This is a genomic window from Streptomyces sp. NPDC051909 (genome assembly GCF_040681095.1).
Lineage (GTDB): Bacteria > Actinomycetota > Actinomycetes > Streptomycetales > Streptomycetaceae > Streptomyces.
This window is the reverse complement of record NZ_JBFAYA010000014.1, coordinates 169435-226774: the sequence shown is the minus strand read 5'-3', so window position 1 is coordinate 226774 and position 57340 is coordinate 169435. Positions and strand designations below refer to the sequence as shown.

47 protein-coding genes and 2 pseudogenes (2 of these 49 running past the window's edge) are annotated in these 57340 nt (G+C 73.5%); 31 read left to right on the top strand and 18 right to left on the bottom strand.

The genetic code is table 11. The features are described 5' to 3' along the window. The 8 genes from AB0M18_RS23325 to AB0M18_RS23290 all read left to right on the top strand — a co-directional run. Positions 1–99, top strand: partial view of a hypothetical protein gene (locus AB0M18_RS23325; RefSeq protein WP_365760987.1) — the final stretch only. 1176 nt of this gene lie to the left of the window's left edge; only the last 99 of its 1275 coding nucleotides appear in the window; its start codon lies beyond the left edge, outside the window; it ends in the stop codon at positions 97–99. A gap of 41 nt (positions 100–140) precedes the next feature. Then, on the top strand, positions 141–596 hold the full coding sequence (locus AB0M18_RS23320) for a hypothetical protein (protein ID WP_365760985.1): 456 nt from the start codon (positions 141–143) through the stop codon (positions 594–596). A gap of 38 nt (positions 597–634) precedes the next feature. Continuing rightward, positions 635–1615 carry an oxygenase MpaB family protein gene (locus AB0M18_RS23315; RefSeq protein ID WP_365760983.1) on the top strand — a complete coding sequence of 327 codons (981 nt, stop codon included), beginning with the start codon at positions 635–637 and terminating at the stop codon, positions 1613–1615. Continuing rightward, entirely contained in the window at positions 1591–3723 is a 2133-nt protein-coding gene (locus AB0M18_RS23310; protein ID WP_365760981.1) for a serine/threonine-protein kinase, read from the top strand. The genes AB0M18_RS23315 and AB0M18_RS23310 overlap by 25 nt, the downstream gene beginning before the upstream one ends. A gap of 40 nt (positions 3724–3763) precedes the next feature. Next, positions 3764–5350 carry an NAD(P)/FAD-dependent oxidoreductase gene (locus AB0M18_RS23305; RefSeq protein ID WP_365760979.1) on the top strand — a complete coding sequence of 529 codons (1587 nt, stop codon included), beginning with the start codon at positions 3764–3766 and terminating at the stop codon, positions 5348–5350. 171 nt (positions 5351–5521) lie between these two features. Then, positions 5522–6553: an L-threonine 3-dehydrogenase gene (gene tdh, locus AB0M18_RS23300; RefSeq protein ID WP_365761023.1), complete on the top strand. Its 1032-nt coding sequence runs from the start codon at positions 5522–5524 to the stop codon at positions 6551–6553. A gap of 158 nt (positions 6554–6711) precedes the next feature. Beyond that, on the top strand, positions 6712–7911 hold the full coding sequence (locus AB0M18_RS23295; RefSeq protein ID WP_365760977.1) for a glycine C-acetyltransferase: 1200 nt from the start codon (positions 6712–6714) through the stop codon (positions 7909–7911). A gap of 12 nt (positions 7912–7923) precedes the next feature. Then, complete coding sequence (locus AB0M18_RS23290; protein WP_365760975.1) at positions 7924–8832, top strand: LysR family transcriptional regulator; 909 nt, start codon at positions 7924–7926, stop codon at positions 8830–8832. Positions 8833–8850: 18 nt separating this feature from the next. Here the strand turns inward: AB0M18_RS23290 and AB0M18_RS23285 are convergent, their stop codons facing one another. Beyond that, positions 8851–10644: a serine hydrolase gene (locus AB0M18_RS23285; RefSeq protein WP_365761021.1), complete on the bottom strand. Its 1794-nt coding sequence runs from the start codon at positions 10642–10644 to the stop codon at positions 8851–8853. Positions 10645–10827: 183 nt separating this feature from the next. Here AB0M18_RS23285 and AB0M18_RS23280 point away from each other — a divergent pair, with 183 nt between their 5' ends. Both AB0M18_RS23280 and AB0M18_RS23275 read left to right on the top strand, forming a co-directional pair. After that, the gene (locus AB0M18_RS23280) at positions 10828–11937 is read left to right on the top strand and encodes a nitronate monooxygenase (RefSeq protein WP_365760973.1); all 1110 of its coding nucleotides are present in this window, start codon (positions 10828–10830) and stop codon (positions 11935–11937) included. After that, a complete protein-coding gene (locus tag AB0M18_RS23275; protein WP_365760971.1) occupies positions 11934–13484 on the top strand; it encodes an acyl-CoA synthetase in 1551 nt (516 codons plus the stop codon). The genes AB0M18_RS23280 and AB0M18_RS23275 overlap by 4 nt, the downstream gene beginning before the upstream one ends. Positions 13485–13588: 104 nt before the next feature. Here the strand turns inward: AB0M18_RS23275 and AB0M18_RS23270 are convergent. Together AB0M18_RS23270 and paaK are read right to left on the bottom strand one after the other, a co-directional pair. Next, positions 13589–15013 (bottom strand): annotated as a pseudogene (locus tag AB0M18_RS23270) (penicillin acylase family protein); the annotation flags it as partial. A 17-nt stretch (positions 15014–15030) separates the two neighbouring features. Continuing rightward, positions 15031–16320 carry a phenylacetate--CoA ligase PaaK gene (gene paaK, locus AB0M18_RS23265; RefSeq protein ID WP_365760969.1) on the bottom strand — a complete coding sequence of 430 codons (1290 nt, stop codon included), beginning with the start codon at positions 16318–16320 and terminating at the stop codon, positions 15031–15033. A gap of 360 nt (positions 16321–16680) precedes the next feature. Here paaK and AB0M18_RS23260 point away from each other — a divergent pair, with 360 nt between their 5' ends. Genes AB0M18_RS23260 through AB0M18_RS23240 form a run of 5 tightly spaced genes read left to right on the top strand, consistent with a single transcriptional unit; the run spans position 16681 to position 21789 of the window. After that, positions 16681–17967 (top strand): 3-oxoacyl-[acyl-carrier-protein] synthase III C-terminal domain-containing protein, encoded by a 1287-nt coding sequence (locus tag AB0M18_RS23260; protein ID WP_365760967.1) that lies wholly within the window; start codon positions 16681–16683, stop codon positions 17965–17967. Next, positions 17964–19187 (top strand): cytochrome P450, encoded by a 1224-nt coding sequence (locus AB0M18_RS23255; RefSeq protein WP_365760965.1) that lies wholly within the window; start codon positions 17964–17966, stop codon positions 19185–19187. Before AB0M18_RS23260 ends, AB0M18_RS23255 begins: the two co-directional genes overlap by 4 nt. A 16-nt stretch (positions 19188–19203) precedes the next feature. Then, positions 19204–19761 (top strand): cupin domain-containing protein, encoded by a 558-nt coding sequence (locus tag AB0M18_RS23250; RefSeq protein ID WP_365760963.1) that lies wholly within the window; start codon positions 19204–19206, stop codon positions 19759–19761. Next, positions 19758–20969, top strand: a complete 1212-nt coding sequence (locus AB0M18_RS23245) for a cytochrome P450 (protein WP_365760961.1) — start codon at positions 19758–19760, stop codon at positions 20967–20969. The genes AB0M18_RS23250 and AB0M18_RS23245 overlap by 4 nt, the downstream gene beginning before the upstream one ends. Before the next feature lie 40 nt (positions 20970–21009). Then, positions 21010–21789: a GNAT family N-acetyltransferase gene (locus tag AB0M18_RS23240; protein ID WP_365760959.1), complete on the top strand. Its 780-nt coding sequence runs from the start codon at positions 21010–21012 to the stop codon at positions 21787–21789. A gap of 12 nt (positions 21790–21801) precedes the next feature. Here AB0M18_RS23240 and AB0M18_RS23235 read toward each other — a convergent pair whose 3' ends face one another. Next, positions 21802–22632 (bottom strand): pentapeptide repeat-containing protein, encoded by an 831-nt coding sequence (locus tag AB0M18_RS23235; protein ID WP_365760957.1) that lies wholly within the window; start codon positions 22630–22632, stop codon positions 21802–21804. Between the two features lie 127 nt (positions 22633–22759). On the opposite strand from AB0M18_RS23235, the pseudogene AB0M18_RS23230 reads away from it, so the two are divergent. Then, positions 22760–24281 (top strand): annotated as a pseudogene (locus tag AB0M18_RS23230) (alpha/beta hydrolase). A 43-nt stretch (positions 24282–24324) separates the two neighbouring features. Here the strand turns inward: AB0M18_RS23230 and AB0M18_RS23225 are convergent. Further along, the gene (locus tag AB0M18_RS23225; protein WP_365760955.1) at positions 24325–25947 is read right to left on the bottom strand and encodes an acyl-CoA synthetase; all 1623 of its coding nucleotides are present in this window, start codon (positions 25945–25947) and stop codon (positions 24325–24327) included. A gap of 176 nt (positions 25948–26123) precedes the next feature. On the opposite strand from AB0M18_RS23225, the gene AB0M18_RS23220 reads away from it, so the two are divergent. From AB0M18_RS23220 to AB0M18_RS23185, 8 genes are all read left to right on the top strand, one after another. After that, positions 26124–26930 (top strand): crotonase/enoyl-CoA hydratase family protein, encoded by an 807-nt coding sequence (locus AB0M18_RS23220; protein ID WP_365760953.1) that lies wholly within the window; start codon positions 26124–26126, stop codon positions 26928–26930. 129 nt (positions 26931–27059) lie between these two features. Beyond that, the gene (locus AB0M18_RS23215) at positions 27060–28028 is read left to right on the top strand and encodes an OB-fold domain-containing protein (protein ID WP_365760951.1); all 969 of its coding nucleotides are present in this window, start codon (positions 27060–27062) and stop codon (positions 28026–28028) included. Continuing rightward, positions 28025–29092 (top strand): thiolase domain-containing protein, encoded by a 1068-nt coding sequence (locus AB0M18_RS23210; protein WP_365760949.1) that lies wholly within the window; start codon positions 28025–28027, stop codon positions 29090–29092. The genes AB0M18_RS23215 and AB0M18_RS23210 overlap by 4 nt, the downstream gene beginning before the upstream one ends. Beyond that, positions 29085–30251: a thiolase domain-containing protein gene (locus AB0M18_RS23205; RefSeq protein WP_365760947.1), complete on the top strand. Its 1167-nt coding sequence runs from the start codon at positions 29085–29087 to the stop codon at positions 30249–30251. The genes AB0M18_RS23210 and AB0M18_RS23205 overlap by 8 nt, the downstream gene beginning before the upstream one ends. A gap of 114 nt (positions 30252–30365) precedes the next feature. Beyond that, on the top strand, positions 30366–30608 hold the full coding sequence (locus AB0M18_RS23200) for a DUF397 domain-containing protein (protein WP_365761019.1): 243 nt from the start codon (positions 30366–30368) through the stop codon (positions 30606–30608). Positions 30609–30862: 254 nt separating this feature from the next. Continuing rightward, positions 30863–33985 (top strand): AAA family ATPase, encoded by a 3123-nt coding sequence (locus tag AB0M18_RS23195; RefSeq protein WP_365760945.1) that lies wholly within the window; start codon positions 30863–30865, stop codon positions 33983–33985. A gap of 50 nt (positions 33986–34035) precedes the next feature. Continuing rightward, positions 34036–34533 carry a hypothetical protein gene (locus AB0M18_RS23190; protein ID WP_365760943.1) on the top strand — a complete coding sequence of 166 codons (498 nt, stop codon included), beginning with the start codon at positions 34036–34038 and terminating at the stop codon, positions 34531–34533. Between the two features lie 18 nt (positions 34534–34551). Beyond that, entirely contained in the window at positions 34552–34920 is a 369-nt protein-coding gene (locus AB0M18_RS23185; protein ID WP_365760941.1) for an RNA-binding S4 domain-containing protein, read from the top strand. A 69-nt stretch (positions 34921–34989) separates the two neighbouring features. Here AB0M18_RS23185 and AB0M18_RS23180 read toward each other — a convergent pair whose 3' ends face one another. The 3 genes from AB0M18_RS23180 to AB0M18_RS23170 all read right to left on the bottom strand — a co-directional run bounded on the left by AB0M18_RS23180 (position 34990) and on the right by AB0M18_RS23170 (position 40769). Further along, entirely contained in the window at positions 34990–37191 is a 2202-nt protein-coding gene (locus tag AB0M18_RS23180) for a germacradienol/geosmin synthase (RefSeq protein ID WP_365760939.1), read from the bottom strand. Positions 37192–37361: 170 nt separating this feature from the next. Further along, positions 37362–39305: a peptidoglycan recognition family protein gene (locus tag AB0M18_RS23175; RefSeq protein WP_365760937.1), complete on the bottom strand. Its 1944-nt coding sequence runs from the start codon at positions 39303–39305 to the stop codon at positions 37362–37364. A 333-nt stretch (positions 39306–39638) separates the two neighbouring features. After that, a complete protein-coding gene (locus AB0M18_RS23170; RefSeq protein ID WP_365760935.1) occupies positions 39639–40769 on the bottom strand; it encodes an aminoglycoside phosphotransferase family protein in 1131 nt (376 codons plus the stop codon). A 237-nt stretch (positions 40770–41006) separates the two neighbouring features. Here AB0M18_RS23170 and AB0M18_RS23165 point away from each other — a divergent pair, with 237 nt between their 5' ends. Next, positions 41007–42497, top strand: coding sequence for a hypothetical protein (locus AB0M18_RS23165; RefSeq protein WP_365760933.1), 1491 nt, complete (start codon positions 41007–41009; stop codon positions 42495–42497). Between the two features lie 128 nt (positions 42498–42625). Here AB0M18_RS23165 and AB0M18_RS23160 read toward each other — a convergent pair whose 3' ends face one another. Then, the gene (locus AB0M18_RS23160) at positions 42626–44080 is read right to left on the bottom strand and encodes a SpoIIE family protein phosphatase (RefSeq protein ID WP_365760931.1); all 1455 of its coding nucleotides are present in this window, start codon (positions 44078–44080) and stop codon (positions 42626–42628) included. Positions 44081–44297: 217 nt separating this feature from the next. On the opposite strand from AB0M18_RS23160, the gene AB0M18_RS23155 reads away from it, so the two are divergent. Together AB0M18_RS23155 and AB0M18_RS23150 are read left to right on the top strand one after the other, a co-directional pair. Then, a complete protein-coding gene (locus AB0M18_RS23155; protein WP_365760929.1) occupies positions 44298–45692 on the top strand; it encodes a hypothetical protein in 1395 nt (464 codons plus the stop codon). Between the two features lie 79 nt (positions 45693–45771). Beyond that, positions 45772–46299, top strand: coding sequence for a GNAT family N-acetyltransferase (locus AB0M18_RS23150; protein ID WP_365760927.1), 528 nt, complete (start codon positions 45772–45774; stop codon positions 46297–46299). An 11-nt stretch (positions 46300–46310) separates the two neighbouring features. On the opposite strand, the gene AB0M18_RS23145 is transcribed toward AB0M18_RS23150, so the two are convergent. The 5 genes from AB0M18_RS23145 to AB0M18_RS23125 all read right to left on the bottom strand — a co-directional run bounded on the left by AB0M18_RS23145 (position 46311) and on the right by AB0M18_RS23125 (position 50073). Then, positions 46311–46898: a YdeI/OmpD-associated family protein gene (locus AB0M18_RS23145; RefSeq protein ID WP_365760925.1), complete on the bottom strand. Its 588-nt coding sequence runs from the start codon at positions 46896–46898 to the stop codon at positions 46311–46313. Positions 46899–46983: 85 nt separating this feature from the next. Further along, a complete protein-coding gene (locus AB0M18_RS23140; protein ID WP_365760923.1) occupies positions 46984–48285 on the bottom strand; it encodes a bifunctional GNAT family N-acetyltransferase/ATP-binding protein in 1302 nt (433 codons plus the stop codon). Between the two features lie 191 nt (positions 48286–48476). Then, complete coding sequence (locus tag AB0M18_RS23135) at positions 48477–48830, bottom strand: DUF805 domain-containing protein (protein ID WP_365760921.1); 354 nt, start codon at positions 48828–48830, stop codon at positions 48477–48479. Positions 48831–49037: 207 nt separating this feature from the next. Beyond that, entirely contained in the window at positions 49038–49418 is a 381-nt protein-coding gene (locus tag AB0M18_RS23130) for an SPW repeat protein (RefSeq protein WP_365760919.1), read from the bottom strand. Between the two features lie 271 nt (positions 49419–49689). Then, complete coding sequence (locus tag AB0M18_RS23125) at positions 49690–50073, bottom strand: VOC family protein (RefSeq protein WP_365760917.1); 384 nt, start codon at positions 50071–50073, stop codon at positions 49690–49692. Positions 50074–50404: 331 nt separating this feature from the next. Between AB0M18_RS23125 and AB0M18_RS23120 the strand changes: the two genes are divergently transcribed. Continuing rightward, the gene (locus AB0M18_RS23120) at positions 50405–50776 is read left to right on the top strand and encodes a cupin domain-containing protein (RefSeq protein WP_365760915.1); all 372 of its coding nucleotides are present in this window, start codon (positions 50405–50407) and stop codon (positions 50774–50776) included. Between the two features lie 31 nt (positions 50777–50807). Here the strand turns inward: AB0M18_RS23120 and AB0M18_RS23115 are convergent, their stop codons facing one another. From AB0M18_RS23115 to AB0M18_RS23105, 3 genes are all read right to left on the bottom strand, one after another. Further along, positions 50808–52220, bottom strand: a complete 1413-nt coding sequence (locus AB0M18_RS23115) for a sulfatase-like hydrolase/transferase (RefSeq protein WP_365760913.1) — start codon at positions 52218–52220, stop codon at positions 50808–50810. A 112-nt stretch (positions 52221–52332) separates the two neighbouring features. Then, positions 52333–52815: a hypothetical protein gene (locus AB0M18_RS23110; RefSeq protein WP_365760911.1), complete on the bottom strand. Its 483-nt coding sequence runs from the start codon at positions 52813–52815 to the stop codon at positions 52333–52335. A gap of 52 nt (positions 52816–52867) precedes the next feature. Further along, positions 52868–53410: a VOC family protein gene (locus AB0M18_RS23105; protein WP_365760909.1), complete on the bottom strand. Its 543-nt coding sequence runs from the start codon at positions 53408–53410 to the stop codon at positions 52868–52870. 156 nt (positions 53411–53566) lie between these two features. Between AB0M18_RS23105 and AB0M18_RS23100 the strand changes: the two genes are divergently transcribed. Continuing rightward, complete coding sequence (locus AB0M18_RS23100; RefSeq protein WP_365760907.1) at positions 53567–54898, top strand: ROK family transcriptional regulator; 1332 nt, start codon at positions 53567–53569, stop codon at positions 54896–54898. Positions 54899–55003: 105 nt separating this feature from the next. Beyond that, positions 55004–55540: a GNAT family N-acetyltransferase gene (locus tag AB0M18_RS23095; RefSeq protein WP_365760905.1), complete on the top strand. Its 537-nt coding sequence runs from the start codon at positions 55004–55006 to the stop codon at positions 55538–55540. On the opposite strand, the gene AB0M18_RS23090 is transcribed toward AB0M18_RS23095, so the two are convergent. Next, positions 55522–55890, bottom strand: a complete 369-nt coding sequence (locus AB0M18_RS23090; RefSeq protein ID WP_365760903.1) for a hypothetical protein — start codon at positions 55888–55890, stop codon at positions 55522–55524. The genes AB0M18_RS23095 and AB0M18_RS23090 overlap by 19 nt on opposite strands. A 343-nt stretch (positions 55891–56233) precedes the next feature. Here AB0M18_RS23090 and AB0M18_RS23085 point away from each other — a divergent pair, with 343 nt between their 5' ends. After that, on the top strand, positions 56234–57340 hold the 5' portion of the coding sequence (locus AB0M18_RS23085) for a GNAT family N-acetyltransferase (RefSeq protein WP_365760901.1). It continues 111 nt past the right edge of the window; only the first 1107 of its 1218 coding nucleotides appear in the window; its start codon is at positions 56234–56236; the stop codon falls past the right edge of the window.

Sequence of the window (57340 nt, the reverse complement as noted above, 5' to 3'; positions counted from 1 at the left end):
GAGGTCGGCGCCGACCGCGCCGTCCGCCTCTACGGCGCCCGCGCCACCGCCCCGATCGCCTGGGCCCAGCTCGACGCCTTCCAGGCCGTCTGGCGCTAGGGCCTGTCCGGCCCATCCCCCTTTTCTCTTCGAGGAGTCCCATGTCCCACAACCGCCGCAGCGTCCTCGGCGCCGCCCTCGCCCTGCCCGCCGTCCTCACCGTCGGCGGTCTCGCCGCCGCCACCCCGGCCGCCGCCGAGACCGGCACCGTCGACGCCGGGGCCTGGACCCCGCTGGTCCTGGAGCCCGGGATCACCCCCAACGCCGCCGCCGTCCCCGAGGTACGGCTCGTGACCATCGCCGGCACCACGTTCCTCCAGGCCCGCGGACTGATCACCGGCAACCTCACCGCCGACACCCGGATCGGCCGGCTCCCCGACGGCTTCGCCCTCCCCACCGCGTACGTGCGGGCCATCGCGCCCCGCAACAACAGCCAGGGCGTCAACGCCTGCCGCTTCGAGATCAACACGGCCGGCTCGGTGACCCTCTTCGGCGCCACCACCGGCAACCCGATCACCTGGGTGCAGTTCGACTCCGTCCAGACGGTCTGGCACTGACCGTTCCCGTCCGCGACCACCGGTCCTAGCCTGAAGACATGCGGACCCCAGGCGGCGGCACGGCGGACCCCGGACCCGAGCACGGCCAGGAGGGCGAGGGCGACCCCGGCCTCTTCGGCCCCGGATCCGTCACCTGGCAGCTCCACAGCGACCCCGTCATGTGGATCGGCGGGGTGCGCGCCCTGTACCTCCAGGCGCTGCACCCCGCCGCCGTCCGCGGCGTCATGATCAACAGCGACTTCCGCAAGGACGCCTGGGGCCGTCTCATGCGCACCGCGAGCTTCGTCGGCACGCTCAGCTACGGCACCGCCGAGGCCGCCGAGGCGGCCGGCGCCCGGGTGCGCAAGATCCACCGGCTGCTCGGCGTCGACGACCCCGAGCTGCTGCTCTGGGTGCACTGCGCCGAGATCGACTCGTACCTCCACGTCGTCCGCCGCTCCGGCATCCCCCTCACCGACGCCCTGGCCGACCGCTATGTCGACGAACAGCGCACCGCCGCCCGGCTCGTCGGCCTCGACCCCGACCGGGTGCCCGGCAGCACCGCCGCCCTCGACGCGTACTTCGTCGGAATCCGGCCACGGCTCGCCGCCGGGGAGGACGCCCGCACCGTGGACGACTTCCTGCGCCGGCCGCCGGTCCCGCCCGCCCTCGTACCCGCGCGCGAGGTGTTCTGGCGGCGCGTGTCCGCTCTCGCGTACGACTCCCTGCCCCCGTACGCCCACGAGCTGTACGGCAGGCCCGCGCCGCCCGCCGAGACCGTCACCCGGCGGCTCACCGCCACCGCCGGTCTGCTGCGCTGCATCCCCGGCCGGCTCCGCTGGCGGCTGCCGCCCCGGCACATCCTGCGCGCGATGGACCGGCTGGGACCGGAGACCCGACCCGCGCCGTTCAGACTGTCCGAGGGGCCAGCCATACTGGACGGGCCGGGGAAGGGGCGGCACGACGACGGGGCAGACCGGCATCACAACGGGGACGACGGGGGCGACAGCACGCGATGGCGGACACGGACACCAGGCTGATCCAGGGCCGGTACCGGCTGCACGAGGTGATCGGCCGCGGCGGCATGGGCGAGGTCTGGCGTGCCACCGACGAATCGCTCGGCCGGCACGTCGCCGTGAAGTGCCTGCGTCCCCTCGGCCAGCAGCGCGACCCGGCCAACCTCGCCGTGCTGCGCGAGCGCTTCCGCCGCGAGGCCCGGGTGGCCGCCGCGCTCCAGCACCGCGGCATCACCGTCGTGCACGACTTCGGCGAGCACGACGGCGTGCTCTTCCTCGTCATGGAGCTCCTGGAAGGGCGCAATCTCAGCCAGCTGCTCAGCGACAACCGCAAGCAGCCGCTGCCCGTGCCCGAGGTCGTCGACATCGCCGAACAGGTCGCCGAGGCCCTCGCCTACACCCACCGCCAGGGCGTGGTGCACCGCGACCTCAAGCCCGCCAACATCGTGCGGCTCGGCGACGGCGGCACCGTCAAGATCTGCGACTTCGGGATAGCGCGCCTCGGCGCCGACATCGGCTTCACCTCCCGCCTCACCGGCACCGGCATCGCCATGGGCACCCCGCACTACATGAGCCCGGAGCAGATCGGCGGCGGCGAGGTCGACCACCGCAGCGACCTGTACTCGCTGGGCTGCGTGCTCTACGAGATCGCCACCGGCGTGCCGCCCTTCGACCTGGACGACACCTGGGCCATCCTCATCGGCCACCGCGACACCGTGCCCGCGCCGCTGCGCAGCCACCGCGCCGAACTCCCCGGCTATCTCGACACGCTCGTCCTCGACCTGCTCGCCAAGACCCCCGACGGGCGCCCCTCCGACGCCGCCGAGCTGCGCGACCGGCTCGCCTCGGGCCGCACCAGCGGCGCCTGGACCCTGCCGCCGCCGGCGGCGCCCGCGCTGCCGCCGTGGGCCCGCGCCCTCGGCACCGGCCGCCCCGCCGCGTCCGCGCTCCCCGCCCGGGCCGGACTGCCCGGCCACGAGGCCGCCGCCGCGCTCACCGTCGCCTGGACCCGTACCCCCGGCTCCGACGGTGCGGACCGCACCGCCGGAGCGAGCCCGGAGCTCGTCGCCGTGCTCGCCGGACGGCACCGCGCCGGCCTCGGCCTGGGCCGGCTCGGCCGCTGGCAGGAGGCCGCCGACCTGCTGCGCACCGTCGAGCAGGAGCGCGCGCACGTCCTCGGCGCCGACCACCCCGACACCCTCGCCAGCGGCTACGAGCTCGGCTTCGCCCTCGCCCGCCTCGACCGCCCCGCCGAGGCGCTGAGCCGCTTCGAGGCCGTCGCCGAGGGCCGCGCCCGCACGCTCGGCCCCGACCACGCCGACACCCTCGCCGCCCGCCAGGAGACCGGCTATGTGCTCGGCGGCCTCGGCCGGCACGCGGAGGCGTACGCGGTGTACGAGTCGGTGCTCGCAGCCCGCGACCGGACCATGGGCCCCGAGCACCCGGACACCCTGCGCTGCCGGCACAACCTGGCGTACACCCTCGGCCGGATCGGACGCGTGCCCGAGGCGTACGCGGCGGCCCGCGAGGTCGCCGACGCCCGCGCCCGGCTGCTCGGCCCCGAGCACCCCGACACCCTCGCCACCCGGTACGAGGTGGGGCACGCCCTCGGCGGGCTCGGCCGCTGGTCCGCCGCGCTCGCCGAGTACCGGCAGGTCGCCGAGGCCCGGGCCGGGGCGCTCGGCCCGCTGCACCCCGACACCCTCAACGCCCGCTACGAGGCCGGGATCTGCCTCGGCCGGCTCGGCCGCGCCGACGAGGCCGAGGAGCTCTACCGCGAGCTGTTCACCGCCCGCGCGAGCACCCAGGGCCCCGAGCATCCCGAGACCCTGCGCGCCCGGCACGGCCTGGGCGTGAACCTCGGGCGCCTGGGGCGCTGGGAGGAGGCTCTGGCCGAGGCCCGGGCGGTCGCCGGGATCCGCGCCCGGGTGCTCGGCGCCGACCACGCCGACACCCTCGCCAGCCACCGCGAGACCGCCATCGCGCTGGGCTGGCTGGGCCGCTGGGAGGAGGCGCTCGCCGTGCACCGCCAGGTGACCGAGGCCCGCACCCGGACGCTCGGCCCGGACCATCCCGCCACCCTGACGGCCCGCGCGGACGAGGCGCACTGCCAGGAGAACATCCCGTTGTAGGGGCTCTGGCGGGACCGGCGGTGAGGTGTTAGCAAGGGGCATGACAGCTTCCGCTTCCGCACCCGTACCTGCGCCCGCGCCGGCACCGCAGGGCTCGTACGACGCCGTCATCGTGGGCGGCGGCCACAACGGCCTCGCCGCCGCCGCCTACCTCGCCCGCGCCGGACGCAGCGTGCTCGTCCTGGAACGACTCGACCACACCGGCGGCGCGGCCGTCTCCACCCGGCCCTTCGCCGGGGTCGACGTACGCCTGTCCCGCTACTCGTACCTCGTCTCGCTGCTGCCCGAGAAGATCGTGCGCGACCTCGGGCTGCGCTTCACCGTACGGAAGCGTTCGGTCTCCTCGTACACCCCCTACGGCGACTCCGGCCTCCTCGTCGGCGGCGACCGGGAGCGCACCCGCGCCTCCTTCGCCGCGCTCACCGGCTCCGACCGCGAGTTCGAGGCCTGGGAGGCGTTCTACGGGCGCACCGCCCGCGCCGCCCGCCGGATCTTCCCCACCCTCACCGAGCCGCTGCCGACCCGGGAGGGCCTGCGGAGGCTCGTCGACGACCCGGAGAGCTGGGAGATGCTCTTCGAGCAGCCCCTCGGCGTCGCCGTCGAGAAGTACTTCGCCGACGACCTGGTGCGCGGCGTCGTCCTCACCGACGGACTCATCGGCACCTTCGCCGACGCCCACGACCCCTCGCTGCTCCAGAACCGCTGCTTCCTCTACCACGTGATCGGCGGCGGCACCGGCGACTGGGACGTGCCCGTCGGCGGCATGGGCGCGCTCACCGACGCGCTCGCGGACGCGGCCCGTACCGCCGGCGCGACCCTCCTCACCGACCACGAGGCCATCCGGATCGAGACCGACGGCCGGCACGCCGAGGTCACCTTCCGCACCGCCGACGGCGAGGGGGTCGTCGGCGCCCGCCACGTCCTGGTGAACGCCTCCCCGCAGGCGCTCGCCGCCCTCCTCGGCGACCCGGAACCCACCCCCGCCGAGGGCGCCCAGCTCAAGGTCAACATGGTGCTCACCCGGCTGCCCAGGCTCCGCGACCGCTCCGTCGACCCGCGCGCGGCGTTCTCCGGCACCTTCCACATCGCCGAGGGGTACGGGGAGCTGGCCGCCGCCCACGCCGAGGCCGCCGCCGGGCGTCTGCCCACCGCGCCGCCCTCGGAGATCTACTGCCACAGCCTCACCGACCCGAGCATCCTCGGCCCCGAGGCCGCCGCGCGCGGCTACCAGACCCTCACCCTGTTCGGCCTGCACGCGCCCGCCCGGCTGTTCGCCGCCGACCCGGACGGCGCCCGCGAGGCCCTCCTGAAGGCGACCCTCGACCAGCTCGACGCGCGCCTCGACGAGCCGATCGCCGACTGCCTGGCGCGCGACGCCGACGGCCGGCCCTGCGTGGAGGCCAAGACCCCGCTCGACCTCGAACGCGAACTCCGGCTGCCCGGCGGCCACATCTTCCACCGCGACCTGTCCTTCCCGTACGGGGCGGAGGACGGCGGCCGCTGGGGCGTCGAGACCGACCGGGCCAACGTCCTGCTGTGCGGCGCGGGCGCCGTGCGCGGCGGCGGGGTGAGCGGAGTGCCCGGCCACAACGCGGCCATGGCGGTACTCGAAGAGGCGGCGGGTTGACGCCCGCGACGGCCTCCGCCAGCGGCGTGAAGCTGATCTGCGAGTGCGCTTAAGAAATCCTCGATGGACCATGGCTCCCGACGGACGGAAGATTTTCTTCCAGGGATCTTGGGCGCTTCGCCGCGCCCGGACCCGGCACATCACAGGACACGTACGTCGGGAGCCGTGACATTGAAGGCACTGGTCAAGCAGAAGGCGGAGCCGGGACTCTGGCTCACGGACGTGCCCGAGCCGGAGTACGGTCCCGGTGACGTCCTCATCAAGGTCAAGCGGACCGGAATCTGCGGCACCGACCTGCACATCCGTTCCTGGGACGGCTGGGCGCAGAAGACCATCGCGACCCCGCTGACCCTCGGTCACGAGTTCGTCGGCGAGGTCGTCGACACCGGCCGCGACGTCGCCGACATCAACGTCGGCGACCTGGTCAGCGGCGAGGGCCACCTGGTCTGCGGCAAGTGCCGCAACTGTCTGGCCGGCCGCCGCCACCTCTGCCGCGCCACCGTCGGCCTGGGCGTCGGCCGGGACGGCGCCTTCGCCGAGTACGTCGTGCTGCCCGCGTCCAACGTCTGGGTGCACCGGGTCCCCGTCGACCTCGACGTGGCCGCGATCTTCGACCCCTTCGGCAACGCCGTGCACACCGCCCTCTCCTTCCCGCTGGTCGGCGAGGACGTCCTGGTCACCGGCGCCGGCCCGATCGGCATCATGGCCGCCGCCGTCGCCAAGCACGCCGGCGCCCGCCACGTCGTCATCACCGACGTCAGCGAGGAGCGCCTGGCGCTCGCCCGCAAGACCGGTGTCTCGCTCGCGCTCAACGTCGCCGAGCAGAGCATCGCCGACGGCCAGCGCACCCTCGGCCTCAAGGAGGGCTTCGACGTCGGCCTGGAGATGTCCGGCAACCCGCGCGCGATGCGCGACATGGTCGCCAACATGACCCACGGCGGCAAGATCGCCATGCTCGGCCTGCCCAGCGAGGACTTCTCCGTCGACTGGGCGCGGATCGTCACCTCGATGATCACCATCAAGGGCATCTACGGCCGCGAGATGTTCGAGACCTGGTACGCCATGTCGGTGCTCCTGGAGGGCGGGCTCGACCTGTCCCCGGTGATCACCGGCCGCTACGACTACCGCGACTTCGAGGCCGCCTTCGACGACGCCGCCTCCGGCAAGGGCGGCAAGATCATCCTCGACTGGACCGCTTCTTAGAGGCTCGGTTCGCCTCCGGCCGCCCTGAGCGTGCCTCGACGGTCGATCGTGCTCGGTCCCTCGTACCTCGGGACCTGCGCGCGTTCTCCCTTTCGATGCCCGCGGCGCCCTTTGGCTCACTCGCCCCGGCAGCTCGCCCGACTCCCGAAGGAACCCCCATGTTCGACTCCGTACGCGACGACATCCGCGCCACCCTCGACGAGATCCGGCAGGCCGGCCTCCACAAGCCCGAGCGCGTCATCGGCACCCCGCAGTCCGCGACCGTCGAGGTCACGGCCGGCGGCCGCCCCGGCGAGGTGCTGAACTTCTGCGCCAACAACTACCTGGGCCTCGCCGACCACCCCGACGTGATCGCCGCCGCCCACGCCGCCCTGGACCGCTGGGGCTACGGCATGGCCTCCGTGCGCTTCATCTGCGGCACCCAGGAGGTCCACAAGGAGCTGGAGGCGCGCCTGTCGCGGTTCCTCGGCCAGGAGGACACGATCCTCTACTCCTCCTGCTTCGACGCCAACGGCGGTGTCTTCGAGACCCTGCTCGGCGCCGAGGACGCGGTCATCTCCGACGCCCTCAACCACGCCTCCATCATCGACGGCATCCGCCTCTCCAAGGCCCGCCGCTTCCGCTACGCCAACCGCGACATGGCCGACCTGGAGCAGCAGCTCAAGGAGGCGAACGAGGGCGGCGCCCGGCGCAAGCTGATCGTCACCGACGGCGTCTTCTCCATGGACGGCTACGTCGCGCCGCTCGCCGAGATCTGCGACCTGGCCGAGCGCTACGACGCCATGGTCATGGTCGACGACTCGCACGCCGTCGGCTTCGTCGGCCCCGGCGGCCGTGGCACCCCCGAGCTGCACGGCGTCATGGACCGCGTCGACATCATCACCGGCACCCTCGGCAAGGCCCTCGGCGGCGCGTCCGGCGGCTATGTCGCCGCCCGCGCCGAGATCGTCGCCCTGCTGCGCCAGCGCTCGCGCCCGTACCTCTTCTCCAACACCCTCGCCCCGGTGATCGCCGCCGCCTCCCTCAAGGTCATCGACCTCCTGGAGTCGGCCGGCGACCTGCGCGAGCGGCTCAACGCCAACACCGAGCTGTTCCGCCGCCGGATGACCGAGGAGGGCTTCGACATCCTCCCCGGCGACCACGCCATCGCGCCCGTCATGATCGGCGACGCCGCCGAGGCGGGCCGCATGGCCGAGCTGCTCCTGGAGCGCGGTGTGTACGTGATCGGCTTCTCGTACCCGGTCGTGCCGCAGGGCGCGGCGCGTATCCGCGTGCAGTTGTCCGCCGCACACTCCACGGAGGACGTGAACCGGGCCGTGGACGCGTTCGTCGACGCCCGCGCCGCCCTGCAGGGCTGAGACACTAGGGGCATGATCGAAGCGCGGCGGCTGCACATCCTCCGGGCGGTGGCCGACCACCGTACCGTCACGGCGGCTGCCGCCGCGCTCTACCTCACGCCCTCCGCGGTCTCCCAGCAGCTCGCCGCCCTGGAGCAGGAGACCGGCCACCGGCTGGTGGAACGCAGCGCCAGGGGCGCCCGGCTCACCCCTGCCGGGGAGATCCTGCTGAGTCACGCCAACGCCGTCCTGGCCCAGCTGGAACGGGCCGAGGCCGAGCTCGCCGCGTACGGCTCGGGCGAGGCCGGCACCGTCACGGTGGCGGCCTTCGCCACCGGCATCGGCCTGGTCGTCGCCCCCGCCATCGGCTCCCTCGCCCGCACCGCCCCCGGCATCCGGGTGCGCGTCCAGGACGCCGAGGGCGACGAGAGCCTGCTGATGGTGCTCGACCGGCAGGTCGACGTGGCGGTCGCCGTCGAGTACCGGGGCGCCCCCGGCGAGGACGACGCCCGCCTCACCCGCGTCCCGCTGTACGCGGAGCCCTTCGACGCCGTCCTGCCGCCCGACCACGCCCTCGCCGGCCGCGAGCGGATCGCGCTCGCCGACCTCGCCAAGGACCCCTGGATCGGCCAGTCCGCCGGCAACCCGTGCCACGACGTCACCGTCCTCGCCTGTGAGTACGCGGGCTTCGCGCCCCGCCTGGAGCACGTCTCCGACGACTTCCGCGCCGTCGTCTCCCTCGCCGGCGCCGCCGCGGGCGTGGCCCTGGTACCCCGCTCCGCCCTGCGCGGCACCGATCTCACCGGCGTGGTGGTCCGCCCGGTCGACGGCGTCGCCCCCACCCGCCGCGTCTTCGCCGCGGTCCGCCGCGGAGCCGAGGACCACCCGCTGATCCGGCCGGTCCTGGAAGCGCTGCGGGAAGCGGCCGAACCCACCCTGTAGGCAGGGGCACGGCGCGGCTCAGTCCGCCGACGCCGTCCATCCCGCCGCCTCGACGCGGGAGCGGTCCGCCGGGCGGGACTCGTCGAAGAGGGGGCGGCCCGAGGCGTCCAGGAGGCGCAGGGCGTCCACGTAGACGCCGCGGCCCACGTAGCGGCGGTCGGTGGTGGAGCGCCAGCGGAGGCGGGGCGGGGTGGGCCAGGGGGTGAGGTCGGCGGTCAGGGAGTGCCAACGGCGGCCGGACCAGCCGGTGAGGGTGGCGGTGGGATGGTCCTCGGGGGTGGTGAAGGGGACCGGGGTCCAGGTCGTGCCGCCGTCGGTCGAGGCCTCCAGGACGGCGGCGTCCGCGGCGGGTTCGGTGTCCCACCAGACGGCGCACTCGAAGCGCGCGGCGCCCGGGACCTCGGGCAGCGTGAGGGTCGCGGTGGTGGCGCTCGCCATGCCGGAGAACCAGGCGGTACGGCCGCGGGCCGGGCGGACCGGGACCGCGCGGGCCAGCGCGTCGGCGGCGGCGACCCGGGGCGCGGAGCCGGAGCGCCAGGTGCGCACCGGGTGGACCGAGTTGCCGAGGACGACCAGGAAGGAGTCGGTCGTCGGGTCCAGGACCAGGCTGGTGCCGGTGAAACCGGTGTGGCCGGCGGTGCGCGGGGTGGCCATCGCGCCCATGTACCAGTGCTGGTAGAGCTCGAAGCCGAGCCCGTGCTCGTCGCCGGGGAAGGCGGTGTTGAAGTCGGTGAACATCAGCTCGACGGAGGCGGGGGAGAGGATCCGCGCGTCGCCGTACGCGCCGCCGTTGAGCAGCGTGCGGGCGAGCACGGCGAGGTCCCACGCGGTGGAGAACACCCCGGCGTGCCCGGCCACCCCGCCCATCCCGTACGCGTTCTCGTCGTGCACCTCGCCCCACACCATGCCCCGGTCGAGTCCGGACCACGGCAGCCGCGCGTCCTCCGTGGCGGCGATCCGCGGCCGCCACGAGAGCGGGGGATTGAAACGCGTGCGGCGCATCCCGAGCGGAGCGGTGATCTCGGTCCGGAGCAGGTCGTCCAGAGTGCGACCGGTGATCTCCTCCAGGACCAGCTGCAGCGTGATCAGATTCAGATCGGAGTACAGATAGACCGTGCCCGGCGGGTTCGCCGGCACCTCGTTCCACAGCAGCCGTAGCCGCCCCTCCCGGGTCGGCTCCTTGTAGAGCGGGATCCAGGCCCTGAACCCCGAGGTGTGGGTGAGCAGCTGACGGACCGTGACGTCCTGCTTGCCGCCGCCTCCGAACTCCGGCAGATACGCGGTGACCCGCTCCTCCAGGACCAGCGCCCCGCGCTCGATCTGCTGCACCGCGAGCAGCGAGGTGAACAGCTTGGAGACCGAGGCCAGGTCGAAGACGGTGTCCTCGCGCATCGGGATCTGCTCGTCGGCCGGCAGCTCCACCCCCGTGTCGGTCTTCTCGTCGTACGCCGCGTAACGCACCGCCGAGCCGATCGGGCGGTGCAGCGCCACCGTCCCGCCGCGCCCGGCGAGCAGCACGGCGCCCGCGTACCACGGGTGGGTGGGGGAGGGGCGCAGGAAGGCCTCCGCCTCCGTGACCAGCCGGTCCAGGTGCTCGGGCAGCAGCCCGGCCCGCTCGGCGGACCCTCGCGACAACGTCGTACGCCGCGCCCCGACGGTCCCGCCGATCCCGCCGCTCGCGCCACCCGGCTCCGGGGCGGCCGCCGCCCCCGGCACCGTACCGATCATCAGCGCACCTCCCAGGGCGAGGACTCCGCCGCCGAACGCGCGGCGGCTCGGACCCCGGCTTCCCCTGCTCGACTCGTCCGTCATGCCGTCCGTCATGCCCACCCTCTCTCACCGTTCCCTGAAAGAAAACTTCGGCCACACCGGCAAGATCTGAAACTTTCTACCGGAGTCGCCCCGGATCCCGGAAGCGGGCGGCACCGCAAAGAATCTGACACTGCATCAGAAAATCCCTTCCCTCGGTGCGGGAGCTGCGGCATCCTGCCGCCCATGAAGACGGAGCTGAGTCGCACCCTGGGGATCGAGCACGCCATCTTCGGTTTCACGCCCTTCCCCGCGGTGGCCGCCGCCATCACCAGAGCGGGCGGGTTCGGCGTCCTCGGCGCCGTGCGCTACACCGCCCCCGACGACCTCGCCCGCGACCTCGACTGGATGCAGGAGCACACCGACGGGCTGCCCCACGGCCTCGACGTCGTCATGCCCGCGAAGAAGGTCGAGGGTGTGACCGAGGCCGACGTCGAGGCGATGATCCCCGAGGAACACCGCGCCTTCGTCCGCGAGACCCTCGCCAAGCACGGCGTCCCCGAACTCGCCGCCGGCGAGGCCTCCGGCTGGCGCATCACCGGCTGGATGGAACAGGTCGCCCGCAGCCAGCTCGACGTCGCCTTCGACTACCCCATCAAGCTCCTCGCCAACGCCCTCGGCTCCCCGCCGCCGGACGTCGTCGCCCGCGCCCACGAGCACGGCGTCCTCGTCGCCGCCCTCGCCGGCAGCGCCCGGCACGCCCGCCACCACGCCGAGGCCGGCATCGACATCGTCGTCGCCCAGGGCTACGAGGCCGGCGGCCACACCGGCGAGATCGCCTCCATGGTCCTCACCCCCGACGTCGTCGACGCCGTCGCCCCGCTGCCCGTGCTCGCCGCCGGCGGCATCGGCAGCGGCGAGCAGATCGCCGCCGGCCTCGCCCTCGGCGCCCAGGGCGTCTGGCTCGGCTCGCTCTGGCTCACCACCACCGAGGCCGAACTCCACTCCCGCGCGCTGACCGAGAAGCTGCTCGCCGCCGGCTCCGGCGACACGGTCCGCTCCCGCGCCCTCACCGGCAAGCCCGCCCGCCAGCTGCGCACCGAGTGGACCGACGCCTGGGACGATCCGGCCGGACCCGGCCCGCTGCCCATGCCGCTGCAGGGCCTGCTCGTCGCCGAGGCGGTCTCCCGGATCCAGAAGTACGAGGTCGCCCCGCTGCTCGGCACCCCGGTCGGCCAGATCGTCGGCCGGATGAACTCCGAGCGCAGCGTCCAGCAGGTCTTCGACGACCTCACCCGCGGCTTCGAGCGGGCCGTCGACCGGATCAACCGCATCGCCGGAAGGAGCGAAGGATGAGCCAGGGTCCCAACGGCTTCTGGGCCCAGGCCGCCGCCGACCCCTACCGGACCGTGATCACCGCTCCGGACGGGGAGCGGTGGTCCGCGGGCCGGCTCCACGCCGCCGTCAACCGACTCGTCCACGGCCTGCGCGCCGCCGGCCTGGAGCGCGGCGACGCCTTCGCCGTCGTCCTGCCCAACGGCGTCGAGTTCTTCACCGCCTACCTGGCGGCCAGCCAGGCCGGTCTGTACCTGGTGCCGGTCAATCACCACCTCGTCGGACCCGAGATCGCCTGGATCGTCTCCGACTCAGGCGCCAAGGTCCTCATCGCCCACGAACGCTTCGCCGGGGCCGCCGTCGCCGCCGCCGAGGAGGCCGGGCTCCCGGCCGGTCACCGCTACGCCGTCGGCGCGGTCCCCGGCTTCCGCCCGTACGCCGAACTCCTCGACGGACAGCCCGCCGACCCGCCCGCCGACCGCACCCTCGGCTGGGTCATGAACTACACCTCCGGCACCACCGGCCGCCCCCGCGGCATCCGCCGCCCGCTGCCCGGCAAGACCCCCGAGGAGACCTATCTCGGCGGCTTCCTCGGCATCTTCGGCATCAAGCCGTTCGACGGCAACGTGCACCTGGTCTGCTCGCCGCTCTACCACACGGCCGTGCTCCAGTTCGCGGCCGCCGCCCTGCACATCGGGCACCCGCTGGTCCTCATGGACAAGTGGACCCCCGAGGAGATGCTGCGGCTCATCGACGCCCACCGCTGCACCCACACCCACATGGTGCCCACCCAGTTCCACCGGCTGCTCGCCCTGCCCGAGGAGGTACGGAGCCGGTACGACGTATCCGCCATGCGCCACGCCGTCCACGGCGCCGCGCCCTGTCCCGAGCATGTGAAACGCGCCATGATCGACTGGTGGGGGACGTGCGTCGAGGAGTACTACGCGGCCAGCGAGGGCGGCGGCGCCTTCGCGACCGCCGAGGAGTGGCTCAAGCGGCCCGGGACGGTCGGCAGGGCCTGGCCCATCAGCGAACTCGCCGTCTTCGACGACGACGGGAAACGGCTGCCGCCGGGTGAACTCGGCACCGTCTACCTCAAGATGAACACCGGCGGCTTCCAGTACCACAAGGACGAGGCGAAGACCGCGAAGAACCGCATCGGGGACTTCTTCACCGTCGGCGACCTCGGCGTCCTCGACGAGGACGGCTACCTCTTCCTCCGCGACCGCAAGATCGACATGATCATCTCCGGCGGGGTCAACATCTACCCCGCCGAGATCGAGGCCGCCCTGCTCGCCCACCCCGCCGTCGCGGACGCCGCCGCCTTCGGCATCCCGCACACCGACTGGGGCGAGGAGGTCAAGGCGGTCGTCGAGGCGGCCGAGGGGCACGAGCCGGGGCCCGCGCTCGCCGCCGAGATCCTGGCCCACTGCGCCGACCGCCTCGCCGGCTTCAAACGCCCGAAGTCGGTCGACTTCGTCGCGGCCATGCCCCGCGACCCCAACGGCAAGCTGTACAAGCGCCGCCTCCGTGACCCGTACTGGGAGGGCCGTGAGCGCCCGCTGTGACGGGCGGGGGCAGGCCGGCCGGCGGGCGGGCGGCCGCTCCCGGCTGCGCCCTGCCGAAGCCGTGACACCGCGGGCCCCACGCCCACTGAACTCCGCGCGCTCGCTCAGTCCCTGACGGTCACGACCTTCAGAGCCGGCGAGCGCAGGACGTCCTTCTCGCAGAACCGGGAGGTCACCCAGCGCTCGCCCGCGAACAGCCGGGTCTGGTCGCTGTAGTGCGGCGACGCGGGGTTCGAGGACTGGGAGTACGAGAGCAGGGTCCGGGCCACCGGGCACCGGCCGCCGTCCCAGCCCACCGCCTGCACATGGCTGGTCCCGTGCGCGACCTCCACGTAGCCGCCGCCCGCCGCGTTCCACACGGGCTCGGCCTTGTTCCAGATGCCCAGCGACTCCGTCCCGCCGCTCACCGGGATCCGCTCCCCGTTCCGTACGACGAACTGGTGGGCGCCCAGCGGCGCGTCCAGCGGGATGACCGCCGCACGCAGCTCGGCGGCCGCGGCCGCGAGGGCCTTCGCGAACTCCGGGAGACCGGTGTTCAGGGTGTTCGGGGTGCGGACCGGGTCGGCCGCCGAGAACGGCACCTTCCACTGGTCGGCCGGCTTCACCGTGCCGGTGAACTTCCGCCAGAACCGGTCGAAGAGCAGCGCGCCCCGGCTGTCGGTGTCCACCGTCCGGTCCCAGTCCCCGATCACCCGGCAGACCTCCGGGTCCTCCGGCAGCGCGGTCCCGCAGGCCTTCGCCGCGTCGGCCGCCGCCAGGTCACCGGCCGGCGCCCGGTTGGCGAACTGCTGGCGCTGGAGGTCGGCCACCGTGAGCCCGCCCCGGTCCGCCATCGCCGCCACGTCCTCGATCCCGCCCCGGGTGCGCAGCGAGCGCGGGGTCGCGACCGTGCCGAAGACCCGCTCGTAACCGGCCAGCGGCCGGTCGGCGTTGGCCAGCCACGCGCTGTCGTTGGAGTTCTCCACGTACGGGGTGTCCCGCAGGACCGGCATCCGGGCCGGGCCGAAGACGCCCGGCTGCACCGCGTCCGGGTCGGATCCGAGTACGCAGTCCGACCGCGAGCCGTCGAGCACGGCGACGCCCGAGGCCGGGTAGGTGACCCGGCCGAGCGGGGTGGAGCAGCGCGCGGCGAGCTCGTCGGTGATCCGGGGGAGCACCTGCGACTGGGTGAAGAGCGAGTGCCCCGCCGAGTCCGCCGCGATCGTGTTGACCCAGGGCAGTCCCTGCGTGCGCGCCAGGGTGTCGGCGATGTCCTGCGTGGAGCGGGCCCTGCCGAAGCCGAGCGCGGTGTCGGAGCCGCGCAGGTTGGCGGCGTTGGGGTCGTTCAGCGCGTACGCCGTGGTCGCGGTCCACGGCAGCGGCAGCTGCGCGCCGAGGCCGCCGACGACGGGCCCGTACCGGGTCCACCACTGGGTACGGGTGACGGAGGCGCGGTCCTTGACCGCCACTGTCACCGCGCGCGGGGTCATCCGCTCCGGCTTCCCGTCCACCAGGTACGAGGTCGGGTCGCCGGGCGCGATCCTCAAGCGGGAACTGCGGGACAGGTTCAGTGCTCCCGGCGCAGGTCCACGATCCGCTTGATCTTGCCCACGGAGCGCTCCAGCGTCTCCGGGTCCACCACCTCCACGCCCACCGAGACGCCGATGCCGTCCTTCACGGCCGCCGCGATCGCGCGGGCGGCGGCCGCGCGCTGCTCGGGCGAGGCATCGGGGCGGGCCTCGGCCCGCACCGTCAGGGCGTCGAGACGGCCCTCCTTGGTGAGGCGGAGCTGGAAGTGCGGAGCCACGGCGGGGGTGCGGAGGACGATCTCCTCGATCTGGGTGGGGAAGAGGTTCACCCCGCGCAGGATGACCATGTCGTCGCTGCGGCCGGTGACCTTCTCCATGCGGCGGAAGACCCGGGCGGTGCCGGGCAGCAGCCGGGTCAGGTCGCGGGTGCGGTAGCGCACCACCGGCATGGCCTCCTTGGTGAGCGAGGTGAAGACCAGCTCGCCCTCCGCTCCGTCCGGCAGCACCTCGCCGGTGATCGGGTCGACGATCTCGGGGTAGAAGTGGTCCTCCCAGATGTGCAGGCCGTCCTTGGTCTCCACGCACTCCTGGGCGACGCCCGGGCCCATGACCTCGGAGAGGCCGTAGATGTCGACCGCGTCGATCGCGAAGCGCTCCTCGATCTCGCGGCGCATCTCCTCGGTCCACGGCTCGGCGCCGAAGATGCCGACCTTCAAGGAGGTGCCGCGCGGGTCGACGCCCTGGCGCTCGAACTCGTCCAGCAGGGTCAGCATGTACGAGGGCGTGATCATGATGATCTCGGGCCGCAGGTCCTGGATCAGCTGGACCTGGCGCGCGGTCATGCCGCCGGAGGCCGGGATCACCGTGCAGCCGAGCCGCTCGGCCCCGTAGTGTGCGCCGAGTCCGCCGGTGAACAGCCCGTAGCCGTACGCCACATGGACCTTGTGGCCGGGGCGGCCGCCGGCCGCGCGGATCGAGCGGGCCACCACGTCCGCCCAGGTGTCGAGGTCGCGCTCGGTGTAGCCGACCACGGTGGGCCGTCCGGTGGTGCCGCTGGAGGCGTGGAGCCGGCGGATCTCGGACCGGTCGACGGCGAACATGCCGAAGGGGTACTGCTCGCGCAGATCGGCCTTCACGGTGAACGGGAAGCGGGCCAGGTCGGCGAGCGAGTCGCAGTCCTCGGGCCGGACGCCCGCCTTGTCGAAGGACTGCCGGTAGAACGGCACGTGCTCGTAGACATGACGCAGGGTCGCGCGCAACCGCTCCAGCTGGAGGGCCGCCAGCTCGTCGCGTCCGAGCCGTTCGCCGGCGTCCAGCAGATCACTCATGCGCCACTCCCACTCCCTCGCCCGGGCCGCGCAGGCCGTCCACCGCGCGCCGCCGCGCCGCCTGTCGTAAAACGGGCGACCGATCATTCGGTTGTCTCGTCCGGGATCAGTTAAACCGGCCGCACCCCGGGATTGGCAAGGGGGCGGCCCCGGTTTTCTCCACTCGTCCGTCCGGCGGCCCGCCGCGAGGTGCGCAGGGGCGTCTTTCCGCAGGTCACGCCTGCCGGAGGAAGATCACACATTCGGGTGCGATTACCCCCGGGAGCGCAGGAACGGTGCTGCGCGGGGGAAAACGGACCCGAAGATGATGCCCGTCCGGCTCCCTCACCCACCCCCGGACGAAATGGACCAACGACCACCATGCCTGTCCTGTGCCGTCCCGCCGTCGCCGTGCCCGAACACGTGATCACGCAGGAGGAGACCCTCGACCTGGCCCGCACGCTCCACGCGGACCACGCGTCGCTGCCGCTCGTCCTCCGGCTGATCCGCAACACGGGTGTGGCCCGACGGCATCTGGTCCAGCCCATCGAGCAGACCCTCGCGCACCCCGGCTTCGAGGCACGCAACACGCGCTACGAGGCCGAGGCCAAGGCCCGCGTCCCCGCCGTCGTCGCCGAGGCCCTCGGCCACGCCGGGCTCGAACCGCGCGACATCGACCTCGTCGTCCACGTCTCCTGCACGGGCTTCATGATGCCCTCGCTCACCGCCTGGATGATCAACAACCTGGGCTTCCGCAGCGACACCCGCCAACTGCCCATCGCCCAGCTCGGCTGCGCCGCGGGCGGAGCGGCGATCAACCGCGCCCACGACTTCTGCCTCGCCTACCCCGGCGCCAACGCCCTCGTCGTCGCCTGCGAGTTCTGCTCGCTGTGCTACCAGCCCACCGACCTCACCGTCGGCAACCTGCTCTCCAACGGGCTGTTCGGCGACGCCGTCGCCGCCGCCGTCGTGCGCGGCTCCGGAGGATCCAGCGGCTCCGGCGGGTCCGACGGTTCCGGCGCCACCGAAGTCACCGGCATCCGCCTGGAGCGCAACGGCTCCCACCTCGTCCCCGACACCGAGGACTGGATCGCCTACCGGGTCCGCGAGACCGGCTTCCACTTCATGCTCGACAAGCGGGTCCCCGGCACCATGGAGCAGCTCGCCCCCGCCCTCGTCGAACTCGCCGCCCGGCACGGCCGCGACGCCGGCCGCCAGGACTTCTACCTCGTGCACGCGGGCGGCCCCCGCATCCTCGACGACCTCGGCAAGCACCTGGACGTGCCCGCCGACGCCTTCCGCTTCAGCCGGGCGACGCTGACCGAGTACGGCAACATCGCCAGCGCCGTCGTCCTCGACGCGCTGCGCCGGCTCTTCGAGGAGGGCGGACCGGCCCCCGGCGCCACCGGGATCCTGGCCGGCTTCGGCCCCGGCATCACCGCCGAGATCTCCCTCGGCAGCTGGACCGGCCCGCGCCCCGCCGACCCGGCCACGAGGCGCGCCGCCGACGCCGGTGACGCCGAGGTGCCGTACGCCCCCGGCGCGCCGGCCGCGCGAACCGCCTCCGGCGCCCCGTACGGAACCGGCGCCCTCGGCCCCGTACTCCCCGCTCCCTCCACTCCCGATCACGACATCCCCGTCCCCACGACCCCGGCGGTGGCCCGATGACGACGACCACGACCCCCCACACCAGCGACGAGCCCCACGTCCACTTCTGGGCCGTCCCCGACCTCACCGGACTCGACTTCGACCCGCTCCTGGCCAAGCTCCTCCACGAGGACCCGGTCACCCGGGTGCGCCTGCCGCACGGCGAGGGCCACGCCTGGCTCGTCACCCGCTACGAGGACGTCAAATTCGTCTCCGTCGACCCGCGGTTCAGCCGCCAGGCCGTCTACGGACGCTCCATCACGCGGCTCGCCCCCCACTTCATCCCCATGGAAGGCGCCGTCGGCTTCGCCGACCCGCCGGACCACACCCGGATGCGCCGGGTCGTCGCGCGCGCCTTCAGCGCCCGCGCCCTGCGCACGCTGCGCGACCACGCCCAGGACGTCATGGACCGGCTCCTCGACCGGCTCGAGCAGCACGGCCCGCCCGCCGACCTCATGGAACTGGTCAACCGGCCTTTCCCGCTCGCCATGGTCAGCGAACTCATGGGCGTCCCCGAGGGCGACCAGCCGCTCATGGCCCACTGGTCCGACACCATCATCTCGGCCGGCGCGGGCCGCGAGGCCAGCGAACAGGCCAAGGCCGAGATGGCCCGCTACTTCACCGAACTCATCGGCCGCAGCCACGGCACCGGCAAGGAGTTCCTCGCCGCCGTCCTCGCCGACGCGATCGACGAGGACACCCTCGACGAGCAGGAGGCCGTCGGCCTCGCCGTGCTCATCCAGATCGGCGGCGCCCACGCCGTCCGCAACAACAGCGCCAACATGGTCTACGCGCTGCTCACCCACCCCGAGCACCTCGCCCGGCTGCGCGCCGAACCCGCGCTGCTCCCGCAGGCCGTGGACGAGCTCCTGCGCTACATCCCGCACCGCAACGCCGTCGGCCTCTCCCGGATCGCCCTGGAGGACGTCGAGGTCGGCGGGATCACCATCCCCGCCGGCGACCCCGTCTACATCTCGTACCTCACCGCCAACCGCGACCCCGACGTCTTCGCGGACCCGGAGAAGCTCGACTTCGACCGCGGCTACAACCCCCACGTCGCCTTCGGCCACGGCCCGCACTACTGCCCCGGCTCCGCGCTCGCCCGCATCGAGTCCGAGATCCTGCTCGACACCCTGTGGACCCGCTTCCCCGGCCTCAGGCTCGCCGTCCCCGAGGACCAGATCCGCTGGCAGCGCGGCGCCCTCATCCGCGGCCCCGAGACCCTGCCCGTCACCTGGTGAGAGGAGAACCCCCGCGATGACCCTCAGCGGCCTCGTCGTACCCCCGGGCGAGGGCAGGACCCTCGCCACCCCCGCCCAGCACGTCACCTTCAAGGTCACCGGCGAACACACCCGCACCGCGTCCACCTTCGAAGTCGTCGTCCCGCCCGGCTTCGACGTCGGCGCCCACACCCACGGGCGCGCCGAGGAACTGTTCTACCTCCTCGACGGCGAACTGGAAGTCCTCGCCTTCGAGCCCGAGGTGCGCACCGCCGACAGCTGGCGCGGCTGGCGTTCCGCCGACGGCAAGCGGGCGCTCCGGGCCACCCCCGGCACACTCATGCTCGTGCCGCCCGGCTGCCCGCACGCCTTCGCCAACGTCGGCAGCCGCCCCGCCCGGATGCTCTTCCAGGTCGCCCCGCCCACCTACCACGAGACCTACTTCGAGGAACTCATGGAGATCCTCGGCGCGGCCGGCGGCGGCGAGGTCGACCACGCGGCCATCGAGCAGCTCCGCATCCGTTACGACATCGAACAGATCACCCCGCTCCGGCACGACGCCGGAGCCCGGCCGGAGGCCGCGCCCACACCATGACCCCCGACCCGCAGCACGGCCCGGTCGTCCACGACTGGGCCGTGGTTCCGCTGCCCGCCACCGAGTTCGACCCCGTACCGCACCGCCTCCTCCACGAGGAACCCGTCGCCCGCATCCGCCTGCCGCACGGCGAGGGCCACGCCTGGCTCGTCACCCGCTACGAGGACGTCAAGCTGATCAGCGCCGACCCCCGGCTGAGCCGCGCGCTCACCGTCGGCCTGCCGCTGCCCAGCACCACCCCGCACACCCTCGCCCCGGCCGGCGGCGTCGGCCGCGCCGACCCGCCCGAGCACACCCGGCTGCGCAGACTCATCGCCCCCACCTTCGGCCGGCGGCGCATCGCCGCCCTGCGCGAGCACACCGAACGGCGCGCCGCCACCTTCCTCCTCGACCTGGTGGAGACCGGCCCGCCCACCGACATCGCCGAGAGCTTCGTCGGCCCGCTGTCCGCCGCGGTCGTCGCCGAACTCCTCGGCGTCCCCGCAGCCGACCTCGACCGCGTCCAGGCCTGGCGCGCCGGACTGCTCTCCCACGACACCACCGCCGACGCCGGCGACGCCGTCAAGAAGGAGATCGCCGGCTACTTCGCCGACCTCGCCCGGCACCGCGCCGCCCGTCCCGCCGACGACCTGATCAGCGAACTCTCCGCCGCCCGCGCCGCCGGCGACGTCAGCACCGCCGAACTCGTCGCGCTGGCCGTGATGCTCACCCTCAACGGCCTCGACGCCGTCCGCAACATCGTCTCCACCATGGTGTACGTGCTCCTCACCCACCCCGACCAGACCGCCAAGCTGCGCGCCGAACCCGGACGCCTGCCCCGCGCCGTCGACGAACTCCTGCGCTACATCCCGCAGCGCAACGGCGTCGGCATGCCCAGGATCGCCACCGCCGACATCGAGGTCGGCGGCGTCACCGTCCGCGCGGGCGAGGCCGTGCACGTCTTCTACCCGGCCGCCAACCGCGACCCCGCCGTCTTCACCGACCCCGACCGGCTCGACCTCGCCCGCGACGGCGCCCCGCACCTCGCCTTCGGCCACGGGGCCCACTACTGCGCGGGCGCCCAGCTCGCCCGCATGGAGGCCGAGGTCATGCTCGGCATGCTGCTCTCCCGGCTCCCCGGCCTCGCGCTCGCCGTCCCGCCCGAGCGGATCGCCTGGCGCACCGGCACCGTCAACCGGGGCCCGGAGACCCTGCCCGTCACCTGGTAAATCACTGGCACCACGGCCCACTCGATGCTGGGGTGGGGTCATGGACCTCGCAGCTCTCCGCACCCTCCACGACCAGCAGCTCCGCCTCGGCGCCCGCCCCGACGGGCCCGGCGCCCGGGTGGAGCGCGACGGCCCGGTCGTCCGGCAGACCGGACCCGCGCACGGCTGGAACGGCGTGCTCTGGTCCGGGCTGACCCCCGACGACGCCGACGCGGCCATCGCCGCGCAGATCGGTCACTTCCGCGCCGCAGGCCGCGGCTTCGAATGGAAGCTGTACAGCCACGACGGACCCGCCGACCTCGCCGACCGGCTCCTCGCCGCCGGCTTCGTCCCCGACGCCCGCGAGACCGTGATGGTCGCCGAGGCCGCCGCCGTGTCCGCTCCCGTCGACCTCCCCGAGGGCGTCGAACTGCACCCCGTCACCGACGAGGAAGGGGTACGGATGGTGGTCGAGGTGCACGACCGGGCCTTCGGCGGCGACTCCTCCCCGATCGGCCGGCGCCTGCTCGACCAGCTCGCCGACGCGCCCGACACCGTCGCGGCCGTCGTCGCGCTCGCGCACGGCGAGCCGGTCAGCGCCGCCCGCCTGGAACTCCCGCGGGGCAGCGACTTCGCCGGACTCTACGGCGGCGGCACCGTCGCCCCCTGGCGCGGCAAGGGCCTCTACCGCGCCCTGGTCGCCCACCGCGCCCGCATCGCCGCCGCACACGGCCACCGCTACGTCCAGGTCGACGCCGCCGACACCAGCCGCCCGATCCTCGCCCGGCTGGGCTTCGCCGAACTGACCACGACGACCCCGTACACGTACGAGATCGAGTGAGGCGTACCAGCTCTAGCGCGCCCAGTGGGCGGGGCGCTGGAAGCCCTCGGGCAGGCGGGTGGCCGCGTCGCCGCGCGCCGCGTTCAGCTGGGGCTGGGTGAGGAACAGGGCCCCGGTCAGGTCCGCCCCCGACAGGTCGGCGTCCCGCAGGTCCGCGCCGATCAGATCGGCGAGCGACAGATCGGCCCCGGTCAGGTCGGCCGCGATCAGGAGCGCGCCGCGCAGGTCCGCGCCCCGCAGCTTCGCCCCGCGCAGCCGCTTCCCGATCAGGTCCGCGCCCCGCCGGTCCTTCGGCTTGCCGCCGGCCGCCGCGCGCACCAGGGCGCTGCTCCGCAGCAGCAGCGGGTTCACCTCCGCCCGTACGGGAGCGACGTCCAGCCTCTCCAGGGTGGCGGCGTCCGCAGCGGTCACGTCGGTCACCCGGTCGAGCGCCCGGTCGAGCTCGGCGTGCAGCGGGCGGGTGGCGGCCAGGGCGCGTGCCTCGGTGAGGTAGCGGAGCAGCTCGTACAGCTGGCGCACCACCGGGAACACCTCGTACATCTGCCGCGCGGTCCCGGGCGCCTCGCGCCAGGACACGCCGCCGTACACGACCTGGGAGACGTGCTGGCCGGCGCCGAAGCAGTCGTAGACCGTGCAGCCGGGGAAGCCGGAGTCCCGCAGCCGGGTGTGGATGCCGCAGCGGAAGTCGTCCTGGAGGTTGCGGCAGGGCTCGCCCGAGGCCTTGTTCACGGCGAAGTCGTTGGACCTGGCGAAGGGCAGGGCCACACAGCACAGGCCGAAGCAGTTCGCGCAGTCCCCCCGCAGCTCGTCGTGGCGCGGTGCGGACGGGCGGGTCTCGGACACGGTGGGAACGGCTTCCTTCGCAGGTGGGCGGAGGCCCCACCGTATCGCGCCCCACGGCCCGAGCCGCCGGACAGCCCTCGCGAAACCCGGTTGCCGCGCCCGGCGCCCGCCCTCCATGATCACGACCATGCCTGAGTTCACCACGTACGACGGAACCACCCTCGCCTACCGCACCCTGGGCAGCGGGGAACCCCTCGTCGTGCTGCCCGGCGGGCCGATGCGCGACGCGGCCTACCTCGGCGACCTGGGCGGACTGGCCGCGCACCACACCCTGATCATTCCCGACCAGCGCGGCGTCGGCGCGAGCGCGACCCAAGACGCCCCGGCGAGCTACCGCTGCGACCGGCAGGTCGCCGACGTGGAGGCGCTGCGCGCCCACCTCGGCCTGGAGCGGATGGACCTGCTGGGGCACTCGGCGGGCGCCGCCCTCGCCACCCCTGTACGCCGCGGCGCACCCCGAGCGGATCCGCTCCCTCGTCCTGGTCACCGGAGGCACGCGGGCGGTCGGCATCGAGATCTCCGACGAGGAGTGGGACGCCGCCGCCGAGGTCTTCGCGGACCAGGACTGGTACCCGGCGGCGCGGGCCGCCCTGGACGGCATCGGACCCGACACCCCGTTGCGGCAGGAGGTGGAGATCGTCCTGCCGTTCGCGTACGGGCGCTGGGACGAGGCCGCCCGCGCCCACGCGGCGGGCACCGCCTCGCAGACGAACTGGGCGGCGGCGAGCGCCTTCCACGCGCCGGGAGCCTTCGACCCCGAGGCCACCCGGGCCGCGCTGCGCGAGCTGACCGCGCCCGTCCTCGTCCTCGCGGGTGAGTACGACGCGGGCCCGAGCCCGGCGCGCGCCGCGGAGCTCGCCGCCTGCTTCCCGCACGCCGAGCTCGTCGTCCAGCCCGGCGCCGGCCACTACCCGTGGATCGACGACGCCGGAGCCTTCGTCCGCCCGGTCGCCGCGTTCCTCGACCCCGAGGTGCGCACCGTCACCGTCGACGGCGTCCGGCTCGCCTACCGCGTCAGCGGGCCCGAGGGCGCGCCGCCGGTGGTCCTGGTGCACGGCCGCGGCGAGAACAGCACCGACTGGACCCAGATCGCGGCCGAACTCGCCACCGACCGGCGGGTGTACGCGCTCGACCTGCGCGGCCACGGACTCAGCGACTGGCCCGGGCACTACGGCTTCGACGTCTTCCGCGACGAACTGTGCGGTTTCGTGAAGGCCCTCGGCCTGGTCCGTCCCGCCGTCGTCGGGCACTCGATGGGCGGGGCGGCCGTGTACCTTCTCGCCCAGCGCGAGACGGAGCTGATGGACCGGCTCGTCCTGGAGGACGCGCCGGTCTTCTTCCCGCTCGACCCGCCGCGCGGCTTCGTGGAGCGCCCGGACGGGCCGCTCGGCTTCGACTGGGCGGTGGTCGCCGCGACCGACGCCCAGTTGAACGAGCCCGACCCGGCCTGGCGCACGGAACTCCCCGAGATCTCCCGCCCCACCCTGATCGTCGCCGGCGGCAAGAGCAGTCATCTGCCAAAGGAGCAGCTGACCTGGATGGCGGAGGAGATCCAGGACGCCTGGCTGGTCACCATCAAGGCCGGGCATCTGATCCACGAGAGGCGGCCGCGGCAGTTCCTGGAGGCGCTGCGGGAGTTCGGCGTCTGAGGATTCTGAGGATTCCGAGGGTACGGGTGGGGCTCGGATCCGGTCAGGCGGTGTCCGCCTCCGTCGCCACCGAACGGGCCCAGCGGTAGTCCGCCTTGCCGCTGGGGGAGCGCTGGATGACGTCCGTGAGCACCAGTTGGCGTGGCACCTTGTAGCCGGCGAGCCGGGTGCGGCAGTGCTCCTGGACGGCTGCGAGGTCGAGGGGCGCGGCCCCGCGGCGGAGCTGGACGACGGCCGCCACGTGGTTGCCCCACTTCGCGTCGGGCACGCCGGCGACCAGCGCGTCGTACACGTCCGGGTGGGACTTGAGCGCCTGCTCGACCTCCTCCGGATAGACCTTCTCGCCGCCGGTGTTGATGCACTGCGAGCCGCGGCCGAGGACGGTGACGATGCCCTCCTCGTCGACGGTGGCCATGTCGCCGAGCAGCACCCAGCGTTCGGCGCCCTTCCGGAAGAAGGTCTCGGCGGTCTTCACCGGGTCGTTGTAGTAGCCGAGCGGGACGTGGCCGCGCTGCGCGAGCCGGCCGATCTCGCCGACCGGGACCGGCTCGTGGGTGGCCGGGTCGACCACCTGGGTGCGCTCGTTGACGTGCAGCCGGAAGCCCTTGTCCGGGCCGGAGTCGTCGGTGGCCCGGCCGTTCGAACCGGACTCGGAGGAGCCGAAGTTGTTGAGCAGGAGCACGTTCGGCGCGAGCGCCCGGAACTCGTCGCGCACCGTGTCCGACATGATCGCGCCGGAGGAGGAGAGGCTGAACAGCGAGGACAGGTCCGTGCCCTTCAGCGGCCCGTGCAGCGCGTCGACCAGCGGGCGCAGCATCGCGTCGCCGACCAGGGAGACGCTGGACACCTTCTCCTTCTCGATGGTGCGCAGCACCTCCTCGGGCACGTACTTGCGGTGGATGACGACCCGCTGTCCGTAGTCGAAGGCGATGAACGAGGTGAGTGTGGAGGTGCCGTGCATCAGCGGGGGAGTGGGGAAGAAGGTGATCCCCGCGCCGCCCGCCGCGACCCGCTCGGCCAGCTCCTCGGGCCGCTTGACCGGCTCGCCGCTCGGGTCCCCGCCGAACAGCCCCGCGAAGAACAGGTCCTCCTGACGCCACATCACGCCCTTGGGCATGCCGGTGGTGCCACCGGTGTAGATGATGAAGAGGTCGTCGGGGGAGCGGGGCGCGAAGCCGCGCTCGGGTGATCCGGCCGCCTCGGCGTCCGTGAACTCCGCGCAGTCGACGGAGGGCGATCCCTCGGGCGGGGTCCCCACCCGCACGAGGTGCCGCAGCTTCTCCGTCTGCGGCAGGGCGCCCGCGACACGCGCCGTGAACTCGGCGTCGAAGACGAGCGCGGCCAGATCGGCGTCGCGGTAGAGGTAGACCAGTTCCTCTTCCACGTACCGGTAGTTGACGTTCACCGGCACCAGCCGGGCCTTGAGGCAGGCGAGCACGGTCTGCAGGTACTCGACGCCGTTGTACAGGTGGAGTCCGAGGTGCTCGCCGGGCTTCAGCCCCGTGTCGACCAGGTGGTGGGCCAGCCGGTTGGCGGCGGCGTCCAGCTCGGCGTAGGTCAGCCGGCGCTCGGCGCCGGTGCCGGGGTGGTCGACGTACACCAGCGCCTCGCGGTCCGGGACCACGTCGACGACCGATTCGAACAGGTCGGCAAGGTTGTACTCCACCGTTCCTCCTGATCCTGGCCCGCCGGGTGCTAGGCCGGTCATTAGAGCGCCGATGGGCGGAGGTGGGAAGGGCCCGCGCAGAAGAATCTGACTAGGTGTCAGAAAACTATTGAAGTGACCTCGCGACTCCTGCAACCTGTTCCAGAAATGGCGGCGGGCGACGACGGGAGACATCCATGAGCGGCGGCACCGAACACCTCACCGTGCGGCGCGAGGGCGCCACACTCGTCCTCACCCTGAACCGGCCCGAGGCGAAGAACGCGCTCTCGCTGGCGATGCTGGTCGGCCTGTACGACGGCTGGCTCGCCGCCGACGCCGACGACACCGTCCGCTCCGTCGTCCTCACCGGCGCCGGCGGCTCGTTCTGCGCAGGCATGGACCTCAAGGCCCTCGCCGGGGACGGCATGGCGGGCGGCGACCGCCACCGGGACCGCATGAAGGCCGACCCCGACCTGCACTGGAAGGCGATGCTCCGCCACCACCGCCCGCGCAAACCCGTGATCGCCGCCGTCGAGGGCCACTGCGTGGCCGGCGGCACCGAGATCCTCCAGGGCACCGACATCCGGGTGGCCGGAGCCTCGGCCACCTTCGGCCTCTTCGAGGTCCGCCGCGGCCTCTTCCCGATCGGCGGCTCGACCGTCCGGCTGCCCCGCCAGATCCCCCGCACCCACGCCCTCGAAATGCTCCTCACGGGGCGCCCGTACACCGCGGAAGAGGCCGCGCGGATCGGGCTGATCGGACGGGTGGTGCCGGACGGTACGGCACTGGAGGCGGCCCTTGAGATCGCGGAGCGGATCAACGCGTGCGGGCCGCTGGCGGTGGAGGCGGTGAAGGCGTCGGTCTACGAGACCGCGGAGATGACGGAGACGGACGGCCTGGCGGCGGAGTTGAGGCGGGGGTGGCCGATCTTCGCGACGGCGGACGCGAAGGAGGGCGCGACGGCGTTCGCGGAGAAGCGCGCGCCGGTGTACAGGCGGGAGTGATCCTTCCCCACCCCACCCCGCCCCACCCCGCCCCGTCCCGTAACCGGGGGCTCTGCCCCCCCGGACCCCCGCGCCTCAATCGCCGACGGGGCTGGATTTGTTCCCCCCGTCCACCCAAGGAGCCCGCCCATGACCGTCACCCCACCGCCGGAGGCGCTCCGCGCCCCCCTCGTCGTCGAGTTCCCCTTCACCCGCTCCCTCGGCCCCGTCCAGTCCGCCTTCCTCACCGGCCTGCGCGAGCGCACCCTGCTCGGCGTGCGCACCGAGGCCGGGCGGATCCTCGTGCCACCGGTCGAGTACGACCCCGAGACCGCCGCCGAACTGCGCGAACTCGTCGCACTCGGCGACACCGGCACCGTCACCACCTGGGCCTGGAACCCCGAGCCCCGCCCCGGGCAGCCGCTCGACACCCCCTTCGCCTGGGTCCTGGTCCGACCCGACGGCGCCGACACCGCCCTTCTGCACGTCCTGGACGCGCCCGGCCCCGAGGCCGTCCGCACCGGCATGCGGGTCCGGATCCGCTGGGCCGCCGAACGCAGCGGCGCCATCACGGACATCGCGTGCTTCGAGCCGTACGATTCCACGTCCGCCGACAGCGCCCCCGAACCCCGCCCGCACGACGGCGTGTTCGCCGACCCCGTCACCGGCATCGTCACCCCCGCCCGGCTCGACTACGACCACACGCCCGGCCGCGCCCAGAGCGCCTGGCTGCGGTCCCTCGCCGAGCGCCGTACCGTCGGCGAACGCTGCCCCTCCTGTGCCGAGGTGTACGTGCCTCCCCGCGGCGCCTGCCCCACCTGCGGCGTCGCCACCACCGAGCGCGTCGAGGTCGGCCCGCGCGGCACCGTCACCACCTTCTGCATCGTCAACATCAAGGCGCGCACTCTCGACATCGAGGTGCCCTACGTCTACGCCCACATCGCCCTGGACGGTGCCGGCCTCGCCCTGCACGGCCGGATCGGCGGCATCCCGTACGACCAGGTCCGGATGGGCATGCGGGTCGAGCCGGTGTGGGCCGAGGGCGGCCGCTACCCCGACCACTACCGGCCCAGCGGCGAGCCGGACGCCGACTACGACACGTACAAGGAGCTGCTGTGAGCGCTGCTCGCCCGAGCCGGGAGGTGGCGATCGTCGCCTTCGCACAGACCGATCACCGTCGACGCACCGACGAACTCTCCGAAGTCGAGATGCTGATGCCCGTCCTCCACGAGGTGCTGCGGCAGACCGGCCTCAGGGCCTCCGACATCGGCTTCACCTGCTCCGGCTCCTCCGACTACCTCGCGGGCCGCGCCTTCTCCTTCACCATGGCGCTCGACGGCGTCGGCGCCTGGCCGCCGATCTCCGAGTCCCACGTCGAGGCGGACGGCGCCTGGGCACTGTACGAGGCCTGGGTCAAGCTGCTCACCGGCGAGACCGACACCGCCCTCGTCTACGCCTACGGCAAGTCCTCGCCCGGCTCCGTGCGCGACGTGCTCTCGCGCCAGCTCGACCCCTACTACGTCGCCCCGCTCTGGCCGGACTCGGTCGCCCTCGCGGCGCTCCAGGCCCGGGCCCTGTTCGACGCCGGCGACACCGACGAGCCCGGGCTCGCCGCGATCGCCGCCCGCAGCCGCGCGGACGCCGCCGCCAACCCGCACGCCCAGCTCCCCGGCACGCGCCCGCAGGGCCCGTACCAGGTCGCGCCGCTGCGCACCGGCGACTGCCCGCCGATCGGCGACGGCGCCGCGGCCGTCGTCCTGGCCGCCGGCGACCGGGCCCGTGAGCTGTGCGCCCGGCCCGCCTGGATCACCGGCATGGACCACCGCATCGAGGCCCACGCGCTCGGCGTCCGCGACCTCACCGACTCGCCCTCCACCCGACTCGCCGCAGAACGCGCCGGCGCCTTCGAAAGGCCCGTCGACACCGCCGAACTGCACGCGCCCTTCAGCTCCCAGGAGGTCGTGCTGCGCAAGGCCCTCGGCCTCGGCGACGAGGTCCGCGTCAGCCCCTCCGGCGGCGCGCTCGCCGCCAACCCGGTGATGGCCGCCGGCCTGATCCGGCTCGGCGAGGCCGCCGCCCGCATCCACCGCGGAGAGTCCGACCGCGCTCTCGCCCACGCCACCTCCGGCCCCTGCCTCCAGCAGAACCTGGTCGCCGTACTCGAAGGGGACTCGCATGCCTAAGGAACCGGTGGCCGTCGTCGGCGTCGGCCAGACCAAGCACGTGGCCGCCCGCCACGACGTCTCGATCGCCGGCCTGGTGCGCGAGGCCGCCCTCCGCGCGCTCGCGGACGCCGAACTGACCTGGGCGGACATCGACGCCGTCGTCATCGGCAAGGCCCCCGACTTCTTCGAGGGCGTGATGATGCCGGAGCTGTACCTCGCCGACGCGCTCGGCGCGGTCGGCAAACCCGTGCTCCGCGTGCACACGGCCGGCTCGGTCGGCGGCTCCACCGCCCTGGTCGCCGCCAACCTGGTGGCCGCCCGGGTGCACCGCACCGTCCTCACCCTCTCCTTCGAGAAGCAGTCCGAGTCCAACGCCATGTGGGGCCTGTCGCTGCCCGTGCCCTTCCAGCAGCCGCTGCTCGCCGGCGCCGGCGGCTTCTTCGCCCCGCACGTGCGCGCCTACATGCGGCGCACCGGCGCCCCCGACACGATCGGCTCCCTCGTCGCGTACAAGGACCGCCGCAACGCGCTGAAGAACCCCTACGCCCACCTCCACGAGCACGACATCACCCTGGAGAAGGTGCAGGCGTCCCCGATGCTGTGGGACCCGATCCGCTACTCCGAGACCTGCCCGTCCTCCGACGGCGCGTGCGCGATGGTCCTCACCGACCGGACCGGCGCGGCCCGTTCGCCCCACCGGCCGGCCTGGATGCTCGGCGGCGCGATGCGCAGCGAACCGACCCTGTTCGCGGGCAAGGACTTCGTCTCCCCGCGGGCCGGCCGGGACTGCGCCGCCGACGTCTACCGGCAGGCCGGGATCACCGACCCGCGCCGCCAGATCGACGCCGTCGAGATGTACGTGCCGTTCTCCTGGTACGAGCCGATGTGGCTGGAGAACCTGGGCTTCGCCGAGGAGGGCGAGGGCTGGAAGCTCACCGAGGCCGGGGTCACCGAGCTCGACGGCGACCTGCCGGTGAACCCCTCGGGCGGCGTCCTCTCCACCAACCCCATCGGCGCCTCCGGCATGATCCGCTTCGCGGAGGCCGCCCTCCAGGTACGCGGCCGGGCCGGCGAACACCAGGTCGAGGGGGCGCGCACGGCGCTCGGCCACGCGTACGGCGGGGGCGCGCAGTTCTTCTCCATGTGGCTCGTCGGAGACCGGCCCCCCACCGTCTGAGGGGTGTCGGCGGTCCGGGCCGGTCGCTACGCTGAGGCCCCGACCAGCCGCACAGCGTGACGCGGGGAACGCGAGAGGAGCACGGACGTGGCGGACAGCACCATCACCGGCCCCATCACCCGGCGTGGGCTCACCCAGCGGGGGCTCACCGGGCATGACCTGCCGGACCTCGATCTGGCGGGAGCGGACTGGCGCTCCGGCAGCCACGGCGTGGGCGACGTCCAGATCGCGTTCGTGGAGGGCTTCATCGCCATGCGCAACGGGCGTCTGCCGGAGGGCCCGTCGGTCGTCTTCACCCCGGCCGAGTGGCGCGCCTTCGTGGTGAACGCGCGTGACGGAGAGTTCGACCTCACCTGAACCGACCCGGGGGCGCGGCCTCGCGCCGGTGTGGTGTCGCGGGGGCGCGCGGGCCCCGTGCACGCCGCGCCCGTGAGCTGCGCGAACCCGGCCGAGGGCGGAGGCCGTTGATCACGCTCGGGCCGGAATCGCGCATCCCCCACAATCCCGCCCCCTCGGGGCGCATCCCCGCGTACGCTGGGCCTTTGATGGGGCCACCGCCCCGGACGCACCCCCTGTGCGCCGGGCGTGCGCCCCCGGCGTGGGGGTGGACGATGGCAGCACACACCGGCGGACGAGCCGGCCGGGGCTTCGGCCTCTTCGAGCGCGAGGCCGAACTCGCCGCGGCGGAAGAGGCGTTGAACCAGCTCGTCGGGCACGGCACCGACGGTGCGGCCCCGGGACCGGCGGGAGCCGGCGGCTTCCTCGGTGTGCCCGAAGCCGGTGTCGCGGCCCGCCCCGGCGAGCGCCCCGACCGTGTCCCCAGGCCCCGGCACGCCCTCACCCCTCCGACACTTCGCCTGGTCAAGGGCTCGACTGGAGCCGACCCCGCCGCCACCGACGCGACCGCCACCCCCGACCAGGGTCCCGGTCCCGTCCACGGCCCCGTCGGCCGCACCGTCCGCCGGGGCGGCGTCCTCGCCTACGCCGCGCCCGCCGGCCTCGGCAAGACCACGCTGCTCGCGGAGATCCGCCGCCGCGCCGCGGCCAAGGGCTGCACCGTGCTGTCCGCACGCGGCGGCGACCAGGAACAGCGGGTCGCCTTCCACGTCGCCCGCCAGCTCCTCCAGCCCCAGCTGGCCGCCGCCTCCCGCACCGAACTCCGGGAACGCCTCGGCGGCTGGTACGACATCGTCGGCCCCGCCCTCGGCCTGTGCACCGCCGCCGAGGGCGCCCCGCCGGACCCGCAGGGCCTGCGCGACGGACTCGACTGGGTGCTCACCCACCTGGCTGTGCGCCGCGCCCCGCTCGTGGTCTTCCTCGACGACGCGCACTGGGCCGACCCCGAGTCCCTCGGCTGGCTCTCCGCCTTCTCCCCGCGCGCCGAGGAGCTCCCCATGCTCCTCGTCGTCGCCTATCGGCCGGACGAACTCCCCGACACCGGGGACGAGTTCACCGGTCGCCGGTCCGGGCAGCGCCCGCTCGGCCTGGAACCCCTCACCTCCGGCGCCATCGCCCGCCTGGTCCGCGACCGGGTCGGCACCCACGCCGACGACGCCTTCTGCCAGGAATGCTGGGAAGTCACCTCCGGCAACCCCTTCGAGGCCGTCGAGCTCGCCGCCCGTATCCGCGACCGCGGCCTGGAACCCGTCGCCGACCGGGCCCACGCCCTGCGCGACCTCGCCGCCGCCGTCAAGGGCAGCGGACTGATCGCCCAGATCGAGCGCCTTGGCACCGCCACCGTCCGGCTCGCCTGGGCCTGCGCCGTCCTCGGCACCGAGATCTCCCCACAGCTCGCCGGCGCCGTCGCGGGACTCGGCGGCGAGGACGTCGCCCGCAGCGCCACCCTGCTGCGCCAGGCCCGCGTGCTCGCCGAACCCGTCGACAGCGAGTCCGACGCCCTCGAATTCGTCCACCCGCTCATCGCCTCCGCCGTCTACGACGCCATCCCGGCCGCCACCCGCGTCGCCCTCCACGGCCAGGCCGCCTGGTGCGTCGTCGACGCCGGACTCGGCCCCACCGCCGCCGCCCGCCACCTCGTCGAGACCCACCCCGAGAGCGACCCCTGGGTGGTGCAGCACCTGCGCGCCGCCGCCCAGGAGACCCTGCGGGCCGGCGCGCCCGACACCGCCCGCCGCTATCTCGTCCGCGCCCTGCGCGAACCCCCGGACTACGACGAGCGCGCGGCCGTGCTCTTCGAGCTCGGCTGCGCCTCGCTGCTCACCGAACCCGCGACCACCGTCAACCACCTGCGCGCCGCCCTGGAGGAGCCGGTCGCCGACCCCGCCCTGCGGCACGGCATCGTCTACCGCCTGGCCCAGGTCCTCGCCCACAGCGACCGCCTCGTCGAGGCCTCCGAACTGCTCGAACGCGAGTCCCGGCAGCAGACCACCGACGCCCGCAGCCGGCTGCGCATGCAGGCCGAGAAGTTCCTGTGGGACGCCCTGCGCGCCGACGAACCCGAGTCGCCCGCCCGCTCCCGGCGCCTCGCCACGCTCGCCGACCGGCTCAGCGGCCGCGATCTCACCGAGCGCTACATCATCGGCCTGCGCGCCTGGGACGCCACCCTGCGCGCCGAACCCGCCACCCTCGCCCTCCGCCACGCCGAGCGCGCCCTCGAAGGCGGCCTCAGCTGGGCCGACGAGAGCCGCAACTTCGAGGTCCCGGTCCTCGTCGCCCTGCTCCACCTGTACGCCGACCGGCCCGGCCGCGCCGAGGAGCTGTTCGCCGCCGGGACCGCCGAGTTCGAGAAGCAGGGCTGGCGCGGCGCCCACCTGGCCTTCGCGTACACCCTCATCGGGTACATCCGCTTCCGGCGCGGCCGGCTCATGGAGGCCGAGGACTTCGCCCGCGCCGGACTCCGGCTCGCCGAGCGCGTCGGCCCGCGCACCCCCGCCCTCTGGTACGCGACCGGAGTCATGATCGAGATCCTGCTCGCCCGCGGCCGCACGGACGAGGCCGAGCGGGTCGCCCGCGAGCACGACTTCGGCGACCCCTTCCCCAACGCCGTCACCATCCCCGACTGCGAGACCGTCCACGCCGAGCTGCTGCTCGCCACCGGCCGCACCGAGGAGGCCCTCGGCGCACTGTCCGCCGTCGGCCAGCGCCTCGACCCGCGCGGCAAGCGCAACCCCTCCTGCTGCCCCTGGCAGCTCCACCTCGCCCTGGCCCAGGCCCCGACCTCCCCGGCCCGGGCCCTCGCGACGGCCCAGGAGGCCGTCGCCCGGGCCCGCCAGTACGGCGCGCCCTCCGCGATCGGCCAGGCGCTCCGGGTGAACGCCGAGGTCTCCGAGGGCGCCCTGCGGATCAAGCTCCTGGAGGAGTCCGTCGACTGGCTCGACCAGTCCCCGGCCGCCTACGAGCTGGCCCGCTCCCTCGTCGCCCTCGGAGCCGCCCTGCGCCGCACCGAACGCCACGCCGAAGCCGCCGAGCACCTCTACCGTGGCCTGGAGACCGCCCAGACCTGCGGCGCCGACGGTCTCGTCGAGGAGGCCCGCGCCGAGCTGGCGGCCGCCGGGCTGCGCCCCCGGGCGCTGCGCACCACCGACACCGACGCGCTCACCGCCCGTGAGCGGGCCGCGGCCGAGGCCACCCTCGCCGGGAAGGACCCGGCCGCCGCCGTCGGCGTCGACCGCACCACCGCCACCCGGCTGCTCTCCGCCGTCTACCGCAAGCTCGGCACCGACCGGGCCGGTCTGGAGGGCGCGCTGCGCGCGAAGCGGGTCACCGGCCCGTGACCCCGGCCCCGGCGCGCCGCGACGCGCGCCGGGACACGTACCATGGCGGTATGTCCTTCCTCCGCCGCAGCGCCGCCACACCCGCGGGCCCGGACTTCGACGTCCTGGCCATGGACCCCGGGGACTGGCCCGGCAATCTCGGCGCCGGTCTGCTCCCGGCCCCCGACGGCAGCTGCCAGGGTGTGTTCCTGCGCTACGACCTGTTCGGCGGCCGCGGCCCCGCGATGATCATCGGCAACCTGCCGGAGGGCTCGCCGGCCCGCGAGCTCGCCGACGGGCAGGTCCCCTTCGAGGTGGCCCAGCTGCTCGCCGCCCTGGAGAACGACGAGCCGGTCGAGGTGCAGGGCCGCGAGGACCTGCCGGTCATGCAGGGCGACAACCTGCTGATCGTGCGCCGCCTCAAACTCTCCGAGAGCCGCATCTCCTGTGTGCAGTTCGACCGCAGCGACAACGTCCTGGTCACCATCGCCAGTTGGGACCGGCCCATCACCGACGACCTGTACGCGCTCCTCAAGCCGCTGCCCGCCGAACTGTTCCAGCAGGGCTGACGGGGAAGGCGGGGGCCGATGAGCGCGGTGCGCGTCGACAGCTGGATCTGGGCCGTGCGGCTCACCAAGACCCGTTCCCAGGCCGCCGCGGCCTGCCGCGCCGGCCACGTCAAGGTCAACGGCGAGCGCGCCAAGCCCGCCCAGGCCGTCAAGCCCGGCGACGAGGTACGGGTCTTCCACGGCGGGCGGCAGCGGATCGTCGAGGTGAAACAGCTGCTCACCAAGCGGGTCGGTCCGCCGGCCGCCGCCGAGGCCTATGTGGACAACAGCCCGCCCCCGCCGCCCCGCGAGCACGTCGCCGTGGCCGCCGTCCGTGACCGGGGCGCCGGCCGCCCCACCAAGCGCGACCGCCGCGACCTCGACCGGCTGCGCGGACTTCAGCCCTGATCCCTCGTCGACGCTCCCGCGTCGATCCCTGCGGGCCGCCCCCGGAGCCTCCGGAGGCGGCCCGCAAGGCTATCGGGCCTGGCCCGCCGGCGCGCCGAACAGCGTCGCGAGCCGCGCCGAGCCGGTGCCGAGCCCCTGCGGGCCGCGCCGCGCCAGCGTCGTACCGGCGCCGCGGTGCACGTCGTCCGCCCCGTACCGCCGGACGCTGCGATGCCAGTTCAGGACGGCCGCCAGCCAGTCCTCCAGCTCCCGCAGATACGCCTCGAAGGCCGCCCGGCCGGTCGCGTCAAGCCCGAAGTCGGCGTACAGCAGCGGCACTTCGTGCCTCTTCACATGCTCGTACTGGCTCAGCCGCCCGCGCATCAGGTCGTCCACCATGCGCACCGCCGTCGGATAGTCGCAGCCGAAGAAGGTCTGCGCCACGAGCACCAGATTGTGCAGTTCGCCCTCGACCTCGATCTCCTTCTGGTACGAGAACAGATCGTTGACCATCGCGCCGTAGTCCATGACGGAGCCCTCCAGGGCCCGCACGGTGCCGGTCCGGAAGATCTCCGGCGGCAGCGTCCCGGACCGGCGCAAGCGGCTGAGCAGCATGGTCAGTTCGGAGCCGAAGGTGCCGCGACGCATCTCGATGTAGTCGACCGGGTCCGGCACGCGGTGCTGGGCCACGTTGAACAGCTCCCACAGCCAGCTGTCCAGCATCGCCTCAAGGGCCCCGCGCAGGCCCGCCCGGCCCGCCTCGTCCATCGGTGCGATGGTGCGCGCCCAGAGGTCGGCGAGCGCCTGCTCCAGCGGATGGTGCGCGGAGGGTGTCGCCGCCGAACCGGCCTGCTGGAGCAGGGCTTTGAGCCGGTCCGTCTGCTCCTTGGCGCCCGGCAGATTGCGGGGGCGGCCGAAGACGATCGGGTAGTAGTCGTCCGCGTACGTACCCCAGGTCAGCCAGCCGGTCGCGAGCTCCAGCTCCTCGGGGGAGGCGCCCGGGGCGATGCCCGCCGCGCACAGCGCGAAGTCGAAGCCGTCCAGCATCCGCCGGTCCCAGATGTCGTCGAGCAGCCCCATCCGCTCCGCCCACTCCTCCGAGCGGCGCTTGGCCTCGGCGTGGTGCGGACTGAGCGTCAGGGGGTACGGCAGGTCGAACGCGGGGAGCAGAGAGGGCCCCACCTTCTGGTGCGGCACATGAGTGAGCGCGCGCGCCCGGCTCCGTGCCGGCCGGCCGATCACGTTCCTGATGTCGAGGGCGGAGGTGCCGAGCCCGACGTTCTGTGAACCGCCGCTCACCAGACCCTCGTTCATATAGCGGCTGGACCGCAGGTGCCACTCGTGCCCGCCGGACTGCCAGTCCTGGAGACCCTTGGTGTACGCGGCGATCGCCGCCGCCTCCGCCGGGCCGAGGCCCTGCTCCACGCACAGCGCGGGCACCTCGGTGAGCGCCGTGTTCTCGAACTGTTGGAGGCGCGAGGTCAGCAGGTCGTTGACGGCGTCGGCCGCCTCCTGCGTCGTACAGCCGAGGAACCTCTCCAGGACCAGGACGCCGTTGCTGTTCTCGCCCTCGTCCTCGACCTCCCGCTGGTACGAGAAGAGGTCGTTGCGCAGATGCACCGCGTCCGAGAAGGCGTCCCGCAGCACCCGCAACGGGCGTGCGTCCGCCACCTGTTCGGGCACCTCGGCGCCCGCCGCGTACTCGACGAGCCCCGCCGACCAGGGCGCGCCGCCCACCTTGCGGCGCATCTCGATGTACTCGACCGGATTCGCGATCCGGCCCTCGGTGATGTTGTCGAGCTCCCACAGCGACTCGTAGAGGAGCGCCTCGGTGGCCTCGGCGAACCGCACCCGCCATTCCTCCGACATCGCCGGCACCGTGCGCCGCCACAGATCGGCGAGGCCCGCCTCCACCGGATTGGCCGGCTCGGGCATGCCGGCCGCCGGATCGGCCGGCATGAACAGCGGCAGCCGGTCCAGATAGGCCTTGCCGGCCGGCCGGTTCGGGGTGCGCTTGAACACCTCCAGGAAGTGGTCGTCGAAGAAGAACACCCACGTGTACCAGTCGGTCACCAGGGACAGCGCCTCCGCGTCGCAGTCCGGGTGCGTGTACGAGCAGAGCAGCGCGTAGTCGTGCGCCTGGAGGTCCGCCTCCTCCCAGATGCCGGAGCCCTCCAGCATCCCCATCTCCCGCGCCCACGCGCAGGTGTGCGCACGGGCCGTCTCCAGATGGGGATTGAGCCGGGCCGGATACGGAACATAGAAGTCCGGCAGAACGAAGGGCTGAGCCATGCCAGGGAGGCCTTTCGGTGAGCGTCGGGCGGGCGTCCGGCCGAGCACTACCCCTCGGTCGGCGGCCCCACGCAAGCACCGGAACAGTCATATGAACGCCATGAGGTGCCGGCCGGACCGCGCCCCACCACGCGGTCCGCCGGCACCCGTCGGTTTTCGGCCCGGCTCCCTCAGTCCTGGGAAACCCGCACGTCAGCGGCCTTCACAAAGGCCACCCGATGGCCGAACTGGATCTCGTAGTACTCCTCTTGACCGCGCACCACCGCATGGCCCGTTGTGTCGAACGTCGGAGCGAAGAGGTACTCGCCCGGGGTACGGTCCCCGACCACGTACCGCTGCCCCGCGAGCAGCGCGTACGGCAGTGGCGTCACCGCCTGCACCGGAACCCCCACCGGATACGCCGAGGCCTCCGGATACGCCCTCCCGTACACCGGCACCGACGCCAGACCCTCCCTCGGCGTCAGGACGAGCCCCCGCGCGTTCACCGCCGTCGGCTCGTGCTTCGGATTGTGGAACCACGCCTTCTGCCCGAGGTACCAGATCGCCGTCCAGTCGCCCCGCCGCTCCGCCACCGCGAAGCTCTGGCCGGTCGAGGCCCGCGCCCCGGTGTCGTTCACCCCGGTCGTCGAATCCTGCCCGCCCGGCCGCAGCCCGATGTCCTTCACCAGCGGCGCGTCGGCGCTCGGCGCGGTGTGCAGGCGCACCGCCCCGCTCCCGTGCGGCGCGCACGCCTGTCCGGCCGCCCCGCAGCCCGTGTACACCGGCTGGTGCGACGCGTAGTCCGGGCGGATCGTCACCACCCCGGCGTCCGGCCCCGCGCTCGGCGTGATCGGCCGGCCGAGCAGCTGGAAGTAGTGCGCCCAGTCCCAGTACGGACCCGGGTCCGTGTGCATCCCCTTGATGCTCGACGGCACCGTCCCCGGCACGTTGTCATGGCCCAGGATGTGCTGCCGGTCCAGCGGGATGCCGAAGCGCTGCGCCAGATGACGCACCAGGCGCGCCGAGGACCGGTACATCGCCTCCGTGTACCAGGAGTCCGGAGACGTCAGGAAACCCTCGTGCTCCAGACCCACCGACTTGGCGTTCACGAACCAGTTGCCCGCGTGCCAGCCCACGTCCTTCAGCGCCAGGTGCTGCGCCACATGCCCGTCCGAGGACCGCAGCGAGTACTGCCAGGACACGTACGTCGGGTCCTGCACCAGCTTCAGGGTGGTGTCCCAGTCCGCCTCGGTGTCGTGGACGACGATGTAGTCGACCGACTGGGACACCGGCCGGTCCGCCTTGTCGTGGTTGCCGTAGTCCCCGTCGCCGAACTCCTCGTACGGCGCCGGCACCCACTCGCAGGCCACCGTCTCCGGGCACTCCACCGGACCCTTCGCGGCGTCCCGGAGCCCCAGCGCGGCCAGCTGCCCGGTGGCCGGGGTCACCGCCGGATCGGCCGCCAGCGTCACCCGCTGCCCCGCATCCGTGGTCCGCGACTCGCCGCCGCGGATCACGTCGTAGACGTCGTTCGCGTACGCCGCGGCCGTCGCCGTGTCGTCCGCGCCCGAAGAGCGCGCCACCGCCCCGTACCAGTCGGCCGGGTCCGCGCTCGCCGGCAGCCCCGCCGCCCGCTGCGCCTCCGCGAGCAGCGCCGCGCCACCGTCGATGTTCGCCGCCGTGCTCGTGCGCAGCTCGGCCGCGGTGTGCCCGGACAACCGCGCCGCCCGGTCGAGCGTCCGCAGCCGCGCCGGCGGCTCACCGGCCCAGGGAGGGGCCTCGGACTCGACTCCGGCTCCGGTCCGGGGCATCCGCGCGTCGTCACCGCGCGCGTCCTCCGTACCGTCCGCGTGGTGCGGTGCCGAGGCCAGCGCGGTCACCGCGTCCGTCAGATGCATCGGGCCGTAGCCCCCGGTCACGCTCGGCGCGCCGCCGTGCGCGTCCCAGCGCGACTGCAGATACGACACGGCGAGCAGCACGCTCTGCGGTACGTGATGCCGCTCGGCGGCCACCGCGAACTGACGTTGCAGCGAACCCGGTTCGGGATCGTCGGCGGTGGCCGACGGCACCTGGGCGAGCAGCGGCAGCAGCAGGACGACGGGCGCGGCACGTCTGAGGGACGCGGAACGGAGCAAGGCAGCCTCCAGCGACAGGGGGGAACGGGGGCGTGCGGAACCGAACCCGTACAGGGGTAGCGGTTTCCGGACGCCCCGTCAATCACCTGTCCACATCGGCGATTTCCCAGGTCGGAGCGGCTGCACGGCCGACGGGACGGAGTTTCGCCCGGGCGGCCCGCCCGCCTGCGACGCGTCACTGGTGTGGACCACTGGGGGCGCCGCGCCGGACGTGCGGGACCCGTGGAAATCGACCGGCGCGAACCGACCGGCGGAGAACTCGAAGCGCCGCGTCCCGGTGTGTCGGCACCGGGCACGCGGCGCGCCACCCCCGTACTGCGTCGGACCGCTTCGCTAACGCGTCCCGACCGCCGCGCGCACGGCCCGCCGTGCCATGGCGCAGTCGTCGTGCAGCCGCCGCAGCAGCAGCCGCTGCTCCTCGCCGGGCGAGACCGTCCCGGCCGGCACCGGCACCGAACCCGCCGGCGGCGCCTCCTTGATCGTGCGCTGCACCGCCGTCTCGTACGTCCGGATCTCCCGGGTCAGCACGATCATCAGGTTCACCAGGAACGCGTCCCGCGCCGCCGGACCCGCCTGCTGCGCGAGCTGGCTGATCTGCCGACGGGCCAGGGGAGCGTCCCCGAGCACCGCCCACAGTGTGGCCAGGTCGTACCCCGGCAGGTACCAGCCCGCGTGCTCCCAGTCCACGAGCACCGGACCCGCCGGCGAGAGCAGGATGTTCGAGAGCAGCGCGTCACCGTGACAGAACTGGCCCATGCCCTGCCGTCCGCCCGCGTGCGCGAGACCGTGCAGCAGCTTCTGCAGGTCGTCCCGGTCCCTGTCGGTGAAGAGGCCCAGCTCGTGGAAGCGCGCGACCCGCGCCCCGTAGTCGAGCGGCGCGTCGAACGTCCCGGCCGGCGGCCGCCAGGCGTTCAGCCGGGCGATCGCGCCGAGCGCGGCCCGCAGGTCCGCCCGCGGCGGCGCCTCCAGGGGGTGGCGCGTCAGTGCCGCCGCCCGTCCGGGCATCCGCTCGATCACCAGGGTGCAGTTCTCCGGGTCCGCCGCGATCAGCCGGGGCGCCCGCACAGGCGGACGGTGCCGGACGAACGAGCGGTAAGCAGCTATTTCGTGGCGGAACCGCTCGACCCACGCGGGCGAGTGGTCCAGTAAACACTTCGCGACCGCGGTCATCCGGCCGGTCGTCCCGACGATGAGGACGGACCGGCTGCTGCGCCGCAGTACCTGCACCGGGTTGAACTCCGGGCAGATCCGGTGGACGGACGCGATGGCCATGCGCAGCTGGGCACCCTGGGGGCCGGACAGGTCGATCCGCCCGCTGGGCGGCTGAACGGTGCTGCCCGCCCAGCGCCTCGGCCGCACCGCTCCCTGGACGGGAGCCGGGGCGAGATACGGTCCGGAACCGGCCTGGAGGGTGCGGTGCAGCGGCCGGGGCGGAGCGGACACGGAGGACGATGCTGTGTACATGGAGGAGACAGATCCCTTCGTGTGCCGACGAGTTGCGTGCGTCGCCCCGCCCGCCCGAACGGTCCGCACCCTGGGGAAAATGAGGGCCGGTCGACGGGGCGGGGTGGCGCGTTCCTACCTGACACCCCCCTGCGGGTGGCGGAACATCGAGCGCACCATGGCGAACCCTGGCGAATTGTCGCCAGGCCTATGCCAGGGGGCTACTGTCAACTCAGCCGAGAACCTGGGGGCTTAGACGTGACAGGGAAGACCAACACCCGCCTGGCAGACCTCTTCGGCCTGGCCGGCTGGTCCAAGGGCGAACTCGCGAGACTCGTGAACCGGCAGGCGGCGGCCATGGGCCACCCCCAGCTGTCGACCGACACCTCGCGGGTACGGCGCTGGATCGACATGGGGGAGACCCCGCGGGATCCCGTGCCCCGGGTGCTGGCAGCACTGTTCACCGAGCGACTCGGCCGTGTCGTGACCATCGAGGACCTCGGGTTCGTGCGACACGGGCGCGCCGGCAGGCGGCGGGACGTCAGGAACACCGACAACCCTGACGGGCTGCCCTGGGCGCCCGAGCGTACGGCAGCGGTCCTCACCGAATTCACGGGAATGGACCTCATGCTCAACCGACGCGGCCTGGTGGGCGCGGGCGCCGCGCTTGCCGCCGGCTCCGTACTCACCAACGCCATGCACGACTGGCTCCACGCCGACCCCGCACAACGCGGCGCCGCCCCCCGCGCCGTCGATCCCCTCCACGCCGACCCCGCTGGGTACGACCGTTACGAGGCCGCCCCCATCGGGTCGGAGGAGATCGAAGCCCTGGAGCGCTCCGTGGAGGTGTTCCGCGCCTGGGACGCCTCCCGTGGAGGCGGCCTCCAGCGCAAGGCGGTCGTGGGCCAGCTGAACGAGGTGGGCGGCATGCTCGCCTACCACCACCCCGACCACCTCCAGCGCCGACTGTGGGGCGTCGCCGCCAACCTGGCGGTGCTCGCCGGCTGGATGTCGCACGACGTCGGCCTCGAACCCACCGCACAGAAGTACTTCGTGATCGCGGCGCACGCGGCCCGCGAGGGCGGCGACCGGCCCCGCGCCGGCGAGGCGCTCTCCCGCGCCGCCCGCCAGATGGTGCACCTCGGCCGCCCGGACGAGGCCCTGGACCTGATGAAGCTCGCCAAGTCGGGCGCCGGAGAACGTCTGTTGCCGCGCACCAAGGCCATGTTCCACACCATCGAGGCCTGGGCACAGGCGTCCATGGGCCAGGGCCAGGCCATGCGCCGCACCCTCGGCGAGGCCGAGGACCTGTTCGTCTCCGACAAGGGCGAGGACAAGCCCAGTTGGATGCAGAACTTCGACGAGGCCGACCTCCACGGCATGCAGGCGCTCGCCTACCGCACCTTCGCCGAGCACGACCCGTCCGCCGCCGCCACGGCCCAGCGGCATGCCAGACTCGCCCTGGAGCTGCGCCGGAACGGACACAACCGCTCGAAGCTCTTCGACCACATCTCGATGGCCTCGGCCTGCTTCATCGCCGACGACCCCGAGCAGGCGGACCGCTACGCGCGCCTCGCCCTGGTCACCATGGGCGACACCTCCTCGCACCGCACCTGGGACCGGCTCCGCGAGATGTACCGGCTCACCGGCGAATACGCGGGCTACACCAAGATCGACCACCTGCGGGAGGAGATCGAGACGGCGCTGCCGAAGGCGCCGACCAACCGCCCCAGAACCGGAGAGGCGTGAGGAGCGGGCGAGGCGGGTCGGAGGCCCGCGGGGCACATGCGGAAGGAGCGGGCCGGGCCCGCTCCTGATTCCGGGGTACGCGTATCAGTACGGGTACGAGTCCTGTGGCCGGACCGTATGTACCCGGGTCACCGCCCGACCCGGACCACCATCACGCAGGCGTCGTCCTCGCGCGGCCCCTCGCCGAACTCCTCCACCACGGCCCGGACGCACTCCTGCGCGTCCCGTGCCGCGGCCAGCCGCCCACCGAGCCCGAGCAGCCGCTCGGTACCGGCGACGTCGTCCGGCCTGCCGGCCGTCCGGGTCAGCCCGTCGGTGTGCAGCAGCAGCAGGTCGCCGGGGAACAGCCGGGTCTCGGCCTCCTCGTACGCCGCACTCGTCGTGGCGCCGAGGAGCACCCCCTCGGGCCGACCCAGGGCACGCCCCGCCCCGTCGCGGAACAGCAGCGGGGCGGGGTGGCCGGCCTGGGACCAGGTGAGGACCTGGGCGGCGGGGTCGTAACGGCAGCACATCGCACTGCCCAGAGCGGGCTGCACGGAGCTGTCCAGAAGCTGGTTGAGGTGCCCCATCAGCGCGCCGGGCCGGATTCCGGCCACCGCCATCCCGCGCAGCGCGCCGAGCAGCATCGCCATGGAGGAGGTCGCGGCCACCCCGTGGCCGGTCAGGTCGCCGACCGTGAGCAGCGCGTCCCCGTCGGGGAGCGCCAGCGCGTCGTACCAGTCGCCGCCGATGAGTCCCGGTGTGGCGGCCGGGAGGTAGTGCCCGGCGACGTCGAGCGGCGCGGGGCCGTCGTGGGCGAAGCGGAGCGAACCGCGCCAGGGCGGCAGCACGGCCTCCTGGAGCTCGACCGCCACCCGGCGTTCGGTGTGCTCGATGTGCTGGTGGCGCTGGAAGCTGTCACGGGTCTCGCGGACCGCGCGCTCGCTGCGGCGGAGTTCGCTGACATCACGTAAGACGGCCCACATGGAGGCGGTGCAGCCGTCCGCGTCGAGAACCGGCTCACCGGTCATGTGGACGGTGCGGACCCGGCCGTCGGTGCGGACGATCCGGAACTCGCCGTCGATCGGCTTCCCGTCGATCAGACAGTCCGTCACCAACGCCTGGAGCAGGGGCTGGTCCTCGGCGAACACCATCGAGGGAAGTTCGTCCAGGGACATCGGCCCGTTCTCCCGCGGGCGGCCGAAGATCTGGAACAGCTCCTCGGACCAGTGCGCGTCGTCGGTCAGCAGATCCCACTCGGCGCTGCCGACCCGGGAGAGCAGCGATCCGGTGATCCGCTGACCGGGCACGCCTTCGAGCGCGGCCTCGGCGTAGGCGGCGGCCGTGTCCGACGGAGCGGGGGCCGGGCCGGGGAGTCCGGCCTTCAGCTGCCCGAAGTGAGCGCCGAGATCGTCGAGTTGATGCACGGCCAGATCGCAGAGGGCGCGCTGCCACCGCTGGTGCGGGTCGTCCTCGTCCGCCACGGAGTCCCGGCGCACCGCGTCCACCTCGCCGCGCAGCCGGCGCGCCTGTGAGATCAGCGCGTCCACCGCGCCCGACTCGGGCGGTTGGGCGGGACGGTCCGCGAAGAGGGGGGACGGCATGTCGTACTCCGATGCAGGCGACGTGGCGCGGCCAAGTCTGGAAAGTGAAGCCCGGGTACGACTTTGGCACAGCCCGGGACACCTCGTAAGTGATTTGGCAGCACTCGATCCGGTGGTGCTTATGGCATATGCCTCAGGCCCACGGAGAGACCAGACGACATTCGGCCAAGGCCGCACGGGTTACGGTGCTGCTGTGGTGAGCGATGAGGTGAACGCAATGGGTACGGCCGTACTGCTGGCCGCGGCACCGGCCGGACGGGGACGGGCCATGGACGCGGCGTCCGTGCTGCCCGCGCTCGCGGCGGTGCCCGCGACCGTGCTGGCCGGGGCGCACATGGCGACGGTCGTCGAACTGGCGGACCCCCTCGATCCGCAGACCGTCCTCACCCGCCTCCGCTCCGCCGCGGCCACGCCGGGCCCGCTGGCCCTCTACCTCGCGGGCCAGGTCCAACTCGACCGCCGCCAACGCCTCCCGCACCTGGCCCTGGCGCGCAGCACCCCGACGACCCTGCGCTACACCGGCCTTCCCTGGCACTGGCTGGCCACCGAACTCGCCCCGCGGCGCCCCGGCACGACGCACGTCGTCGCCGACCTCTCGGTCGACCCCGAGCTCTGGCACCGCCTCACGACGGACCCGGCCGCGCTCGCTCTCGGCCCCGCGGTCCCCCTCTACGCCCGCCTCACCCCCTTCCCCCGCCGCGGCCCTCTCACGACCCCCGACTACCTCCGCCACTTCGCGACCCGCTGGCGCACGGGCGCGGTGTTGCCGCCGGCCGCACTGCACGAGGAAGCGGCGGCCGTCGCGGCGGCGGCCGCGCCGCAGCTGGAGTCGGTCCTGGTGGCGCCACCGACGGTGGTGCCTGTGCCTGTGCCTGTGCCTGTGCCTGTCCCTGTGCCGGTCGGGGTGGCGGTCCCGGCCTCTGCGCCGGATCTCGTGGAGTCGCCCCCGACGCGGAGGCTGGTGCCGCCGGCCCGGGGCGCGTCCGCCGCGCCGAGTGGCGACGGGCGGGTGGAGACCCCCGCCCCACGCCCGGCCCCGCAGGCCGCGCCCGCCGCCTCGACGCCGGCGGCTCCGCCGCCGCGGCCGGTCCCGGAAGAGAAGCCCGCGGCGCCCGCGGCACCGGGCGAGCCGGAGCGCACCACCGCCGGGCACGCTCCGCAGCCGGCCCCCGCCCCCGCCGGACCCCCGCTGCCCGGCACGCCGGTGGACCCGCATCCGGCGATCCTCTCCGCCGCCATGGCCGGGCGGCACGGGGAGGCGGCCGCCGTGGCGGCGGCGTGGGAGAGCGACGCGCTGCGGCGGTACGGCCCTCGGTCCGGAGAGGCGTTGCACTGGGTGGAGGTGCGGGCGGATCTGGCGCGGTTGGCGGGCGAGCCGGCGCGGAGTTGCGAGCTGTGGATCGCGGCGGCGCAGGTGCGGCTCGGGCTGCGGCAGGGGCCGGACGAGCCCGACGTCGAGGGCGCCGTGGACCGCGCGCACCACCAGTGGGAGCAGATCGAGGACCCGGCCAGGGCCCGCGCCCTCGGTCCCGCGCTGGTCGAGCTGCGGCGCGCCGTGCCAGGGCGCCGCGCCGGGGCGCTCGCGGCGCTCCAGCGGAGGCTGGGCGGGTGACGCCCGTACCGCGATGCCGCCGGGCACGGTCCTCACCACCCGGAGGGGCGTACGTCCGCAGGCCTGCCATCATCGAGGTATGACCCCCGGCCCCGGCGACCCCACCGACCCCGTGCCCGCGCCCACGCCCGCCCCCCTCGTGACCGAGCGGCTCGTGCTGCGTCCCGTACGCACCCGTGACCTGTCCGCCGTGACTCGGCTGTGGACCGACCCGGAGGTACGGCAGCACCTGGGCGGACCGGTGATCGAGTCCGTGATCCGCATCCGCCGGCAGCGGATCGTCGGCGCGCCCGGCGTCCACGTCGTCGAGCGGGCCGCCGACGGCACCGTCCTGGGCCTGGTCACGGTGGAGCGGGCGGGGCGGAACGGGGAGACGGAGGTCTCGTACCAGTTCCTGCCCGAGCACTGGGGCCAGGGGTACGCCCGTGAGGCCGTCGCCGCCGTCGTCGAGCGCGCCCTGACCGACGCGGCCGGCGTCGTCGCCGTCACCCAGGAGGCCAACGGGCGCTCCCGCCGCCTCCTGGAGGCCGTCGGCATGACCCACGCCGAGTCCTTCGTGGAGTGGGACGCCCACCAGGTCCTCTACCGGCGCCGCCGGGCCGCCTGAGGGTCTGCCGGTCAGACGGCCGCGAGCCGCTCCACCGCCCGCTCGATCCGGGCCGCCCGGGTCTTCGCCGTCCGCGCCTGCCACAGGCTGAGGATGATCAGATACCGGTCGGTCTTCCCCAAGGCCTTGAAGGCGGCCGCGGCGCGTGGCTCCGCCGCGAGCGCGCCCGCCAGGTCGTCCGGCACCGTCGCGTCCTTCTGGGAGGGGTACGCGGCCTCCCATCGTCCGTCCGCCCGCGCCGCCCGCACCTCGGCAAGCCCCGGCTCCCGCATCCGCCCGGCGGCGAGCAGCACCTCGACCTGCCGCACATTGACCTGCGACCAGAGGCTGCGGGGACGGCGCGGGGTGATCTTCTGGAGATAGGCGTGCGCGTCGCGCGCCTTGCGCTTGCCGGTGATCCAGCCGTACGCGAGCGTGGCGTCCAGGATCTCGTCGGAGGTGGGGGAGGCCAGGCCGGAACCGCTGCGGCCGAGCAGCAGCCACACCCCGCCCGGGGTGTCGCCGTGGTGCGCCGCGAGCCAGTCCTCCAGCTCCGCGCCGTCGGCGAACCGTACGACCGGCAGCCCCTCCACCGACTCCGCTTCCCCGTCCGTCCCCATCGAACGCTCCTCCCCGTGACCGCGGTTGTGATCGTGGTCGTGATCGTGGTCGTACCCACGATAGGCGTGGACGGCCGACGTCCGATCAGAAGCGGGCGTGCGTCGTGATGTCGGACTCGAACTGCTCGATCATCTCCGGTGTCACGGTCGGGCGGCACTGCTCGATCGCGTCCAGGTAGTCCGTGGTCGTCGCTCCGGGTGCGGGCGGCTCGGCCGTACGGCCGCCGACACGGCCGCCGACCGCGACGAGGTCCCGCTCGAAGGAGCTCTGCGCGGCGATCCGCGCCGCGTGCTCGATGTCGGCCGGTGTGAAGAGCTCGCTGGCGGCCACCAGCGCGTCCACGTCGACCTCCGGCCGCACGTCGGTGTAGCGGGCCCAGATCGCCGCGCGGGCCGCCTTGTCCGGCGTACCGATCGGAATGAGGTAGTCGAAGCGGCCCGGGCGCAGGAAGGCCGGGTCGAGCGAGCGGATGGAGTTGGTGGCGCACACGAGCAGGCGTTCGTCGCGCTCCCGGAACCCCGGGATGAGCTTGAGGAGTTCGTTCGTCACCCCGTGCACGCCGCCGGGCTGCACGGGCTCGGTGCGTACGGGTGCGATCTCCTCGACCTCGTCGATGAAGACCAGCACCCGCTCCAGCTCGCCGATCCGGGCGAACGCGGCGCGCAGCGCGGCCGCCAGGTTGCCCTCGCCGGCGAGCCGGGACGGCAGGATCTCCACGAACGGCCAGCCGAGGCGGGAGGCGATGGCCCGGGCGAACGTCGTCTTGCCGGTGCCGGGCGGTCCGAAGAGACCGATCGCGCGCGGCGGACGCACCCCGTGCCGGGCGGCCCGCTCGGGCTCGGCGAGCGGCAGCACGACACGCCGCTCGATCAGGTCCTTCTCCCGCTCCATGCCGGCGACCTTCGCCCACAGGTCGGCGGGCAGCAGCCGGCCGCCGAGGTCGTCGAGGAGATGGGACGCCGGGCCGTGCAGCGGTTCGACCTTCTCGAAGTAGGCGACGGCCGGCTGTCGTGTGTACCCGGCGTTGAGCAGCCCCTCGCCGAGGAGTTCCTCCTCGGGCAGCACGTACGCGATGCGCCCGACGCGTGCGGCCACCAGGCGCCGTTCCAGTTCCACCAGGAGCGCGCTGGCCAGACCGCGGCCGCGCCAGGCCGACGAGATAGCCACCCGCATCACCCAGGCGCGTTCGCCGGCGACACAGGCGAGCGCCGCGCCGATCGGCGCGCCCTGGTGGACGGCGACGACGGCCGGCTGGCGGGAGGTCAGCGCGCCGATGCACTCGGCGAGCGAGAAGACCGACTCCTGGCCGAGTTCGGCCGTGGTGTCGATGAGATGGACGACCGCGGCGAGATCGCTCTCGCGGTAGTCGTGGATGAGCCAGTTCACGGTGGTACCGCCCCTCTTTGGTGCCTTCGTGCCTTGTCGCGCCGTGCTGTGGCCGAGGCTAGGAGGGGCGGTGGCGGCCGGTCGTGCGCCACCCTGCACAAGCGGAGCGGGCCGAATGCGCCGGTCCGGCTCTGTACATGCGAGAAGCCCCTGGAAGGCGTGCCTTCCAGGGGCTTCTCGCGTTCCTACCGTCAGTAGGCGGGCGCCAGCTTCGGGTTCGGGCCGTGCCCGTTCACCTGCTGCTCGCCGTCGGTGGCCCAGAAGACGATGAGGACGATGGCGCCGACCAGCGGCACGAACGAGATCAGCAGCCACCAGCCGCTGCGGCCCGTGTCGTGCAGACGGCGCACCGCGACCGCGAGGTACGGGATGATGATCGCGAGCAGGTAGAGGCCGCTCAGGATCCGGATGTCAAGGGCCGCGTCGATGATCGACAGGACCGTAATGGCGATGAAGTTGAAGAGGTAGAACATCCAGAATTCCTTGCGGCGCGCCCGGCCGCTGAAGGTGGCGTACTTCTTCAGGACTTCGAGGTACCAGTTCACTTTGTCCCCCCAAGGACTGGGTGTATGAGCGGGAGAGCCTGTCCCTGTGGAGCAAGGCTTACGCAGAACTTATGTGGCCGAAACCGCGTGGGTCAATTCGTTACCTGGCGGTGGCCGTTCACAGACCTGACGGGGACGACAGTGAACGGCGCCGCCACCTCTGTCGAGGGGCGACGCCGTTCTCTCGGGTGAGGATCGGGTCGGTCGTCACGTCCTTCTCTTGCTCATCAGCAGACCGCCCGCGGTGAGGGCGAAGAGACAGACACAGGCGCCGGTGATGACATTGCTGAGGATCGCGCCGGTCCCCGGGTCCCGGGAGACCACCCACGGGGAGACGATCAGCCATGCACCGAGCAGCAGAACCACGAAGTTGAGGTCCTGTGACCGCTCCGGAGCCATCGACATGCACAGGCCCAGACCGGCGAGGGCGATGCCGACGATCAGGTTGCTGATGGCGAGCTCCGGCTTCGCGGCGGAGAAGTGGACCGTCCACGCGGAGACCGCGGCGTAGATACCGGCGAGGATCACCAGTTCCTCGACCGCCGCCACACCTCGGGTCTGGAGTACGCGGGTGTAACGCTCGCGCATTTCTCCTGCGTCGGGGTGGCCCCTGATATCACCGGGACGGTGAGAGACGTCGGCCATACGACTCGCCTCCTTCTGGCGTTCTGCACGTCTGACCGCGCTTGCGGCATCGATGCCGCGGTTTCATTGTGCTCTTATCTGGCCTTTATGTGTAGATGTGTCCGATAAGGGAACTGCACAGAAATCCCCCTCCGAAAATGGCCGGAATCTCCAATTCCGCCCTTTCGTTCAACAAAAGTTCAACGAAAGGGCGGTGAAACCGCGGCCCGGCCGCTCAGGGACGGACGTACGGGCGGGTCATGATCTCCATGTTGTGGCCGTCCGGGTCCGCGAAGTAGGCGCCGCGGCCGCCGAAGAGACGGTTGATCTGCCCGGGCTCGGTGTGATGGGGGTCGGCGTAATAGGTGACCCCCAGCCGCTCCAGGCGCCCGATCATCGTCTCGAACTCCTCGTCGGGGACGAGGAACGCGTAGTGGCTGGGCATGATGGGGGCGTCACCGGCCTCGTAGTAGTCGAGGGTGACGCGGTTGCCGGTGTCCACCGGCACGAACGGCCCGAAGGGCGCTCCGACCTCCAGGCCGAGCACCTCGGCGAGGAAGGCGGCGGAGGCCCGCTTGTCACGGGCGTAGACGACGGTGTGGTTGAGCTCGACGGCCACAGAGGGTCCTTTCGCAGAGTGCGCGCTGATGTCCTCCTGCTGTCCTGTGCTCCGCACGCACCGAGGTGCGTGGCACAGGACGAACGGACGACCGCGGCGGACCCCGCGCCCACCGGCCCGGGGCGCTCACGCCACGGCCGGGCGCCTCTCTCGATCACGGCCCACGGCCGACCCGGCAGTCATGTGATCAAGGTAGCCCGGTCACCGGCGCCACGGCAACGGCGTTCTCCGGCCATCGGGCGCGTACGCGGGCGAGTGCGCGAGCGGGCCCCGGCGTAGCCTGGAAGTGGCCTCGGGGGTCGCACGTTCCACCGCCGGGAGGCGGACGACGATGACCGGAATCGTTTCCAGGAGCTTCGACTCCGCAGACGAGACCCGCCCCTTCGAGGGCGGCAAGGGCAGGCTCGACCTGCTGAACACGGACAGCGGAGCAGTGGGCCGGGCCGTGTTCGAGCCGGGCTGGAAGTGGTCCGAGCACGTGAAGCCGATCGCCGGCACCGACAGCTGCCAGGCGCACCACGTCGGCTACGTGGTCAGCGGCCGCATGACCGTGGTCATGAACGACGGCGAGAGTGTCGATCTGACCCCGGGCAACTTCTACGAGATCCAGCCGGGTCACGACGCCTGGGTGGTCGGCGACGAACGCTGTGTGGCCCTCGACTGGGTCGGCTTCGTCGACTACGCGACCGCCGCCGGTTCCTGACCTTCGTTCGCCGGGACCGCCCGGACACGGCCTAGGTGTGGCCGAAGCGGACGCCCTCCCACGGGACCCGCTGCTCCGGGAGCGGGAACGGTGAACGCCGGTCCGGGGCGCGCGGCGCGGCCGCTTCGACGACCGGGGCGGCGCCCTCGACCTCCTTCAGCCAGGCGCCCAGCGCGTCGCGCAGCCCGTCCGCCACCCGCCGGTGCGAGGTGAGCCCGACCAGGTTCTCCAACTCGTACGGATCGGCCGCCAGGTCGTACAGCTCCGCCTCCCGGTAGCGGTCCACCGGGCGCTCGTGCCAGGTGTCCGGTCCGTCCGTCGCCGTCACCACGTACTTCCACCGGTCCGTACGTATCGCGCGCCCCATGACGTCTTGGCTGATCTGCACGAACACCGAGAACGGGCGGTCGAGTTCGCTGCCCCCGCCGACCAGCGGGCGCAGCGAACGCCCGTGCACGCCCTCCGGCACCGGAATCCCGGCGGCGTCCAGAAGCGTCGGCATCAGGTCCACCGTCGACACGGGCTGCCGGATGTGGCCGCCGCCCCGGAACCCGGGGCCGGTGAGCACGAACGGCACGCGCACGGAGGCCTCGTGGGCCGAGCGCCCGTCATCGCCGTCGCGGGTGCGGAAGTGCGAGCCGTGGTCGGCGGTCCAGGCGAGGACCGTGTCGTCCTCGATGCCGAGACTGCGCAGACAGTCGCGCAGTCGTCCCACCCCCTCGTCGACCCGTTTGATCCGGCCCAGGTAGCCGCCGATGTGCCGGTGTGCGCCGCCTTGCGCGACGCCCGGGCCGAGTACGGCGAGGTCCGGCGGCAGCCACCGCCCCTCGAAGCGTTCGCGGTAGCCGGCCGGTGCCGGGCAGTCGTCCGTCGCGTTCTGGTGGTACGGCTCCAGGAGCGACAGGAAGAGCAGGAACGGCTGCTCGTGGTGGTCGGCGACGAACCGGACGGCCGCGTCGATCAGCGCGTCCGACCGGTACCCGGGCAACCGGACCGGCTCGCCCGCCTCGTCGTACAGCACCGTCCGGTACGCGTCGGACGTGAACTCCAGCCGGTCCGAGGCGAGCCACTTCTCGTACCCGCCGCGTCGCTCCGGCGGCACCGGCCCGTCCGGGTGCTCCCCGCCCGCCAGATGCCACGTGCCGATGTAGCCCGTGACGTACCCCGCCGCCCGGAACGCCGTGGCGAGCGTCGGCACGTCCGCCCCGAGCGGGAGCCCGTTCCGGTGCACCCCGGCCGCCGTCGGGAACCGTCCGGTCTGCAGCGCGGCCCGCGCCGGTGCGCACGCCGGATTCGGTGTGATCGCCTGCTCGACCAGTGTCCCCTCGCGTGCCAGCCGGTCGAACTCCGGTGTGACCCCGGCGGGATTGCCGTGCGTACCCGTGGTGTCCCACCGCTGCCGATCGGTGAGGACCACGATGACGCGGGGATGACTCGTCGGCATGCGGATCCCTTCGTGGCGGGGGCGGTCCGCGATTAATTTCGCAGAGGAAGTAATGGCCGCGCCAGGGTTGTGGCCGAGAACGGCCGAAGTCACCCGGCTGCGACAGGCCTCCTCAGCGGACGGGCCCGCACTCGTCGACCAGGAGCGGAGGTTCGGTGAGGAAGACATCGGGGGAGACGGGGCCGTACGCCACGTTGAAGGTGTCCAGCCAGTACGTCCAGTCCCGGACGCCCGCCGCACTGCTGAACCGGTAGTTCAGCCGCCACCGCACCCACTGCCCCGGCTCGAGCCGGACCGCGGGCGGCCTGCGCCGCCGGGGCGGTAGCCCGCCCAGTTCCGGGATGCTCGTGTGCACCCGGAGCCGGTCGCCCTCGTCCCGCAGCACGAGCCCGACGTCCCGCAGCCGCGTCTCGCCCGTGCACGGCGTGAAGTCGTCGTCCTCCCGGAGGCGGACGACATGGGCGAACCCGGGTGTCAGCGGGGTCGACGAGGGCAGCGCGAAGCCCGCCGCCAGGCCGTTCCTGAGTGCGGCGGCCGGCCCGCCCCGGGACCGCTTGGTCCAGCTGACCCGAACCCACTGCGCCGTGATCTCCATGACGTCTCCCTTCCGAGGGCGAGCCTACGAAAGGGAGCGGGGGTGATCCCGGTCAGGCTCCCTGGCCCGGGTCGACCGGGGCGCTGCCGCGGCCCTGCGGCCGGCCGGAGAGCTCGGCGTCGAGGGTCTCCTGGGCGATGCGCATCGACTCGGCGTAAGCCGGTTCCCGCAGGCGCCTCCACATCACGTCCTCCGGCACGTCCTCGACGTGGGCGACGACCCACCAGATGTTGCCGAACGGGTCCTTGACGCGGCCGCCGCGCTGCCCGAAGGCGCTGTCGGAGAGCGCCGTGACCACCTCGGCGCCCGCGGCGAGCGAGCGCGCGAAGGCCTCGTCCGCGTCCGCGACGAAGACCCGCAGCAGGCTGGGCATGACCGGCCACTCGAGCCGCCGGTCGAAGGCGAGGACGACGGTGTCGCCGACACGGATCTCGGCGTGCCCGACCGACCCGTCCTCCGTCGCCACCCGGGCCGGCTCCTCCCCGCCGAACGCCTGGGTGACAAAGTCGAGAAAAGCTCCCGTGTCGTCGGTGACGACCCAGGGGGCGACGGAGGTGTAGCCCTGCGGGGCGGCGCTGCCGGTCTGTGCGGACATGGTGGGGGGTCCTTCCTGCGGAATCCGTTCCGACACCACGACGGTAGTGACCAACTGGGCCGGTTCCCGACCTATATGGCCCGTGGCGCGCGCGGTGCCCGGTCTGCGGAACTCTTGCTGTAATCAGGTGCCACCCCTTCCGAGACGAGGCAATGGATGAGCCCCACCTTCCGAGGCCCGCGACCGCTCGACGACGGCGCCCGCGAGCCGGCCGCGAGCCCCGGTTCGGTCCCGGACCATGGTCCGGGACCGGACCGGGGGTCGGGCGCCGGCCCGGGCGCCGCCGGATCCCGCCCCGCCGGGGACTGCCGGCGCGAGACCAACGCGGCCACCGTCCTGCGTACCGTGCTCGAACACGGCCCGCTCGCCCGCAGCGCCATCGCCCGGCACTCCGGCCTCAGCCCCGCCGCCGTCTCCCGGCAGGCCACCGACCTGCTCCGGCACGGCCTCCTCCGGGAACTCCCGGAGCGCGCCGAGACCGCCGGACCCGGTCGCCCGCAGATCCCCGTCGACCTGCACCTCGGCGGCGCCGCCGGACCCGTCGCCGGCGGCGTCCATCTCGGCGTCGACGTCTCCTCCTTCGGCCTCGTGGACCTGCGCGGCCGAGTCGTCGCCCGCCGCCGCTTCGCGCACGCCGACGCCGACCCCCGCGTGCTGCCCGCCGCCATCGCACGGGAGTTGCGCTCCTTCCTCTCCCAACACCTGGGAACCCGACCCCTGTTGGGTGTCGGCGCCGCCCTCGGCGGCTGGGTCGATCCCGACGGCGGCCGGGTCGTCCGGCACGACGCCCTCGCCTGGACCCACCGCCCCCTCGCCGCCGAACTCGCCCGCGGTCTCGGCGGCCCCACCGTCCGCGTCGACAACCACGCCCGCGCCGTCGCCCAGTCCGAGATCCTCTTCGGCCGTCCCGAGGCCCGCCGCAGCCTCGTCCACCTCTTCGTCGGCAATGTCGTCGACGCCGCGCTCGGCATCGCCGGCGTGGTCCACCAGGGCCCGGACTCCGCTGCCGGCGAAGTCGCCCATCTGCCCGTACCCGACTCCACCGCCCCCTGTGTGTGCGGTCGTTCGGGCTGCCTCGCCGCGACCGCCTCCAATCGTGCACTCGCCGAGACCGCGTACCGGAGGGGCATCGTCCCGGAACCCGACACCTTCCTCGTCGTCGACGCCGCCGCCACCGGCGACCGCCGCGCGGACCGGCTCCTGCGCGAACGCGCCCGCGCCGTGGGGCGCGCGCTCGCCCTCCTGCTCGACGTCCTCAACCCCGACCTGGTGGTCGTCACCGAACTCGCCAGCCTCCTCGACCCCTGCTATCTGGAGGAGATCCAGGGCGCCGCCGTCGACCTCTCGCACGTCTGCCACGACCCGGAACGCATCGTGACCCCTCACGCGGGCCCGGCCACCATGCCCGTCGCCGCCGGCACCGTGCTGCTCAACCCCCTCTTCCGCAACCCTCTTCAGAGCCTCGAAGGCCTCGCGGCGCGGGGGTAGGACACGGGGACTCGAACCAGGCCGGAACCAGGCCGGAACCGGGCCCGAACCGGCGCCCGGCCCGGCTTGAACAGGCGCCGCCCATACGGCTGTTATCGTCCTCGCATGCCGCAGCTGATCACCCCCGCCAGCCGACTCCACACCTCCTGGCTGGCGGCCCGCGCCGAGTGGCACGCCGGTGCCGGTGATCACCAGGCCGGGGGCGGCGTATGGCTCGCCGCCGAGCAGGAGCTCGCCGACCCCGATGTCTTCGCCGCCTGGGTCGGGCGGCTGTGCGGGATGTCCGACCGTTCCCGGACCCTGCCCGCCGGCCAGGTGCACGACACCCACTGGTGGATCGTCGAGGACGACACGTACCTCGGCGCGATCGACCTGCGCCACGAACTCAACGACTTCCTCCTGCGGACCGGCGGCCACATCGGCTACAGCGTGCGCCCCTCCGCCCGCCGCCGCGGCCTCGCCACCTGGGCGCTCGGCGCCGTCCTGGCGGAGGCCCGCGCCCTCGGGCTCGACCGGGTGCTGCTCACCTGCGACGACACCAACACCGCCTCCGCCCGCACGATCGAGCGCAACGGGGGAGTCCTGGAGGACGTCCGCGAGACCGAACTCGGCCGGAAACGGCGCTACTGGATCGAGCTGTAGGCGTCGGTGACGCAGTCCGCCGGGCGGCCGGCCCGCTCGTACGCGTGCCGGAGCGCCGCGGCGGCGTCCTCCCGCACCACCTCGTCGTAACCGAAACGCTCCTCCGCGAGCCGTACGACGTCCCCGACCGTCACGACCGTCGGCTCGCCCCGCCCCGCCGCGTCCCGCGCGGTCACGAGGGCCAGCTCGGCGGAGCGGGTCAGCGCCCGCGTGTACGCCTGCCAGGCGAGGGCCCGCGCACGCCGGGGCGCGAGCGGGCGCGCCGCCCGCCCCTTCCAGCGCGCGCCGACCGCGACGATGAGGACGCCGGTCGCGACGACCAGGGCGCCGAAGGCGGCATCGGGGCTCATCTGCACATCGCCACCCTTCCCCCGGGGCCCGGGACCGAACCGGGGAAGGGGCTTGGTTGCCGTGGTGACACGTGTAAGTTCTGGAGTGTCACCCTCTCCGCAGCGCCGAGCGAGCGGCCGCCGCACCGGCCGGACCGGGAAGGCACGCGCATATCTGGCTGGGCGCGTGAGCGGCCGCCGAGCCGCGGTCTGGCGGGGTGGCCGTACGGCGCGCAGGCGCCGCGTCCGTTCGGCACCTCAAGCCCCGCTGTGGCTAATTGGTTTGACCGGGCGGCGGTTCGGCGCTGCACTGTGGCGGGGTGCCGCGCGGGTGGTGCCCGTGACCAGGGAGGCAGCAGCACCGATGCAGATCCGGCCGACGACCGATCAGGACTACGACGTCTTCGTCGACACCCTCCACGCCGCGTTCGCGCGCTTTCCGGAGGCCGCCGGTGAGGACGGCCGCGGGGTCTGGTGGGCGGCGCTCGAGATGGACCGGGGGCTGCTGGCCGTGGCGCCGGACGGGCGGCCGGTCGGGACCGCCGCCTCGTACGCCTTCGAGCTGACCCTGCCGGGCCAGAGCCTCGCTCCGGCCCCCGGCGTGACCGCCGTCGGCGTCCTGCCCTCGCACCGGCGCCGGGGCGTGCTCACCGCGATGATGCGGCATCAGCTGACCGACCTGCGCGAGCGCGGCGAGTTCCTGTCCGTGCTGCTCGCCTCCGAGGCGCTGATCTACCGCCGCTTCGGCTACGGCCCGGCGACGTACACCGCGCGCCTCACGGTGCCCCGCCATCAGAGTGCCCTGGCGCCGTCCCGGGCCGGTGGCAGTGTGACCGCCACCGGCACCGTCGAGGTGCTGAAGAGCTCCGAGTGCGGCGACATCCTCGAAGAGGTCTACGACCGCTACCGCCGCGCCCAGCCCGGCGCACTGTCCCGCCCGCACCGCTGGTGGGCGCGGGCCGCCGGACAGCCGCCGATCTCGCCGGCGCCGCGCTACATCGCGCTGCACCGCGACGCGGACGGCGTGCCGGACGGGTACGCCAGCTACGAGCCGGGCGAGTCCGGCACCCTGAAGGTCGACGAGGTCATCACCGCGGACGACGCCGTCTTCACCGCCCTGGTCCGCTGTCTCCTCGACCACGACCTGTTCACCGAGGTGACGTTCAAGCACGTCCCGACGGACCACCCGGTGCGCTGGCAGTTCGAGGACTTCCGCGCCGGCCAGGTGGCGGGCGACGGCGACTGGCTGTGGGTGCGGCTGCTCGACGTCCCGCGCGCGCTGAGCGCGCGCGGCTGGTTCGCGGACGGCGAGCTCGTACTCGACGTGGACGACCCGTTCCTCGGCGAGCGGAGCCGCTATCTGCTGACCGTCCGCGACGGCAAGGCCGAGTGCGCCCCCACCGACCGCGAGCCCGATCTGTCCCTGGACATCAGCGACCTCGGCTCGGTCTACCTCGGCGGCACCGCGCCC

Coding starts and splice junctions, on each gene's coding strand:
- AB0M18_RS23320 (WP_365760985.1), top strand. CDS start 141: ATGTCCCACAACCGCCGCAGCGTCCTCGGCGCCGCCCTCGCCCTGCCC.
- AB0M18_RS23315 (WP_365760983.1), top strand. CDS start 635: ATGCGGACCCCAGGCGGCGGCACGGCGGACCCCGGACCCGAGCACGGC.
- AB0M18_RS23310 (WP_365760981.1), top strand. CDS start 1,591: ATGGCGGACACGGACACCAGGCTGATCCAGGGCCGGTACCGGCTGCAC.
- AB0M18_RS23305 (WP_365760979.1), top strand. CDS start 3,764: ATGACAGCTTCCGCTTCCGCACCCGTACCTGCGCCCGCGCCGGCACCG.
- AB0M18_RS23295 (WP_365760977.1), top strand. CDS start 6,712: ATGTTCGACTCCGTACGCGACGACATCCGCGCCACCCTCGACGAGATC.
- AB0M18_RS23290 (WP_365760975.1), top strand. CDS start 7,924: ATGATCGAAGCGCGGCGGCTGCACATCCTCCGGGCGGTGGCCGACCAC.
- AB0M18_RS23285 (WP_365761021.1), bottom strand. CDS start 10,644: ATGACGGACGAGTCGAGCAGGGGAAGCCGGGGTCCGAGCCGCCGCGCG.
- AB0M18_RS23280 (WP_365760973.1), top strand. CDS start 10,828: ATGAAGACGGAGCTGAGTCGCACCCTGGGGATCGAGCACGCCATCTTC.
- AB0M18_RS23275 (WP_365760971.1), top strand. CDS start 11,934: ATGAGCCAGGGTCCCAACGGCTTCTGGGCCCAGGCCGCCGCCGACCCC.
- paaK (WP_365760969.1), bottom strand. CDS start 16,320: ATGAGTGATCTGCTGGACGCCGGCGAACGGCTCGGACGCGACGAGCTG.
- AB0M18_RS23260 (WP_365760967.1), top strand. CDS start 16,681: ATGCCTGTCCTGTGCCGTCCCGCCGTCGCCGTGCCCGAACACGTGATC.
- AB0M18_RS23255 (WP_365760965.1), top strand. CDS start 17,964: ATGACGACGACCACGACCCCCCACACCAGCGACGAGCCCCACGTCCAC.
- AB0M18_RS23250 (WP_365760963.1), top strand. CDS start 19,204: ATGACCCTCAGCGGCCTCGTCGTACCCCCGGGCGAGGGCAGGACCCTC.
- AB0M18_RS23245 (WP_365760961.1), top strand. CDS start 19,758: ATGACCCCCGACCCGCAGCACGGCCCGGTCGTCCACGACTGGGCCGTG.
- AB0M18_RS23240 (WP_365760959.1), top strand. CDS start 21,010: ATGGACCTCGCAGCTCTCCGCACCCTCCACGACCAGCAGCTCCGCCTC.
- AB0M18_RS23220 (WP_365760953.1), top strand. CDS start 26,124: ATGAGCGGCGGCACCGAACACCTCACCGTGCGGCGCGAGGGCGCCACA.
- AB0M18_RS23215 (WP_365760951.1), top strand. CDS start 27,060: ATGACCGTCACCCCACCGCCGGAGGCGCTCCGCGCCCCCCTCGTCGTC.
- AB0M18_RS23205 (WP_365760947.1), top strand. CDS start 29,085: ATGCCTAAGGAACCGGTGGCCGTCGTCGGCGTCGGCCAGACCAAGCAC.
- AB0M18_RS23195 (WP_365760945.1), top strand. CDS start 30,863: ATGGCAGCACACACCGGCGGACGAGCCGGCCGGGGCTTCGGCCTCTTC.
- AB0M18_RS23190 (WP_365760943.1), top strand. CDS start 34,036: ATGTCCTTCCTCCGCCGCAGCGCCGCCACACCCGCGGGCCCGGACTTC.
- AB0M18_RS23185 (WP_365760941.1), top strand. CDS start 34,552: ATGAGCGCGGTGCGCGTCGACAGCTGGATCTGGGCCGTGCGGCTCACC.
- AB0M18_RS23180 (WP_365760939.1), bottom strand. CDS start 37,191: ATGGCTCAGCCCTTCGTTCTGCCGGACTTCTATGTTCCGTATCCGGCC.
- AB0M18_RS23170 (WP_365760935.1), bottom strand. CDS start 40,769: ATGTACACAGCATCGTCCTCCGTGTCCGCTCCGCCCCGGCCGCTGCAC.
- AB0M18_RS23160 (WP_365760931.1), bottom strand. CDS start 44,080: ATGCCGTCCCCCCTCTTCGCGGACCGTCCCGCCCAACCGCCCGAGTCG.
- AB0M18_RS23155 (WP_365760929.1), top strand. CDS start 44,298: ATGGGTACGGCCGTACTGCTGGCCGCGGCACCGGCCGGACGGGGACGG.
- AB0M18_RS23150 (WP_365760927.1), top strand. CDS start 45,772: ATGACCCCCGGCCCCGGCGACCCCACCGACCCCGTGCCCGCGCCCACG.
- AB0M18_RS23145 (WP_365760925.1), bottom strand. CDS start 46,898: ATGGGGACGGACGGGGAAGCGGAGTCGGTGGAGGGGCTGCCGGTCGTA.
- AB0M18_RS23130 (WP_365760919.1), bottom strand. CDS start 49,418: ATGCGCGAGCGTTACACCCGCGTACTCCAGACCCGAGGTGTGGCGGCG.
- AB0M18_RS23120 (WP_365760915.1), top strand. CDS start 50,405: ATGACCGGAATCGTTTCCAGGAGCTTCGACTCCGCAGACGAGACCCGC.
- AB0M18_RS23115 (WP_365760913.1), bottom strand. CDS start 52,220: ATGCCGACGAGTCATCCCCGCGTCATCGTGGTCCTCACCGATCGGCAG.
- AB0M18_RS23110 (WP_365760911.1), bottom strand. CDS start 52,815: ATGGAGATCACGGCGCAGTGGGTTCGGGTCAGCTGGACCAAGCGGTCC.
- AB0M18_RS23105 (WP_365760909.1), bottom strand. CDS start 53,410: ATGTCCGCACAGACCGGCAGCGCCGCCCCGCAGGGCTACACCTCCGTC.
- AB0M18_RS23100 (WP_365760907.1), top strand. CDS start 53,567: ATGAGCCCCACCTTCCGAGGCCCGCGACCGCTCGACGACGGCGCCCGC.
- AB0M18_RS23095 (WP_365760905.1), top strand. CDS start 55,004: ATGCCGCAGCTGATCACCCCCGCCAGCCGACTCCACACCTCCTGGCTG.
- AB0M18_RS23090 (WP_365760903.1), bottom strand. CDS start 55,890: ATGAGCCCCGATGCCGCCTTCGGCGCCCTGGTCGTCGCGACCGGCGTC.